The organism is Flavobacterium sp. T50_26 (assembly GCF_057652995.1).
The window spans coordinates 1-53,358 of sequence record NZ_JBYFCC010000023.1 but is presented as its reverse complement, the minus strand read 5'-3'; the positions used below and the strand labels follow the sequence as shown (position 1 = coordinate 53,358).

Sequence of the window (53,358 nt, the reverse complement as noted above, 5' to 3'; positions counted from 1 at the left end):
TTGAAAAAAGGGTTCAACTCTAATTAAAAAGTCAAACCCCTTTATTTTTAAACTTACACACTTTTTAGGATAGTGTCCTATAATTAGAAATTTGACGGTAGGGGACGTCATTTTTGACGTTGGTACACGTCATTTTTGACGTCCGGAACCCCAAATTTGACGTAGGGAGACGTCATTTTTGACGTCCTGAACCCCATTTTTGACGTTCCGAAGTCCATGCATGGGGTTATGAACTCCATTTTTGACGTCCGGAACCCCATTTTTGACGTTGGTGGACGTCATTTTTGACGTTACGAACCCCATTTATGACGTCTCGAACCCCAAATTTGACGTTCGGAACCCCATTTACTACGTTAGACAACCCCAAAAAAGGAGTCTCGAACCCCATGCATGGAGTTCAAGACGTCATGCATGGAGTCTCGAACCCCATTTATTACGTTGCACAACCCCACGGATGGAGTCTTGAACCCCAAAAAAGGAGTAACAAACCCCATACACGGAGTTGAGAACGCCATCGATGGGGTTTTTTGGTGGTTTGGATTGGTTTTGAAGGATTTAATTTGTGGTGAAATGTTAAATTAAGAGATTTTTTCATATTTTAGCAATGGGATATTAAGGAAAATTAAAGAAATTCTTCTTATTAAAATGTTCGAGTAGATTATAATTTAAAGGTAAAAGTGTAAATAATCAAAATTAAATAATATGGGCATTTTTAATGTTTTTGGTAAGAAAGTAAATGTTAATACACTAGCTTTAATTGAAAATGGAGAACGTGAATTTACAGTTGGGAATTATTTAAATGCCCTAAATTCATATGAAAAAGCATTGATAGAAGACAAATCCAATTGGTATATTTATTTTAGAATTGGTAAATGTTATCAATTTTTAAATAATTTTTCAAAATCAATTGATATTTACCAAATAGGAAAAAATTATGATGACAACTTTGATATAAACCGTGGATTAGGAGAATCGTATTTAATGCAATCAGAATTCAATCAGGGAATTCTTTATTTAGAAAAAGCGATGAAACTTTTACATAAATTAGATGAGATTACTAATTCAAATTCAAAACGGGACAAAGCAAATATATTAAACAACCTTTCTATTTGCTATTATAATATTGGTGATGTGGAAAAGGCGAAAGATTGTTGTTTGAATGGAATAAAAACCGATGAAAAATACGCAGGTAATTATGGGATATTAGGTTCGTTATTTCTTGAAGAAAACTTAATAAATGAGGCTATAAATTTTTTTGAAATAGGAGCACGATTAGGTGACCAAAGATCAAAGGAGATTTTAAATAATATATAAATTATGGAATCCAACAAAGCTATAGATGCACTATTGGGAGTAGCAATTGGTGATGCATTAGGAGTTCCTTTTGAATTTAGTCCAAGAGATAAAATGGAATTAAATCCCGCAAAAGAGATGATTGGATATGGAACCTATAATCAACCCAAAGGAACTTGGTCAGATGATAGTTCATTAACATTTTGTCTTGCTGAATCATTAATTAATGGGTATGATTTAAAGGATATTTCTGAAAATTTTATCAAATGGAAAAATGATGCTTATTGGTCAGCCCGAGGAGAAGTATTTGATATTGGAATAACGACTTCAAAAGCTATTTCAGAACTAAAACAAATTATTGAAAAAGATCATTTGGATGAATTGAAGAGATTAAAGTATTATGGTGATGAATTTGATAATGGAAATGGTTCATTAATGAGGATTATCCCTTTATTGTTTTATATCAAAGGAAAACCAATTAATGAGCAATTTGAAATAGTGTGGGAAATATCAGCTTTAACACATAAGCATATTAGAGCAGCTATGAGCTGTATGATATATTTAAAATTAGCGGAAAAATTGCTTGAAGGAAAAATAAAAGAGACTGCATATTTAGAAATGCGAAAAGAAATTCTAAAATTATGGGAGAAGATGGATTTTTCTTTTAATGAAAGAGAGCACTTTAAAAATTTAATCAAGAATGATATTAGAGAGACAAAAATGGAAGATCTAAAATCAGGAGGGTATGTAATTGAAGTGCTTGAATCAAGTATATGGTTTTTTCTTAACAAAAACTCTTATAAGGAGACGATTTTGTCAATAATAAATATTGGTTATGATACTGACACATCGGCTGCTATAGCTGGTGGATTAGCGGGTATATATTATAGCAGAATAGGAATTCCAGAAGATTGGATCACTTCAATTGCTAGAGTAGAAGACGTACTTGAATTAGGAGAAAAATTAAATTTAAAATACAATATTTAGATTAAAATTTTTCCAGCCAGCAAAAAACCGCCCCAAATTTCTTCAAGGCGGTTCAACCACAATCCAACTAAAATTAGTTAACCACTACATAGCCTTTTGCTTTGGCATAACTGTGTATAGACGTTGCCATGGCATTGCCCAAATCGTCTTGTGTTTTGGTGTTTTTTGATTCGTTGTCAATAAAGTCTTGTCGTTTCTTGGCCAACTCCGCCATTTCTTTTTGAATGGTTTCTCGTTCTTTGGTTTTCTGCGTGACAATCGTTTTAATTTCTTCTTTTGATTTGTTTTTTAGTTCCGCCGGAAGTTCTTCTTCTTTCAAATTGTCTAAGGCTTTACTATCTTTTTTGGCTTTATCCACCAAATCCCAACTATCATTTTTATACACTTCTTTTGATTTACTCACCGAACGCTCGGCATAATTGGCTCCAGATATCGATTGAGCATTGGCATCTTGCACTTCTTGGCTTCTTTTTTTCTCGATTCCTTTAGAACCATAACCAATATAAGTAGTATTCAACCGCACATTACATTGCGAAATCTGGTCGTCATATGGCGTCACGATGTAGCGAACTTTGGCGTTGTAATCAATGTTAAAGTATTTTCCTTTGCCCACAATGGCACCGTCTTTCCAAAAGGTCGAAATTCCTTCGGCAGCATCGCCACAGAAAATTGTGTTGATAAAAATGTCTTTCTTTAAGGCGGCAGAAATGGCTTCTTTGTAATGAATTCCGCCTTGATCAAACGGTTCGTTACCGGCAATATACACGAGTTTCATACTTTTTTGATGATCATCCCACGTCAATTTATCAACGGATTCTTTGATTACAGCTCCGCAATATTCATAGCCACCATTGGTTCGCAACGCAAATAATTGTTCCGAAATCAAATCTAAATCAGTCGTTAGCGGAGTGATTTGTCGGATGTAATTCGATTGTTCGCTCAATCCGCTATTGCCATATTCATACAATGAGATTTGAATTTCAGGACTTTTTCCTTCATACTTCAACGTGGTCAACGTGTTCACAATGTTCCAAAGGCGTGACTTGGCTTGTTCAATCAAACCATTCATACTGCTGGACGTGTCTAACAATAAGGCGACTTGAATTTTGGTGTCGGCTGTCGCTACCGCCGTTGTTTCCGGTTGCGAATTGACAGCTAAAGTTTCGTTTTTCTTCTCGCAATTGCTAAAAAGCATGCAGGAAGACAATAAGGCGATGGTTAAAACTAAATTTTTCATAGTGTTGGATTTAAAAGTTGTGATTACAATTATTTTTGAAGGTTTTTGATGTCGTTTTCTATCGAAAGAATCATCAAACAAGTCGCAGTACAAAAGGACGGACTCGTGATGCAGTGATGACCGTTCCAGCTACCGTCGGCATTTTGAATTTGCATCATTCTGCCGCCGATGTTGTCGTACCATTTTTTCCAGTCGTCGTCGTGATTCACCACCATCGACTCGCCTGTTTGAAGGAAGCTTAGGAATTCTTCGCCACCGTTGTTGCCAAAACCGGATAATACATCTTCTTTCATCGCGGTTACTTTGGCAGAATTATAGACTTTATTTGCCACGTCATACGACTTTGCTTTTTCTTTCGAATAGCCTAAACGTTCTAAATTTTGTTCGTTTAAAACAGCATCTCTTTCAATTTTGCCTTCAGCTTTGGCTTTTTTAAACAATTGGTTGACTTCTTTGGCTTCTTCGGCACTATTGCGAACGGAACTGCTCACGGCATACAACATAATTCCGGCTCCGTCTTCGGTTTTAGCCGACTGACTTTCAGGATTGTAATTGCTTTTTTGATATTCTCTGGCTTTTTGGATTTTGTCTTTATCCACTTTGATACCTTCGTTTTTGGCAGCCATTTCTAAACTCGAATTCGCAAAAGAGGATTGTAAAACACCTGCCCAACCGGAGCTTCCGACTTTACCGGAATCACCCATCGATTTTTCGATTTTATCGACACAAACTTGAATGCCGTCTTTTACTCTTGCTTTAATGGATGCATCTTTTAAAGTAGGAAGCAATTGGTTGAAGAATTGCAACGTGAGAATGGCATCAATGTGTTCGCCTAGTTTTCCTTGAATTTGCGTTCCTCGAATTTGTGTGATGTAAGGAGAGTTTTGGTTCTTTTCGATTTCATTTAACAGAAATAAAACTGATTTTTTAAGGGTTTCTTTGTGCTCGCCTTTCTCCATCGAATGACCGCAGCGATACAATGCCATCGCCGACATGGCCGTTGTAGCAGGATCGGAAGAAACTGCGTGCGGATTTCTTTCGGATTGATTGTTGCGAGAACCGGCTCCCCAACCGCCATCGGAGTTTTGGGCTTCGATGAGCCATAATTCGCCTTTGGAAATGGTTTCGATGAATTTGGAGTTTGTTTTTACTGCTGATGAACCTTCAACAGATTGTTCGCCCATTAAGGACATAAATACACAGGGTTTTTCTTCGTCGTCCACGATTTCTCGCTGAGCGATTTCTTTTTTTGGAAGAAGTTCTTTCGTTGGTGCTGAGTCATTTCCCAACAAATAAATAAACGGAACACAGCTTACTAAAGCGGATATTCCAAGGATGATTTTTGATTTCATATGGTATTGATTATTATTTAAAAATTAATTTTTTTGCCACGAATTCACGAATGAATTTTTTACTATTTTATTTTTCATTCCTCAAATGCTGAATGCAAGGCATTCAATGGTGTTTGTGAAATTTGATATTTATCGCATTTTCTTAAAAAATTTGTGCATTCGTGGTTAATAAATGCGTAATCTAATTGAGCTTTTTAGTGCTATATTTTAGTGTTGCATTAAATTATTTGATAAAATTACTTTTCATACTAATTCAACTTTGAGCGACTTGGTGAAACCCATTTTTGACTTGGTGAAATCGTTTTTTAAACCCGATTTTATTTTCGTACTTTACACTATAATATAAATGAGATGTATAATCAACTGAAAATAATACTGTTTGCCTTGTTTTTCCCTTTGGTGATGGTTGCTCAAGACACGACCAAAACCAAATCAGGTAAAACTTCCGTGAGCAAAAAAGCCATTGAACTGAAGGAAACTTTATCTAAAAGTAATCCGGAAGCCACAGCAGATAAATATGTAGAATTGGCGAATGAGTTGGATAAAAAAGGTGATTACGCCAAAGCGGAAGATTACCTTAAAAGAGCTTTACCTATTTATCAAAAGCAAAAAAATAAAGATAAAATAGCGAGTACAACGCGTTCGATTGCTCAAATTCAGGAGAAGCAGAATAAGGTGAAAGAGGCCATCAAAAGCTATCAATCGGCAAGTGAGGAAGCGGTTGATGTGGGCTATTCACGGATGAACTCGAATGATGCGAGCCGATTGCAAAATAAAAGTCCGAAAGCACAAGCCGAATATTTAGATTCGAACATCAAAATTTTAGAGAATGAAGGGAAATTGGATGATGCTGCCGAAGTGTATAAACAAAAAGCGGTAGTTGATTTTAAGTCGGAAAACAAAGGCATGGCGATTGAAAATTATGAAAAAGCCATCGCCGTTTCCAAAGATAAACCGGAAGAAGTGTTGAAATTGAAAAGCGAAATTTCGAAAGTCTATGCTTCGGAAAACAACTTGGATAAGGCGATTGAAATCACGAAAAACACCATTTCGGATGCGGAGAAATTAGGAAGTGTTTCGCAACAAATTGAACAACAGCAAACGCTGGCAGATTTATATTTTAAAAATGAAAACCAAAATGATGCAATTGTTTTGTTGGAAGAAACGTATAATTTGGCATTAAAAAACGGACGCACTTTTGATGCGAAGAAAGCGATGTTGGCTCTTTCGGATTATTACAGAGCACAAGGCAATCAAACGAAAGCGATTGAATTGTATGATCAATTTCTGAATGATTTTGACCGAATGATTCAAGCGGATAGTTCGTTGGTCGATGCGAAGATTTTTCAAGTTACCGAAGAAAAAATCAAGCAATTAGAGAAAGAAAGAGCATTGAAAGATGAGTTGATTACGAAGAAAAATAAATTCAATTATGTATTGATTGGTTCCGTGATTTTGATGTTGATTTTATTGGGATTGATTGCAAAAGCGTTGTTTTCCATCAAAACCAAGAACAAAAAAATTGCATTGCAATCGCTCAGACGAGAAATGAATCCGCATTTTATTTTTAATAGTTTGAATAGTGTGAACCAATTTATTGCCCAAAATAATGAGTTGGAAGCCAATAAATACCTGACTTCGTATTCCAATTTAATGCGAAATATGATGGAAACCTCGAACAAAGATTTTATTTCGCTATCCAATGAATTAGAGCAGATTAAGAAGTATTTGGATTTGGAACATTTGCGATTTCAGGACAAATTTGTTTATGAAATTGTGGTGGATGAAAAGTTGGATTCGGATGCAATTTTAGTTCCGAATATGTTGATTCAGCCACATTTGGAGAACGCGATTTGGCACGGTTTGCGTTATCGAGAAACCATAGGAAAATTGAAAGTGACTTTTGCAGAAGAAAATCAATTGATTAAAGTTTCCATAGAAGATGACGGTATTGGTGTTGAAAAAAGTCGCGAATTGAAAACACAAAATCAAAAAGTGCATGAATCCAGAGGATTAAACAATGTGGAAGAACGGATTAGTTTATTGAACGATTTGTATCATCAACAGATTTCGTATACTATTTCGTCGGGAACATATGGCAACGGAACATTAGTCACACTTTATTTTTCTAAAACCACTAAAGTAGTATGAACGATTTTCAAAAAATAAAAAGTGTCATTGTCGAAGATGAGTCGGCTGCTCGCGAAGCGTTGAAAAATTATTTGGCAAAATATTGTCCGCAAATCGAGATTATTGGCGAAGCACAAAATAGTCGGGAGGCGATTCCGTTGTTGCACGAACTACAACCGCAATTGGTTTTTTTGGATGTAGAAATGCCGTTTGGCAATGCATTTGACGTGTTGGAAGGATGTAAAGATTTGCATTTTGAAACCATTTTTGTCACTGCTTTTTCGGAATATTCGTTGAAAGCGTTGAACCAAAGTGCGGCGTATTATCTGCTGAAACCCATTAGCATTGAAGAATTGATTTTAGCCGTTAACAAAGTGCAACAACAATTGATGAAGCAGGAATTGTTTAACCGAAATCAAATTATCGTTCAAAATTTCCGCGAACCCAAAATAGAGAAACAACAAGTGATTTTACCCACGTTAGAAGGTTTTGAAGTAGTGAAAATGGAAGAAATTGTTCGTTTGCGAGGCAATGGAAACTTTACCGATATTCATTTAGCCGACGGAACTAAAAAGATGGTCTGCCGTTTTTTGAAACATTTTGATGAAATGTTGGATTTTCCGTTTATGCGAGTGCATAAATCGCACATCATTAATTTGAATTTTGTGAAATCGTATCACAAATCTTTGGGTGGTTATGTTACGCTTTTTGATGAAACGGAGATTGAGATTTCTGTGGGTTATAAGGAGGAGTTTTTGAGGAGGTTTAAATAAGACTTTTTAGTAATCGCTCGACTTCTTCCTTTTGCTCAGCATATTTCAATTGTAATTCTGAGCCAATTTCCATTCGGTTATAATAGTCCAATGCTTTTGTGGCACAAGCTTTTTTATGAAAAGCAGAAAGTTCCGGAATTTGAGGAAATTGCTTGTGGAAAATATTTTCGTAATACGCTTGCCATTCGCGTTCGTTTTTGTCCGTAATTACTTTACCTTTTTCTTTTTGTTGCACGTGAATCATTTCGTGAGCCAATAAATTTAGCATCAGATTCAATGGAAATTCAAACGTGTTTTCCGGAATTCGAATGATTTGTGGACCGCCTAAAATTCCTTCGGTGGTCATTAAAATAAAATCGGGCTTGGCTTTTTCACGCAATTCAAATCCTTTGAAATTGGGATGATTTAAGTTGTATTCGTTAATCAAAAATTCGGCAGCTTGAATCGTTTCACCTTGTTCATGAAAACTATTTACCCACTGAATGATTTCTTGATATGCTTTCAAAAGATACTTTTTAGCCAAATAGTTCGCTTACAACATCTTCAATCTTCGCCACCAATTTCACTTGAATCAACGTTTCTTTCAGCGAAATTTTGTTGTATTTCGACACAAAAATCGTCGAAAACCCTAATTTCTCGGCTTCCAAAATCCGTTGTTCTACACGGTTTACCGGACGAATTTCTCCGGCTAAACCGACTTCTCCTGCAAAACAAAAATCTTTTCCGACAGGAATATCTTCGTTGGAGGATAAAATGGCTGCCACCACTGCTAAATCAATCGCCGGGTCATCCACAGAAATTCCGCCTGTCACATTTAAAAAAACGTCTTTTGCTCCCAAACGAAAGCCGGCACGTTTTTCTAAAACTGCCAAAATCATATTCAATCGTTTGGCATTGTAACCGGTCGTACTTCGTTGAGGTGTTCCATAAACGGCGGTGCTGACTAAAGCTTGTATTTCAATCATTAACGGTCGCATTCCTTCTAACGTAGAAGCAATGGCGGTTCCTGAAAGTTCTTCGTCTTTATGCGAAATCAGTATTTCCGATGGATTGGCTACTTCGCGTAAGCCTGAACCTTGCATTTCATAAATTCCAATTTCTGCCGTAGAACCAAAACGGTTTTTGAGCGAACGAAGAATTCGGTACACGTGATTTCGATCACCTTCAAATTGCAGCACGGTATCGACCATGTGTTCCAAAATTTTTGGTCCGGCTATTGTTCCGTCTTTCGTAATGTGACCAATCAAAAGTACAGGAACATTCGTTTCTTTGGCAAATTTGATGAGTTCTGCGGTACATTCTCGAATTTGAGAAATACTTCCTGCAGTCGATTCAATATAATCGGTGTGCAAGGTTTGAATGGAGTCGATAATCACAATCTCCGGTTCAATTTCCTGAATTTGTTTAAAGATGTTTTGCGTTTTGGTTTCGGTTAAAATGAAACAATTATCGCCGTTGGGTGTAATCCGTTCGGCACGCATTTTTATTTGTTTCTGACTTTCTTCGCCTGAAACGTATAAGGTTTTATAAGGTAATTTTAATGAAATCTGCAACAAAAGTGTACTTTTTCCAATTCCTGGTTCGCCGCCCAAAAGCGTTAATGAGCCGGGAACTAATCCGCCACCTAATACTCGGTTTAATTCGCCATCTGTAGTATCCAAACGAATTTCTTGTGTGGAATCAATATCGCTAATGCGAAGTGGTTTTGGAGCTTTTTTTGTTTCGGTGGATGAAGGTTTCCAAGATGATTTTTCTTCCTTTTGAATCACTTCTTCCACAATGGTATTCCATTCGTTGCACGCATGGCATTGTCCTTGCCATTTGGAATATTGCGTTCCACAATTTTGACAAAAAAAGGAGGTTTTTACTTTTGCCATTTAGTTCATTAATTGCTTCATTTCTTCCGATTTGTCATACATCATATCTTTGTCTAAATCGCCAATTGGTTCTTTTTGAAAAGCACTTAAATAAAATTTTTGTGCTCTTTTGTAATCTTCTTTTTTCTCATACATCAAAGCCATGTGATAATCGGGTAGCATTGTTTTTTTATAATATTTATCGGCTAAAATAGAAAGTTCATCAAATTCATTGTATGCTTTGTTCTTTAAAATAGCAGCTTCAATGGCTTTGAAATCATTTAAACGAACTGGCATTTTTATGTTTAATGATTTTTCTAAAACATCATATTTTTGCTTTAAATATTCTACATAACCGGATTCTAATTTCACAATTTTCTCATTAAATTCATGTGTTGTGATGGGTTGATAAACCGCAAAAAACTGATATAAAGCATTTGGAATCGAATGCAAAACCAATGAATAGTGGGAAGCTCCCAAAAATTCATCAAATTTATAATTTAAACTCTCTTTTTGAATTGCTTTGGCTTTTTCGTTTAATTCTTTAATTCGATTTTGCATTTTTTTCACATCGCCATCTGCAGTAGATTGATAGTAATATATTGGTTTTGCAATTGCATTCAATCGTTCCGGAATTCTGTTTTCCATGTCTAAAGCCAAATCCGGGCTCAACGAAATATAAGCATCAAAAATCGGATTGTCTTTGTATAAAAAGAAATTTAAAAAACCGGCAGTAGTATCGTGTCCGGCAATAATTTTGAACGGAGCAATTCGGTAGGTTTTTTCTAAATAAGGCATTAATTCTGTTCCGATGAAATCGAAAAAGTTTGCTCCGGTTTCAATAGGTAAGCCGCTTTCTTCGTCATATTCACTGTCTGCATAGCGTTCTTCTTGTTTGTTTTGAGAAATTCCGACTAAAATTACTTCAGGCAAATCATCCCAATAATTTCCAAATTTTAAAGCACCTTGAAATGGATCAAATAAATATTCTCCATCCAAAACCAACAACAATGGAAATTTTTGATCCTTGTCTTTTTCGTATGATGGAGGGAGTGTTATGTAAATTTCTCTGTCTCCACCCAATTTTTGAGAAGAAAATGTTTCTACGGTTTTTTGAGCATAACTACTCATGAAGAACAATAAAACGGCAAGAATTTGAACTAATTTCATCTGTTTTCAGTTTTGGAAATTAAGTAAAAAACCTAATTTTTTTTCGAAAGCAAGATAGTAAATTATTTGTTTTTGTTTAAAATGGGAAGCAATAAAAATGAAAGTGTTCCTAAAATCACAACCATTAGTGTTTGCGAAGTCCATACCAACCAACCAAAAGCAGTTCCGGCAGTTTCGGGAACATTATACAACAAAAGAATTTCTGCCATCAAAAAAGGATATGCTCCAAAACCAGAGTTGGTTAACGTAATCGCGATTCCGCCAACGATGAAAGAGATAACAACTGTGCTTAAAGTCAAGTCGCTTGTTTCAGGTAAGGCAAAAATTGTTATGTAAAACATAGAAAAGTAGCTCGCCCAAATTAACAAAGAATGAAATAGGAAAGCCCATTTTTTTTCCATTTTCCAGATGCTGAAAACTCCGTCCATCAAACCGGAAATTTTTTGTTTAATAACTACAATTGGCTTTACTCTTGAATAGCGAAACATCAAAATAACTACAATCATCATAAACGTTCCAATTCCTAAAATCAGCATTAATTTTTGAAATGGAATTTTATCCAAAACAAAAGCTTTTAACACATCAAATTCCAGAAAAAAAGCTAATCCGATGAATGATAATAAGAAAAATGTATCTACCACTCTTTCGGCAATTATAGTTCCGAAGGCTTTATCAAACGGAACATCTTCGTATTTTTTGAGAATTAAAGCACGAGAAACTTCGCCAGAACGCGGAATCGACATGTTGATGAAATAGCCAATGCAAACCGCCATTACATTTGTAGAAATTTTTGGTTTATAGCCCAAATGTTCCAAGGTGTATCTCCATCGATAACCTCTTGACCATAATGCTACTGCACTAATTAGCAACGAGATATAAATGTAGAAATAATCTGCATTTTTAAATTGCAGTTTAATTTCTTCTAATTGTTCCGGAGTAAATTTATTGTAAGTGTAAATAACTAATGCTAATCCCAATAAAATTGGAAGAAGAATTGAAAGCCATTTGCCGATTTTCTGTTTCAAGGGAATTTAGGTCAACGAATTGTCGTTTTCATTAGGAAAAACTAAGGAAGGTTTGAAGGTTTTAGCTTCTTCAAAATCTATAATTCCGTAAGCAATTACGATAATAATATCTCCTTTTTGAACTTTTCGTGCAGCCGGGCCGTTCAAAGTAATTTCGCCACTGTTGCGATTTCCTTTGATTACATAAGTTTCTAAACGCTCACCATTGTTGATGTTTACGATAGCAACTTTTTCTCCTTCTACAAGATTAGAAGCCTCCATTAAGGCTTCGTCGATAGTAATACTACCGATGTAATTTAAATCTGCTCCAGTCACCTTTACGCGGTGAATCTTGGATTTAACAACTTGAATTTGCATGGTGCAAAGGTAATTAATTTAATGAAATAGTGTCAATCAATCGAATGTTGTTGATAAAAACAGCGATAAAGGCACGGTATTTTTTGTTTTTCGATTTGCGTAAACAAGGTTTTAATGTGGCTTCATCGGCAATTTGAAAATATTCTAATGAAAATTTAGGATGGTTTTCAAATGTTTTTTTTACAAAATCCGTAACCTCGTTTGCAGATTTCGTGCCAAACATTTTTTTTGCAGTGGTTAACGTTTTGAAAATCAAAGTAGATTCTTCTTTTTCGGCTTCAGAGAGTCGTTCGTTTCGCGAACTCATTGCTAAACCGTTTTTTTCACGATGAATTGGGCAACCGATTACATTTACGGGAATTTTGTGTTTTTGAACCAGTTTTTTAATAATTTGCAATTGTTGAAAATCTTTTTCGCCAAAATAAGAATTTGTTGGTTGAACGATTTCAAATAATCGCTTCACAATTGTTCCTACTCCGTCAAAATGTCCGGGACGGTGTTTTCCTTCCATTTGATGTTCTAAACCATCGTAATTAAATGATTGTGAAATGGTTTTTCCAGGATAAATATCTTCAACAGATGGAGCAAAAACTATTATTTTATCACTTATTGTGGCAATTTTTTCTACATCTCTTTCTAATGTGCGAGGGTATTTTTCTAAATCTTCCTGATTGTTAAATTGCGTTGGATTTACAAAAATACTAATTACAACAAACTCATTTTCTTGTAATGCTTTTCTGAGCAAAGACAGGTGTCCGTCATGCAATGCACCCATAGTTGGCACAAATCCGATGTTTGTTTTAGAGGTCAAAAAGGGCGATAAATGCACTCTGAGTTCGGTTTGTTTATTGAAAATGAGCATATAGTTTTAATTAATTGAGGTGCAAACTTACTATTTTACTTAAATATCTGCATAAATTTTTGTAATTTTGCATGTTTTAAAAACCTAAACGATAAAGTTCAAAACGTATGGAGGATAAGAGGATATTGTATGTATCATCTGAGGTAGTGCCTTATTTAGCAGAAAATGAAGTGTCAATTATGTCTTATGATGTTCCTAAAATGATTAATGATCAAGGAGGGCAGATAAGAATTTTCATGCCTAGGTATGGAAATATTAATGAAAGAAGGCATCAGTTGCATGAAGTAATCAGGTTATCTGGAATGAATTTGGTGGTAAATGATCTAGATATGCCTTTAATTATAAAAGTAGCATCCATTCCAAAAGAAAGAATCCAAGTTTATTTTATTGATAACGACGAGTACTTTAAACGTAAAGCAACTTTTACGGATGAAGATGGAAAAATGTATGCTGACAATGACGAAAGAGCCATCTTTTTTGCAAAAGGAGTTGTTGAAACTGTAAAAAAACTCAATTGGGTTCCGGATATTATTCATGTGCATGGTTGGTTAGCCTCTTTGTTGCCAATTTACATGAAACATTATTATAAAGATGAAGCTTTGTTTTCCGATACAAAAATTGTAACATCAGTTTATGCTCAATCTTTTGATGGTAATTTAGATATGGAACTCATCAATAAAATTAAATTTGACGGTGTTCCTCACGAATCAATTTCAGTTTTAGAGGAGCCAAATTATGAAAATTTAATAAAAGCTGCTGTAGAACATTCTGACGCAGTGATTGTTGCGTCTGACAACGTATCTTCAAGTTTAACAAAATTTATAGAATCATCAGGAAAACCTTTTTTACCTTTCGTCCCAAAAGAGGATTATCCTGAACATTACACAAATTTCTATAAAAACAAGGTTCTTTAAATTTTATTTATTTCTTCAAATGATTTCAAAAAAATTAATTCAATATACATCTGTTGTTGTGCTTGCTTTGTCGCTTTTTTCATGTGATAAAGATTATAATACCATTGGTGGAGACGTGATTGGTGATGACCATTTTCAATTTGGTATTAAAGATTATGAGGCAACTGTTACGGCTTTTAATCAAGATTTAGGAGCGGTTCAGTCTAATAATTTGTCAATAAATCCTTTAGGAATTTACAACAATACGGCATTCGGTAAAAGAACGGCTAACTTTGTTACACAATTATCATTGCCAAGTACGGTTCCAACTTTTTTAAAAATTGACGAAGATCCAGAAATTACCGAAGTTATTCTGTATATTCCTTATTTCAATACAAAAGGTACAACAGATGATGAAGGAGTAACTTCCTATACATTAGATTCTGTTTACGGAACATCAAAATTAAAACTCAGTGTTTTTGAAAACGGTTATTTTTTAAGAGATTTTGACCCAAATAGTCAATTTACTGATTCGCAAAAATATTATTCTGATCAGTTATCAGATTTCGAAAATAACAAGCGTGGAGCAGCTGCAGACGGATCATCTGTTGCACACGGTGAGCGATTGAACAATTCTGCCAATGTGGCCGAAAACGACCAATTCTTTTTTAATCCTGCTGAAATTTCGGTTACAACTGCAGATGATGAAGGAGTTGAAACAACTACAAAATCTGCCCCCGGCATTTATTTAAAATTAAATAAAGATTTTTTTCAAAAGAAAATTATTGACGGATACTATCAAAACAAGTTGGTTAACAATAATGTTTTTAAAGATTATTTTCGTGGACTCTATTTTAAAGTAGAAGCTTCTGATGCAGAACCAAATGGTAGTAGTCTTGCTGTGCTTAATTTTGGTGCAGGAAGAATCACCATTAAATATAAAGAAGATCCACCTGCAACTGCAGAACCTGATGCAGAACGAGTAGATAAATCATTTGATTTAACCCTTACAGGACATACAGTGAGTCTGACCAATCAAGAAAGAACTCCCAACTATGCCAATGCTTTAGCTACAGCAGATGCCGTAAATGGAGACGAACGTTTGTTTATAAATGGCGGAGATGGTTCAATGGCTATTATTGATTTATTTGGGCGTGATGAAAACGGAGATTCTGCAGAGCTAGAACAATACAGAGCAAATGGTTGGTTGATTAACGAAGCCAATTTAACGTTTAGAATAGATCGTGATGCAATGGGTAATAATAATGAACCAGATAGAATATATCTTTTCGATATTGATAATAAAAGACCTTTAGTGGATTATTACAATGATTTTACAACTAATGCGTTAAAACCAAAATATGGTAAAGTTGTTCATGGCGGTATCATTAAACTGGAAGACGAAAAAGGTGTAACCTACAAAATTAGAATTACAAACCACATAGCAAATTTATTAAAAAATGCTGATTCCACTAATGTTAGATTAGGCTTGGTGGTTACAGAATCTATTTCAAATGTAGGAAATTTGAAATTAAAAAATCAGACAACAACAGGCATAAAAGATGTTCCAACTTCCTCTGTAGCAAACCCTTTGGGAACAGTGTTGTACGGAAGCAAATCTTCTGTACCTTTGGAACAAAGATTACGATTAGAAATTTATTATACCAAACCTGAATAAATTATAAACTTATGTGTGGAATTGTTGGATATATTGGAAAAAGAGACGCTTATTCAATTGTAATAAAAGGACTTAAGCGATTAGAATACAGAGGTTATGACAGTGCCGGAATTATGCTTCATGATGGCAAAGACCTTAGAGTTTCTAAAACAAAAGGAAAAGTAACAGACTTAGAAGAAGTTTCTGCTAAAGATAATAATTTCTTCGGGTCAATCGGTATGGGGCACACACGTTGGGCTACTCACGGAGTACCAAATGATGTGAATTCGCACCCACATTTATCAAACTCGGGAAATATTGCAATTATTCACAACGGAATCATTGAAAATTATGAGCCGTTAAAAAAAGAATTAATCAAAAGAGGATTTGTTTTTCATTCTGATACAGATACTGAAGTTTTGGTCAATCTTATTGAAGACGTTCAGAAAAAAGAAAATTTAAAATTAGGAAAAGCAGTTCAGGTAGCTTTAAACCAGGTAGTTGGGGCATATGCAATTGCTGTTTTTGATAAAAATAAGCCAGACGAAATTGTCGTAGCACGTTTAGGAAGTCCGTTAGCAATTGGAATTGGTGATGGTGAATTTTTCGTAGCTTCAGATGCTTCACCATTCATCGAATATACTTCAAATGCTATTTATTTGGAAGATGAAGAAATGGCCATCGTTCGTTTGCATAAACCAATCAAAGTCCGAAAAATTAAAGATGATACCTTAGTTGATCCGTATGTTCAAGAGTTAAAAATGAACTTAGAACAAATTGAAAAAGGTGGCTATGATCATTTTATGTTGAAAGAAATTTATGAGCAACCAAACGTAATTAAAGATACCTACCGAGGAAGATTACTTTCAAACAAAGGAATCATTCAAATGGCCGGAATTGAAGACAATTTAGAAAAATTCCTCAATGCCGAGCGTATTATCATCGTAGCTTGTGGAACTTCATGGCATGCCGGTTTAGTAGCCGAATACATTTTTGAAGAATTTGCAAGAATTCCTGTAGAAGTAGAATATGCTTCGGAATTTAGATATAGAAATCCAATTATCAATAAAAAAGATATCGTTGTTGCAATTTCTCAATCAGGTGAAACAGCTGATACTTTAGCAGCAATTAAAATGGCTAAAGAAAATGGAGCATTTGTTTTTGGTGTTTGTAATGTTGTTGGTTCATCTATTTCAAGAGAAACCGATGCTGGTGCCTACACGCACGCAGGTCCGGAAATAGGAGTAGCCTCAACTAAAGCATTTACAACACAAATTACAGTATTAACACTTATTGCATTACGTTTAGCAAAAGCAAAAGGAACTATGTCAAATTCTGACTATCACCGTTATCTGTTAGAATTGGAAATGATTCCGGAAAAAGTGGCAGAAGCTCTTGAAACAAATGATATAGCCAAAGAAATTGCAGGAATTTATAAAGATTCTCCAAATTGTTTATATTTAGGTAGAGGATATAATTTTCCGGTAGCGTTGGAAGGTGCTTTGAAACTAAAAGAGATATCCTATATTCATGCCGAAGGTTATCCCGCAGCAGAAATGAAACACGGACCAATCGCTTTAATCGATGAGTCGATGCCGGTTGTTGTAATTGCTCCAAAAATGGGTCATTATGATAAAGTAGTGAGCAACATTCAGGAAATTAAGTCCAGAAGCGGAAAAATTATTGCCGTAGTTACAAAAGGAGATACACAAGTGAGAGAATTAGCCGATCACGTGATTGAAATTCCTGAAACATCAGATGCTCTTTCACCATTATTAACTACTATTCCATTGCAGTTACTATCTTATCATATTGCAGTTATGAGAGGTTGTAACGTAGATCAGCCACGAAATTTAGCAAAATCAGTAACAGTAGAATAAATCAATTTTTTACTATTTTATATAAAAGCGGACATTTTTATGTTCGCTTTTTTTATTTTTTACTTTTTCAATAAAGTTGCCAAATTGTTAACTAAAGCATAAAAAATTATATGAACGCATAGTAAATTTTATCGATTTTATTAAATTCTTAAATATTATTCAATAAAAAGCACTGAGAATAATTTAAAAATGAGAATATAAAATTATTAATTACGATAAATTTCTTCCGATTTTTTATTAATATCAAAAATATTTGTACTTTGGTAACGTAAACTAACAAAAACTCTAACTTTATGAAATTGAAATTAATTCTTCTCACATTGTTTTTTTGTAGCATTTCCTTTGCACAAACAACAATAACAGGAAAAGTGGTTGACAATACCAATCAACCAATTCCGGGAGCTAACATTAAAATTGTTGGCGAAGCCATTGGTACAACATCCGACTTTGACGGAAACTTCACCTTAACAACCCAAAAAAAGCCACCTTTTACAATTGAAATTTCTTCAATCGGTTTTTCAACTAAAACAGAAGAAATAAGGTCTAATAACCAAAAAGTAAATGCTGTCTTGGTAGAAGAAGAAACTAAATTAAACGAAATTGTTCTTTCAGCTTCTAGAGCACCTGAGCGAATTTTGGAATCGCCGGTTACTATTGAAAGAATGGGATTGCAGGAAATTAAAAATACAACATCTGCAACCTATTATGATGGTTTGGAAAATCTAAAAGAAGTACATTTTAATACAAGTAGTTTAAACTTTAAATCTATTAACACAAGAGGTTTTGCCACTGTTGCTAACACACGATTTATGCAATTAGTAGATGGGATGGATAACTCATCACCAGCACTAAACTTTGTGTTAGGAAATTTAATTGGGTTGTCTGAATTGGATGTGCATAGTGTTGAATTATTACCAGGTGCATCATCTGCTCTTTATGGTGCAAATGCATTTAATGGTATTTTATTTATGAATAGTAAAAGTCCTTTTACACACCAAGGAATTAGTTTCTATGCAAAATATGGAATGACTTCTCAAAAAGTTGCAGGAGATAATGATTATTGGGATTTTGGAATAAGAGCAGCACATGCGTTTTCAAAACATTTTGCTGCTAAAGCAAATTTTACTTATCTAAGAGCTACCGAATGGATTCCTGCTGATGAAAGAAGTATGTCAGGAGGAACAATAGGACATGCTAACAATCAAAATTATGATGGTTTAAATATTTACGGAGATGAAGTTACCACTTTCTTAAGAAACGTTGGTCAAGTTTCTAGAACAGGATATGCAGAAGAAGATTTGAATGACAACAAATTGGAAAATGTAAAGTTTGATGCTTCCATCCACATTAAACCATGGGACGATGATTTTGAAATTATCGCTACTCACAAAATTGGTTTAGGAAACACTGTTTATCAAGGAGCAAACAGATATCGATTAGAGAACTTTATCATGCAACAAAGTAAATTAGAAATTAAAAATAGAAATTTCTTTGTACGTGGATACATTACAACTGAAAATGCAGGAGATTCTTATGACATGCGATTTGCAGCATGGAATGTTAACAGACAATGGAAGTCTGATACTGGATGGTTTACCGATTATGCAACCGCTTTTTTGCAATCTCAAATTGGTCTAGGGTTTGATGCAGTTCAAGCTTCTCAGTATGCTAGAGGTTTTGCTGACTATAATCAAACGGAAATACCTGGATTAGGAGCAAATCCACTTGGTTTAACGCCAAATGGACAAGCGAGATTTATGCCGGGTACGCCTGAATTCCAAAACGCATTAGCAGCAGTAACTGCTGATCCGGATTTAAGAACAGGAGCAAAATTTAAAGATGAATCTAGAATTTATCATTCAGATGTAAATTATAATTTTAAAGAATTAATCAAGTTTGCCGAAATCCAATTAGGAGGTTCATATAGAATGTATGAATTAAATTCAGATGGAACTATTTTCACTGATTATGATGGGCCAATTAGATACAGAGAATATGGAGCCTACGCTCAAATTCAAAAGAAATTTTTAAAAGATGAACGCTTAAAATTTACAGGGTCTATTCGTTATGATAAATCTGAAAATTTTGACGGACAATATTCTCCGAGAGTATCATTTGTGTATTCAGCTGGAGAACAAAAAAATCATAACTTTAGAGCTTCTTTTCAAACCGGTTTTAGAAATCCAACTACACAAGATCAATACATTGGTTTAGATTTAGGACCGTTTGCTTTAATTGGTTCAACTCCAGACAATCTTTTTCGTTATGTTGAAACTTTAAATGTAAGTCAGCAAGGACAAACATTGCCAGGAGTTTCTCCAACAGTAACATTTACTGGAGCAGATGCTTATAATAACGATTTATATACTGCAACTTCGGCAGCTCTTTTTGGTGTAACTCAAGACCCAGCTGTTTTAGAAGTAGCAAATGTAGCTTTAGTAAAACCAGAGTTTGTAAAAGCATTTGAAGTGGGATATAAGTCTGTTTTAGAAAGTGGTTTGTCTGTAGATGTTAATGCTTATTATAATATTTATGATGATTTCATGAGTACTTCACGTGTAATAAAGCCTTACTACGGAACAGTTGGAACAGATTTAAGTGATCCAAACGTGTTATTGTCTTTACAAGCATTGGCTAATGGTGACCGTAGAGTTTATCAAGTGTACACAAACACAACAGAAACAGTAACTTCTTTAGGTTTTGGTGTTGGTTTGTCTAAAAAAGTTTTTGGTAATTATGAAGTAGGAGTAAACTACAATCATGCTCAATTTGAGTTTGATCAATCAAAAGACCCTTCGTTTATTGCTGGATTTAATACACCAAAACACAGAGTTAAAGCTTCTGTAAGCAACACAAATCTATTTAAAAACTTCGGATTTGGAGTGAATGCAAGATGGAGTGATGAATATTTATGGCAGTCTTCATTCGCAGATGGATTAATTCCTGCAATTACTGTGTTTGATGCACAAATTACTTACAGTGTTCCTTCAATTAAATCAGTATTTAAGTTAAGTGGAGCAAATATTGGAGGAGGCGATTATCTTCAAGTAATTGGTGCAGGAAGAATTGGTCAACAATATTTAATTGGATGGACAATCAATCCATAAGAATTATTTAATTTAAAAAAGTAAGAAATCATGATAAAAAATTTCAAATTGCTACTTCTAGTATCCTTAGGATTTGTAGCTTGTACTCAAGATGAAGAAGATATTTCAGGTATTTTGCCGGAAGAACCGCCTGTAACTGCAGGAAGTGCCGACTTTTCAAAATATGTAGCCTTAGGAAATTCTCTAACAGCCGGATTTAGTGATGGTGCTTTGTTTATTAAAGGACAAGAAAATAGTTATGCAAAATTATTGGCAGATCAGTTTGCTTTAGCTGGTGGAGGAGAGTTCAAAATTCCTTATATGAACGATAATGTTGGAGGTTTGCTTTTTGGAGGAATGCAAAATAGTTCATTTGGTCCAAGATTAATTTTTAATGGCACTGCTCCAGTTCCTTTACCGGGCGGAACACCTACGACAGAAACATTTAATGTAATCCCTGGTCCATTTAATAATCTTGGTGTGCCTGGAGCAAAAAGTTTTCATCTATTAGCTCCTGGTTACGGTAATCCTGCCAACTTACCAGCTGCAGCGAATCCTTATTTTGTTAGAATGGCATCTTCACCAACAACTTCTGTTCTAGCAGATGCAATGGCACAAAATCCAACTTTCTTTTCTTTATGGATTGGAAATAACGACGTATTAGGTTATGCTTTATCTGGTGGTGATGGCACAAATCCAATTACTGATGAAGCAACTTTTACTGTTGCTATCAATACATTAATTACAACATTAACATCTAATGAAGCTAAAGGGGTTGTTGCTAATATTCCAGATGTAAAGACAATTCCACATTTTAAAGTTGTTCCATATAATCCTTTGAGCCCATCAAACCCTTCATTTGGGCCACTAATTCCGACTCTTAATGCAACTTTTGCTCAACTAAATCAAGCTTTTGCATTTTTAGGAGTTCCTGAAAGATCAATTCAATTTAATACAAATTCTAATAGTGCTGTTGTTGTACATGACGAATCGATAGCTAATATATCTACTCAACTTACAGCCGTCCTTCAAGGTGGTGGTTTAGACCCAATGACTGCCGCTTTATTTGGAAGTCAGTTTGGGCAATGCAGACAAGCAACTCCAAATGACTTGTTTGTTCTGCCTGCATCAAGTATAATTGGTCAAGTAAATACAACTCGTTATACTCAATTGGTAGGAATGGGAGTGCCGGCTGAAACAGCAGGTCAGCTTTCAGTTAATGGAGTTACTTTTCCATTAGAAGACAAATGGGTTTTATTGCCAAGTGAACAAGCTGAATTAGCAGCTGCAACAAGTACTTTCAATACGATTATTAAAAATACAACCGAAGATAAAGGTTTAGCATTTGTTGATGCTTTTGCCTTATTAACTCAACTATCAACAACTGGAATACGTTTTGATAATTTCCACATGACCAATTCATTTGTAACAGGTGGAGCATTTTCGTTAGACGGAATTCATATTACTGCGAGAGGAAATGCTTATATCGCCAATAAATTTGCTGAAGCAATCAACGCAAAATATGGTTCAACTCTTCGAATGAACAAAATGCAAGATTTTCAAATTCATTATCCACCAATTTTAAATTAATAAATTCATTTATTTATTATAGATTCCAAAACCACCTCTAACCCAGGTGGTTTTTTTATTTTCCTACACTATTTTTAGGTCTAGAGAGGCATTACTTCGAATACTTCAAAAAAACCTAAAAAAAACATTCGTTTACTATTGATTTTATATTTTTAAAAATTATCTTTGCACTCTGAAAAAAGACGTGTTTTAAATAAACATAAATAGCTATTAAATAAATACATACGCAATGTCAAAAGTAATAGGAAAAGTTGCCCAAATCATCGGACCGGTTGTAGACGTAGTGTTCGATTCTAAAGTTGCCGATTTACCAAAAATTTATGATTCATTAGAAATCATAAAAAAAGATGGTTCAAAATTAGTATTAGAAGTTCAGTCACACATTGGCGAAGACACCGTGAGAACAATCTCTATGGACTCTACCGACGGATTAAGCCGTGGTACAGAAGTAGAAGGAACCGGTGCTCCAATTCAAATGCCAATCGGTGCAGATATCTACGGAAGACTTTTCAACGTAATTGGTGATGCAATCGACGGATTAGGCGATTTACCAAAAGCAGGTGCAGACGGAATTTCAATCCACAGACCAGCTCCAAAATTTGACCAATTATCAACTTCTACTGAAGTTTTATTCACAGGTATCAAAGTAATCGACCTTATCGAACCTTACGCAAAAGGAGGAAAAATCGGTTTGTTCGGTGGTGCCGGTGTAGGTAAAACTGTATTGATTCAGGAGTTAATCAACAATATCGCAAAAGGTCACGGTGGTCTTTCTGTATTCGCAGGAGTAGGAGAAAGAACACGTGAAGGAAATGACTTACTTCGTGAGATGTTAGAGTCAGGAATTATAAAATACGGAGAAGAATTCATGCACTCTATGGAAAATGGAGGATGGGATTTATCCAAAGTTGACAAATTAGGTATGAGAGAGTCTAAAGCTACTTTCGTATTCGGACAAATGAACGAACCACCGGGAGCTCGTGCTCGTGTGGCGTTATCCGGACTTTCTATCGCAGAATATTTCCGTGATGGTGCAGGTTCAGATCAAGGAAAAGACGTGCTTTTCTTCGTAGACAACATTTTCCGTTTCACCCAAGCAGGTTCTGAGGTTTCGGCTCTTTTAGGTCGTATGCCATCTGCGGTAGGTTACCAACCAACATTAGCAACAGAAATGGGTGCAATGCAAGAGCGAATTACATCAACAAATAAAGGTTCTATTACATCTGTACAAGCGGTTTATGTTCCTGCGGATGACTTAACTGACCCAGCTCCGGCAACAACCTTTGCTCACTTAGATGCAACAACCGTATTGTCGCGTAAAATTGCCGAGTTAGGTATTTATCCAGCGGTAGATCCATTGGATTCTACTTCAAGAATTTTAACTGCTCAAATCTTAGGTGATGAGCATTATGATTGTGCACAAAGAGTAAAAGAAATTCTTCAAAAATACAAACAATTACAAGATATCATCGCGATTCTTGGTATGGAAGAATTATCAGAAGAAGATAAATTATCCGTATCACGTGCTCGTCGTGTGCAACGTTTCTTGTCTCAACCATTCCACGTGGCAGAGCAATTTACAGGTATCCCAGGCGTTTTAGTAGATATCAAAGACACCATCAAAGGATTCAACATGATTATGGACGGAGAATTAGATCATCTTCCTGAGGCTGCTTTCAACTTGAAAGGAACCATCGAAGATGCCATCGAAGCCGGACAAAAAATGTTAGCAGAAGCATAAATAGTAGGCAGTAATTAGTAAGCAGTATACAGACTGACCACTAAAAACTGACCACTGAACACTTAATAAATATGATTTTAGAAATAGTATCCCCGGAAGCCACTTTATTTCAAGGCGAAATCACTTCAATCACCCTACCAGGCGTTGACGGTTCGTTTCAAATTCTAAATAATCACGCACCCATCGTTTCTATTTTAAACCAAGGAACTATCAAAATTGTAGCTCCAAGTTTCAAAATTAGCAAAGACGTAGCCGGAAAGTTTACCAAACTAAACGAACAAACCTACACGTTGGAAATCAATTCGGGAACAATCGAAATGAAAGACAACAAAGTAATCGTGTTAGCCGACTAAACGTTTTCAAAACAATAAATACAAAAGTCATACAGCAATGTGTGACTTTTTTTTATGAGCTATTTCCCGCTATCCGTTACAAGCTTTTTTGTCTTGTTGCTTTTTTCTAAGGCAAAAAAGTAGCTCCCAAGGTCGCTCTTTTTTGCCAATAAAAAATGCAACAATCCTGCAAAAGGCTTTTCACTTCTATCGGGGCTACAACCGCCTTCGAAACCAATTCCATTCAATTTCTTCCAAATTCAACTTTCAATTCGTACATTTGAAAATCAATTCAATAATCATGTCAAAAGATAAAAAAGGAGTTTACACCGGCATCATCGAAAAAGATGAAAAAGGAAATTATTTCTGTGGAGAATATTTGTTAGACTACAAATACACCGTAGCTAATTTCAAACTTGGCGATGAAATTAACATCAAATCGGTAATCGAAAACCCGAGCGATATCAGTTATAATCAATACCCAAAAAAATCTAAGAATTTCTTTTTAGCAAACGATAAAAAGTAAGTCCAGTGATAGCATTACTTCGAACAACATCCGATCATGCAGATTTTCAAAAATTGGTTGTTCAATTCGATGCTTATTTGCAGGTTATTGATGGAGAGGATCATGCGTTTTATTCCCAATTTAATAAATCAAATTTGTTGAAAAATGCTTTAGTAGCCTATGAGAATAATGTTACTGTTGGTATTGGAGCTTACAAAGAATACGATGCTGAAACAATAGAAATAAAAAGAATGTTTACCTTTCCCGAACAAAGAGGAAAAGGAATAGCAAAAACTATTTTAACCGAATTGGAAAATTGGGCAAGAGAAGAAAACTATTCAAAAGCTATTCTTGAAACTGGTATCGAGCTAAAAGATGCCATTTCTTTATATCAAAAAATGGGCTATCAGGTTATTGAAAATTACGGTCAATACATCGGCGTTGAAAATAGTATTTGCATGAAAAAGCAACTTTAGAATAAGAAGTTATTATAAAATTTAAATTATGAAGTGGGAACAACTTTTATCCTTAAAACGTCAAGGCGATAAAGGAAAACGACTAAGAATAGAACAAGACGACACCCGTTTAGGCTTTGAAGTCGATTATGACAGGATTATTTTCTCTGCTGCTTTTCGTAGTCTACAAGACAAAACACAAGTTATCCCGCTTTCAAAAACCGATTTTGTTCACACACGTTTGACACATAGTTTGGAAGTTTCCGTTGTTGGTCGCTCCATCGGGCGATTGGTGGGGAAAAAAATCATCGAAAAATATCCTTATCTCAAAGAAGCTCACGGTTTTCACATGAACGACTTTGGAGCCATTGTAGCCGCCGCTTGTTTGGCTCACGACATCGGAAATCCTCCTTTCGGACATTCAGGTGAAAAAGCCATTGGCGAATATTTTAAAACCGGAAACGGGCAACAATACAAAGAGCAACTCACCGCCAAAGAATGGCAAGATTTAATCGATTTTGAAGGAAATGCAAATGGTTTTTCTGTGCTCACCGGAAACCGTGCCGGTATCGAAGGCGGATTGCGAATTTCGTATGCTACTTTGGGAGCATTTATGAAATATCCTAAAGAAAGTTTACCCAAAAAACCAACAAATGCCATTGCCGACAAAAAATACGGATTCTTTCAACAAGACAAAGCATTTTTTAAAGAAGTAGCTGAAGAATTAGGCTTGATTCCAAATAAATCCGGAGACGATTTGGGCTATGAACGTCATCCGTTAGCCTATTTAGTAGAAGCGGCAGATGATATTTGTTATACCATAATCGACTTTGAAGACGGAATCAATTTAGGCCTGGTAGAAGAAGATTTCGCCTTAGAATATTTAATTAAATTAGTAAAAGAAAGTATTGATGCATCCAAATACAACTCTTTAACTACCAAAGAAGACCGTATCAGCTATTTGCGAGCTTTGGCAATTGGAAGCTTAATCAATGATGCCGTTCGTGTTTTTATAGAAAATGAAGAGGCTATTTTGCAAGGAAAGTTCCCGTATGCGTTAACAGATAAAAGCAAGTACAAAGCTCAAATGGATGATATCATCAAATTGAGTGTAAAAAAGATTTACCAAAGTCAGGAAGTTATCCAAAAGGAAATTACGGGCTATCATATCATCAATAATTTATTAGACAAATTCATAACCGCTTTTAACAACAAGCACGAGGGGAAAATGTCTAATTATGATCAATTGTTGTTGAAACTTTTACCGGAAAAATACCAAGTGGAGAAAGCAAATTTATACGAAAGACTACTACATATTTCGCATTATATTTCATTACTAACTGATGGAAATGCTCTTTTGTTGAATAAAATTATTTCCTCCAATAATGCTTAAAAAGCATACGTAACGCCAATTCCTAATGCTTGTTTGAGTTGTAATTTCGGACCAACAGTAACTTGTTCGCCTGCAATTTCTTCTTTGGCTTTAATATCATCATCATAAATCATGTGGATACCAACATTTGCTTTAACATATTGATTAACAACCAAATCAACGCCTAATTGCCAGTCGACATCTACATTTCCAAAGTTGTTTATGTAATCGGAATATAATGATAGACGGTGTTCAAAAAACATATTTTTATAAAACTCTTTCTTCCAATAACTATTAAAAAGCATACCAAATTCTGTTCTGGATTTGCGACCTCTTCTCAATAAATTTCCCTCTTCATCATAAATTGCTTTGGTTACACCAAACGAACCCATATCGGCTAAACGTTCGTCTAAAACAAGCGTTGTTTTTACAGTTAAAGGGGAAAAATAAAAATTCATATTCAAATCTTTCCTATTGTATTCAGAACCTGCACCCAGAAAAATATATGCAGGAGCAAATAATCTAGAAACCGGATCGTCTGTGTTTGGATAGGCATAACCATCCGTAAATTGCGTGTTAAAATTAAATCGGGCAGAATAATACCAATTAGAATTTGGTTCTTTTTTATAACCGTAATTAGAAAGCACTGAAAAAGCATCATCTGTTTTCCTTAATTCTCGACCTTCTTGCTTGTTAATACCATATCGTAGCGACATTTCATTATTCCAAATCACGTTTCCTCGAACATATTTTCTGGAAAAATCTCCTTTCACTAAGCCTGATACAGAGCTGTTTCCTCCGGCATTCCAATTCATAAAGGCAATCTGACTAAAGTCTAAACCGGCAATATTTTTCTTGGTCCAATACGTTGTATCTCGCGGAATTGTATCGCTTTCTGTTACAAGAGTTTGAGAAAAAAACAATTGCGAAACAAAAAGCATCAGAAATAGCAGAAAAAACCTCATTATTCTAAACAGTTGATTAGGAATGGCAAAAATGACCATTTTCAATAAGATGACAAAATGGAAGCTAAACTTTTCACATTAATTTCACTATATCGTTGTAGCTCTTCAACGGTTCCTTGTTCAATAAATTCGTCAGGAATTCCTAGTATCTGAACGTTATTTTTGTAATTATATTTTGATTTGAATTCAGCAATCGCAGAACCAAATCCGCCAATAATTGTTCCGTCTTCAATTGTAATGATACTTTCATATTCTTTAAAAATGGTATTTAAAAGCATTTCATCCAACGGTTTTACAAACGAAAAATCATACTGTGAAAATAATTCTGAATTTGAAATTTCATCGAATGCTAACGTTACATTTCTTCCAATAAAACCATTGGATAAAATCGCCACTTTTAATCCTTTTTTTAATAAAGTTGCTTTGCCAATTTCAATTCTTTGAAACGGTTGTTGCCAATCCACAATTTCTCCTCTTCCACGTGGATAACGAATCGCAATTGGATGATTTAAACCTAATTGAGCAGTGAAAAGTATATTTCGTAACTCAATTTCATTCCTTGGTGAAAAAATTATCATATTCGGGATGCATCGCAAATAAGCCAAATCATAAACACCGTGATGCGTGGCTCCGTCTTCGCCAACTAAACCGGCTCTGTCTAAACAAAAAATCACAGGAAGATTTTGCAATGCCACATCGTGAATTACTTGGTCGTACGCTCGTTGTAAAAACGTAGAGTAGATGTTGCAAAAAACAATCATTCCTTGTGTTGCCATTCCGGCTGATAAAGTCACAGCGTGTTGTTCTGCAATTCCAACATCAAAGGCTCTTTCAGGAAATGCATCCATCATAAATTTGAGCGAACTTCCCGTCGGCATTGCAGGAGTTATGCCAATAATTTTTTCGTTTTGTTGAGCCAATTCAACTAAAGTCAACCCAAAAACATCTTGAAATTTTGGAGGCAAATGGCTTTCTTCTTTTAAATGAATTTCGCCTGTAATTTTATCAAATTTCCCCGGAGCATGGTATTTCACTTGATCTTCTTCTGCTTTTTGAAGTCCTTTTCCTTTGGTGGTAATGACGTGTAAAAACTTTGGACCTTTCACTTTTTTCAACCGCTCCAATTCCGAAATAACCGCAAAAAGATCATGACCATCAATCGGTCCTGAATAATCAAAATTCAATGACTTAATCATATTATTTACTTTCGGATTTTTGCCTTCTTTTACTGCAGTCAAATAGTTTTTTAATGCTCCAACACTTGGGTCAATTCCAATTGCATTATCATTTAAAATCACTAATAAATTAGCATCGGTCACACCGGCATGATTCAAACCTTCAAACGCCATTCCGCTTGCAATCGACGCATCGCCAATCACGGCAATATGATGTTTGGTTTCGCCTTTCAATTGTGACGCAATCGCCATTCCCAAAGCTGCCGAAATAGACGTAGAAGAATGTCCAACACCAAACGTATCAAATTCACTTTCGCTTCGTTTCGGAAAACCGGAAATGCCATTTAATTGCCGATTAGTATGAAAAATAGATTTCCGTCCGGTTAAAATTTTGTGACCATATGCCTGATGACCCACATCCCAAACCAACAAATCTTGTGGTGTGTTGAACACATAATGCAAGGCAATTGTCAATTCTACCACACCCAAACTCGCACCCAAATGACCTTCTTTTACTGAAACAATATCAATGATAAAGTCACGCAGTTCTTGAGCCAATTGCGGAAGTTGATTTACGTTAAGTTTGCGTAAATCATCAGGTAAATTGATATGTGAAAGTAAATTTTCAACCATAAGGCAAATGTACGAATTGAAATTGTATTTTTGTTTCTATGGAAAACCCTTTCACCGACGAGTATTTTATGAAAAAAGCCCTGCAAGAAGCCGAAGTCGCTTTTGAACAAGGCGAAATTCCCGTAGGAGCCATCATTGTGGTAGAGAATAAAGTCATTGCCAGAACGCATAATTTAACTGAATTGCTCAATGATGTCACTGCTCACGCCGAAATGCAAGCCATCACTTCTGCGGCTAATTTCATTGGTGGGAAATATTTAAAAGGATGCACTTTGTATGTCACTTTAGAACCGTGTCAAATGTGTGCCGGAGCTTTGTATTGGAGTCAGATTTCCAAAATTGTGTTTGGAGCTCGTGATGAGCAACGTGGTTTTATGACTATGGGGACAAAATTACATCCCAAAACAGAAGTGGTTTCAGGGGTTTTAGCTCAAGAATCAGCCGATTTAATGCTACGTTTTTTTGCATCCAAACGGAAATAATTTTCTTTTTTTACCACGAATTCACTAATAAAATCTTCATTCGTTCATCTTTGATGAAATTCGAATAATCATAAATTTTAAGCAACAATAAAATTTGTGAATTCGTGGTAAAACTTCAAAATATATTTCTCGAAATCAAGTTAATTTATTCCAAAAATTCTTCTAAAAATAATTATCTTTAACACAATATTTGGAATACTTTTTGTGTTATTGCAGATAAGTACCCACTCTTTTTTTCGTTCCATTTTTAATCTTTTTGAACAATGTCAATCAAACGTTTGATGCAACTCCTTGTTGCGGTTGTAGTGCTACACTCTTGTGGCAAAAAAGAATCTACAGAAGATTTTAATTCTGATTTTTCATTGTTTCACGAATACATTCTGAATTTCAGTTCCGGTTTGGTTTCGGCCAATTCTGATATTCGTGTAACATTGGCTTTCGACAAACAGGAATGGCAGCCGAATCAGGAAATCGACAAAAGTTTGTTTGATATTTCGCCAAGCGTAAAAGGAAAAATGGTCGCCTTAGCCTCCAACACCATTGCCTTTGTGCCCGAAAAACCATTGGAACAAGATACTGAATACCGCATTGTTTTCAAATTATCCAAACTCATCAAAACTGAAAAAGGATTAGAAGAATTCAAATTTTCTATCAAAACTTTAAAACAAGATTTTATAGTAAATGTGATGGATTTGCAATCCTACAGCAGAGAATTGAATTACTTGAACGGAACAATTCAAACCAGCGATTTGATGGATTTTGCAACTGCTTCAAAACTCGTTGAAGCCACTCAAGATGGAAAAAAATTAAAAATTAAATTTGATAAATCACTCAGCACCAAAACGGAATTCAAATTTATTATCGATAGTATTCAGCGAAAAGTAGAAGATGATAAAATCGAAATTTCTTGGAACGGAAAACCATATAACATCGACCAAAAAGGAAGCGTAGAATATGAAATTCCCGGAAAAAATAACTTCAAAATTGTTGGAATGGAAGTGGGCGATGAAGACAACCAATCCCTATTCATCAATTTTACTGATCCCATCAAAAAAGGACAAGATTTACAAGGATTAGTTTCCGTTGAAACTGCTCAAACCACCAAATTTTTAATCGAAGGAAATCTATTAAAAGTCTTTTTCAGCGAACCACTGAAAGGCGATTTATTAGTAGAAGTTTTCCAAGGAATTACAAGCGACGAAGGTTATAAAATGAAAGAAACTTATTCGCAACGAGTAGCTTTCAACGAAATGAAACCAAATGTGCGATTTTCTAAAAACGGAACCATTTTACCAAGTTCAAACAACTTAAAAATTAATTTTGAATCGGCAAATCTTAAAGCGGTTGACGTAAAAGTGTATAAAATTTACCAAAACAATGTTCTCCAATTTTTACAAGATAATAATTTAAACGGAAACCGAAATTTGCGAAAAGTGGCTTCACCAATTGCCAAGCAAACCATCAATTTATTAAATAAAAAACTTCCGAATTACAGCAAATGGAATACGTTTGCTCTTGATTTATCTAAAATAATCACACCGGAACCGGGAGCGATTTATCGGGTTGAAATGTCATTCAAAAAAAGTTATTCATTGTTCAAATGTTCCGAAACAACAACTGATTCGGAAGAAGATCAAGAGGATGATAATGAAGAAGTACGTTCTAACGACGATGATTATTATGATTATTATTGGTATGATGATTACGATTGGTACGACAGCCAAGATGCCTGCCAAAACGATTATTTCCGTCGCAGACCAATCGGAATGAATGTGTTAGCTTCTGATTTAGGCGTAATTGCCAAACGTGGCGAAAATGGTTCTTATACCATTGCCGTAACCAACATTGTCAATACGCAACCCATTTCGGGAGCAACGGTTGAATTGTATGATTTTCAACAACAAAAAATTGCTTCAGGAACTTCTGATGCAGAAGGAATGGCTTCGTTTAAAGTTGACAAATATGCCTATTTTGCCCTCGTTTCAAAAGATAAACAAACCACTTACGTGAAATTAGACGAAGGTTATTCTCAATCGGTAAGTAATTTTGATGTGTCCGGAGAAAAATTACAAAAAGGACTCAAAGGGTATATCTATGGCGAAAGAGGGGTTTGGCGACCTGGCGATACATTGTTTTTGAGTTTTATGTTAAATGATGCCGCCAGCAAATTAGACAAATCACATCCCATCAAATTCAAATTAAATGATCCAACCGGAAAATTGACGTTTCAATCAGTTCAAAAATACAACGAACTGAATCATTACAAATTCATCATTCCAACTCGTGATTCTCATCCTACGGGAAGTTGGGAAGCAGTAATTAGCGTTGGTGGTGCTCGATTTTATAAAAACATCAAAATTGAAACCATCAAACCCAATCGATTAAAAATTAAAAATAAATTCGATTCCGAAATTTTATCCACATCCAAAACAAATGTCAGCGAAGTAGAAGTGGCTTGGTTGCACGGTGCCGTTGCCAAAGATTTAAAAATGGAAATGCAAGCCAAAATTATGCAACAAAAAACCGCTTTTAAAGGTTTCGCCAATTATAATTTCGACGATCCAATTCGTCAATTTGAAACAGAAGAAACGACAATTTATAACGGAAAAGTAAATTCGGAAGGAAAAGCAACCGTGAGTTTTCAACCGAAAGTAAGCAGTCAATCACCCGGAATGTTGAAAGCCAGTTTGATGACCAAAGTCTATGAAAACGGCGGCGATTTCAGTACCGATGTGATGGCAACAACACTTTCGCCTTATCAAACGTATGTCGGATTAAAAACTCCTGAAACCAACAAATACGGCTTACTAGAAACCGGAAAAATGAACCGTTACGACATTGTAACTGTCGATGAAAAAGGAAACCCAAAATCTGTGCAAAACCTGAAAGTGCAAGTTTATAAAGTAGAATGGCGTTGGTGGTGGGATGCGAGTTATGACAACCTTTCCAGTTATGTTTCATCCAATTCAACAACAGCATTTAAGAATTTTAATGTAAGCACCAATTCCACCGGAAAAGCTAGCGTTCAATTTAAAAATGATGAAAACGAATGGGGTCGTTATCTAATCAGAGTCACTGATGAACAAGGCGGTCACGCCACCGGTTCAACCGTGATGATTGATTGGCCATATTGGTCAGGAAAAACCAGAAATACCGACGCTTCCAATGCATCGATGTTGATGTTTTCAACCGATAAAAAAAAATACGCTGTGGGCGAAAAAGCCAAAATTTCCTTTCCATCCAGTGCAGGAGGAAGAGCTTTAATTTCGTTAGAAAATGGTTCTCGAGTAGTCAAAACCTTCTGGGCAACCACGCAAAAAGGCGAAACCAAAGTAGAAATTCCAATTACAGGTGAAATGGCTCCGAATGTGTTCGTTCACATTACCTTATTGCAACCGCACGCTTCTACGTTAAACGATTCACCGATTCGTTTATATGGAATTGTGCCAATTGAAGTCATCGATAAAAACACCATTCTCGAACCCCAAATTACTATGCCGGAAGTTTTACAACCGGAAGGAAAAACGAGCATCCGCGTAAGCGAAAAATCAGGAAAAGCAATGACATACACGTTGGCAATTGTGGATGATGGTTTACTCGATTTAACCCGTTTCAAAACCCCAAATGCTTGGAATAGTTTCTACACTCGTGAAGCGTTAGGCGTAAAAACCTGGGATATTTTTGATGAAGTAATTGGAGCCTACGGCGGGAGAATCAACCAAGTATTCAGCATAGGTGGTGACGAAGATTTGGGTGGAAGCAAAGCCAAAAAAGCCAATCGTTTTAAACCGGTTGTGATGTATTTTGGTCCATACAAATTAGAAAAGGGAAAATCCCAAACGCATAAAATCACGATGCCAAACTACGTCGGTTCGGTTCGAACAATGGTCGTAGCGGGAGATGTAAATTCAAGTGCGTACGGTGCAGCTGAAAAAACAACGCCGGTTAGAAAGCCGTTGATGGTCTTAGCTTCATTACCACGAAAAATTTCCCCAACCGAAAAAGTAACGTTACCCGTAACGATTTTTACGATGGAACCACAAGTGAAAAATGTTTCTTTACAAATCAAAACCAATAACGGAATTCGAGTAATTGGAAAAACTTCTCAAAGTTTATCCTTCGCTCAACCGGATGAAAAAATGGCGTATTTTGAGTTGGAAGTAGGCGAATTAACCGGATTGGCAAAAGTGCAAGTCATCGCCACTTCCGGAAACGAAAAAGCAACGTACGAAGTCGAACTTGATATCACGAATCCAAACCCGATTACGAATGAATTTACCGATATTGTTTTAGAACCAAACAGTTCAAAAACCATTTCCGTTTCCACCTTCGGTGTCGCCGGAAGCAACAAAGCTCAATTGGAAGTTTCGTCTTTCCCAACCATCGATTTCAGTAGAAGATTACAGTATTTAATCCAATATCCGCACGGTTGTTTGGAGCAAACCACGTCGAGTGTTTTCCCGCAATTGTATTTGGCTGATATTTTCGATTTAGATCAAAACCGTAAAAACGAAATCCAGAAAAACATCAAAATCGGAATCCAAAAATTAGGCGGTTTCCAAATTGCCAATGGCGGATTCTCGTATTGGAGCGGACAAAATTATGCCGATGATTGGAGTTCGTCCTACGTAGGTCATTTCTTAATTGAAGCCGAGAAAAAAGGCTACGTTTTGCCTATCAATTTCAAATCAAAATGGATTGCTTATCAGCAAAAAGCGTCCAAAGAATGGCGATTGAACAAAGGCTATCACAACGATTTTGCTCAAGCCTATCGTTTGTACACCTTGGCTTTGGCGGGTTCGCCCGATATGGCTTCGATGAACCGTTTGCGTGAAACCACCGGAATTTCCAACGAAAGTAAATTGCGTTTAGCTGCTGCTTATGCGTTGGCGGGACAAAAACAAGCCGCTCAAACGCTATTCAATCAGAGCAAAATTGATGAAACAAACCAAAATCATTACTATTATTACGGTTCACCCGAACGAAATAAAGCAATGGCTTTGGAAACTTTATTGCTAACCGGAAACAAACAAAGAGCCTTCAAAATGGCGACCGATTTAGCCAAAAATATGGCTTCTGATCAATGGATGAGCACCCAAACAACGGCCTATTGCTTGTATGCGATGTCAAAATTTGCTCAACAAAACGGCGGAAAAGGTGTGGAAGTAACGTATTCATTAAATGGAAAATCGCAAACCATTACGACCGCAAAATCATTGGCAAACCGAAATTTAGAAATCAAAAACGGAAGCAATTCCATCACCATCAAAAACACCAAATCCAATACGTTGTATGTGCGAGTGCTCACGAGCGGAATTTTGCCAATTGGTCAAGAAAAAGCGATGCAAAGTAAATTATACACCAATCTCGTCTTCAAAAACCGAAGCGGAGCACAAGTCAACGTATCAAAAATCGCTCAAGGAACCGAGTTTATTGCCGAAATAACCATCCGAAACCAAACCAACGAACGCGTTGAAAATCTGGCATTAACCCAAATTATCCCATCAGGATTTGAAATTGTAAATACCCGTTTCACTGATTTTGGCAGTTTTGGCAACAACGTAGCCGACCACATCGACATTCGCGACGACCGCACCAATTTCTATTTTGGCCTCAAAGCCAACGAGTCCAGAACGTTCCGAGTGCTGTTAAACGCGTCCTATTTGGGCAACTACTATCTGCCCGGTATGCAAGCCGAAGCGATGTACGACAACACGTATGCGGCACGAACATTGGGTCAATGGGTGGAAGTGGTGAAGGAGTAGTTTCATTTGAAGCCAATCCCGCTTTCCATTCCAAGCTTGTTTGCCAAAGCTGTTTTTTCTAAGCCGCCCCAAGAGCTTCCTCTGGTCGCTTTGGGTCAGCAAGAAAAAAGCAGCTTTGGCGGCTCAAGGCTTTCCATTACAATCGGGGCTAGGAGATTGGAGTAAAAATATGATTCATACATTCAGGACTTTAATTACATTATACAAAATAGTTGTAATTCTAAATTTAGAAATTAAAATGAAAAGAATAATTTCAATATTTATTTTATGTTCGATTATTTATTCATGTGTTAGTAAACAAGATGAACAAGGCTACTGGACAATACATTTTGATGAAGTAAAAGACAGCTCGATTAATCCTGATGAATTATATTTTAAAAAAGATACATTAATAATTCAAAGTAGTCATTACTTTAAGCAGGTTGCTATCTACAAGAAAAAAAATGATACGATCTATTTAACTTTTAAAAATGGAATTGAAAAGAAGTATCCCTTTTCAATCATATCAGACAGTACTATAGCGTTTGCCAAAATGAAATTTATTAGAACCAATGAAGATAATCTTTCAAAAGCCGAGCCATATGAATTAATTGGATATCAATCAAAAAGCAGATTTACACCTCAATCTAATTCTACGATTATTCACTTAATTAAGTATAACTCTGAAGCTAAAGTGATATTGAATGACAAGATATCTGATTTAAGTTCAATTCCAGAATTTCTTAATTACGGACAAAATGATAAACCAAAATTATATCTGTATTTAGGAAAAGGGATTGAAATTAACGATTTAATTAAAACTTATTGTTGGATTTTGGTATGTGAAATTTATAAAGTAGAATTAATTACACATAGTGAATCATTTGAAGAGTTTCATACTGTAAACGATTACTTGTATGTTGAGGATAGTTTATTTATGAACTTTATTAAAGAAAATAAGATTCCACATTCAGAACTTTTACATAGTTTTAATATAGAAAGTGAATATATTAGTGAAAAGAAAGAATATTTTAAGAATGAATCAAATCAATCATCGATGATAGAATATTTAAAATTTATGGAAGAATTAAACCTTAGAGAAGAATAAGTTTCTATTTTCCTGCTTTGCTCTTGAAGTCTCTGACTTTGGAGCTTATAGTTTTGACAAATATGAACAACAAAAATTAGTTTTATCCCCGTGCTCAAAACCCTCCTCCATAAAACAAAAACCAAAATCCTCCAACACAAAATCAAATCTATTTTGATTTTGCTATTGTTAGTTGGTTATTATTTTTGTTTGCCACGAACACTTTTTAACGAACCGTATTCCACCGTTATCGAAAGTAAAGAAGGCAATCTATTAGGAGCAAAAATCGCTCGTGATGGGCAATGGCGGTTTCCGGCTTCGGATAGTGTGCCGGAGAAATTTCAACAATGCATTATCGCTTTTGAAGATCAGCATTTTAAGTATCATCCCGGTTTTAACCCGATTTCGATGTGGAATGCTTTTCGGCAAAACCGCAAAGCCAATCGCGTGGTTCGTGGCGGAAGTACATTAACTCAACAAGTCATTCGCCTTTCCCGAAAAGGAAAAAACAGAACTTATTTTGAAAAAGTCATCGAAGTGGTTTTGGCAACCCGCCTGGAACTTCGTCATTCAAAAAATAACATCCTAAAATTATATGCCGCTCACGCTCCGTTTGGTAGCAACGTGGTAGGATTAGAAATGGCTTCGTGGCGGTATTTTGGAGTGCAATCGCATCAATTATCGTGGGCAGAAACGGCTACGTTAGCAGTTTTGCCGAATGCTCCAAGTCTAATTTATCCCGGAAAAAACCAACAACGTTTACTCGAAAAACGCAATCGTTTATTGGCAAAATTATACGAAAATGAAGTGTTAGATCAACTTTCATACGAAATGGCTTTGCAAGAACCATTACCTCAAAAACCGTTTGACTTACCGCAAATGGCTCCGCATTTATTACAAAAAACAGCCAAAAAACAAGAAGGCCAAAAAGTAAAAACCACTATCGATTTTGCGTTGCAAGAACGATTGAATCAAATTGCTAAAAATTATTATTACCAATACAAACAAAATGAAGTGTACAATTTAGCCATTTTGGTTGTGGAAGTTGAAACCCGAAATATTGTAGGTTATGTTGGAAATGCTCCTACCGATAACAACCACCAAAAAGATGTCGATATTATTTCGGCACCACGAAGTTCAGGAAGTATTTTAAAACCGTTGCTTTTTGCCGGAATGTTAGACGAAGGCGAATTGTTACCCAACACATTAGTTCCCGATATTCCGACACAAATTTCAGGCTACAGTCCGCAAAACTTTAATCTAACCTATGATGGAGCGGTTCCGGCAAGAAGGGCTTTGTCACGATCATTAAATATTCCTTCCGTGTTGATGTTGCAGGATTTTGGCGTTTATCGGTTTTACGAACAATTGCAGCAATATGGTTTTACCACGATGAAAAAACATCCAAATCACTACGGATTATCACTCATTTTGGGTGGAGCAGAAACCAATTTATGGGATTTGTGTAAAACCTATTCCGGTCTGACAGGAACTTTAAATCAATACCAAAAAAACAAATTTCAATACCAAAAAAACGAATTTTCAGAGTTGAATTACGTCGCTGAAAACAAAATTGACTTCGGAAAATTATCTTATCAAAAAAATATTGTAGGAGCAGGGTCAATTTATTTAACCTACGAAGCAATGAAGGAAGTGAACCGTCCTGAAGGCGATGAAGCTTGGCGTTTTTATGACTCGTCGTTGCCTATTGCATGGAAAACCGGGACGAGTTTTGGTAATCGGGACGCTTGGGCTGTCGGAACAAGTTCCAAATATGTAGTCGGAATTTGGGTCGGAAATGCTACAGGAGAAGGTCGACCATCATTAACCGGTGTTAGTCACGCAGCTCCGATTTTGTTTGATGTCTTTAACTTATTGCCACGAAGTAATTGGTTTGAAAAGCCGTTGAACAATATGGAAGAAGCCGAAGTTTGTGCCAAAAGTGGTTTTTTAGCCTCAGAAAATTGTCCGAAAAACAAACAATGGATTCCGGTTTCGGCCAAACAAACAGAGCAATGCAACTATCATAAATTAGTTCATTTGGATAAACCCGAGCAATTTCGAGTAAACAGCAATTGTGAAAATGTGGATGAAATGGTCACTAAATCGTGGTTTGTTTTGCCTCCTGTGATGGAATGGTATTACAAAAGCAAAAATATGGATTATTGGGTGTTGCCGCCTTTTCGTAAAGATTGTGAGGACAATCAAACGCCGTTTATGGACTTTATTTATCCGAAAACAAATAGCAAAATCTATCTTACCAAAAACTTTGACAGCGAAGTGCAACCGGTCATCTTAAAAGTGGCTCATTCGCAACCCAACATCAAATTGTATTGGTATGTGAACAACACGTATTTGGGAATTACACAAAACTTTCACGAAATGCCGTTAAAAGCTACTTCCGGAATTCATTTTATTACTGTTGTGGATGAAAATGGGGGGGAGATTAAACGGAAAGTGGAAGTAGAGCGGGAAGATTAACACTTAATTTTTTTAGAATAAAAGTCAACTAATAATTTTTCAAAATAACTGCTATCCTCCATGTTTTCTAGAAATATTAATTTTGATATTAATTCAGAAGTTGAGCTAAATGAAATATTTTCATAATTTGAAACCTTATCTATACTATAATTTGATAGATGGACTAAAAGTTTTTGAGTTTCAGAAGTGTTGATTATAATATTTTTATGAATATATTTCTTTTCATTAGTATTCAAATAATTTACAAAATTAAAAATTGAAAATTCATTTTTTTGATAGCAATTTACATTGAGACTTAATTTTTTAAAATCTTTATCAAAGACAGTGCTTTTAGAGAAATGCAATGCATTATAAATTTCATCACTTAAATCTAATCTATTTAATGTAAATTGATTTTCATAGTTTATTAATCGTCCTGTGTTCAGAAGTTCGATTTCAACTATTTCATTTTTTTCATTAGACTTAGTTACTTTAGAAGGAATATTATTAATTAAAAAATACTCATTTACTTTTTTTGTGTTACACATATTTTTGTTTTTAAGGCACAAATTTATAACTGTTTTTTCGTAATTCAAAAAGACTTAGTAAACAGCTTTTTTAACTTAGTTAATTAGTAATTAGCTAATTAATAACGAAAGAGAATAGTGATTAAATGTAGTAAAGTAATCGTTGTTATAAGTATAGAATTATGTATTCATTACATCTTTATAGTGGATGAAAATGGGGAGAGATTAAACGGAAAGTGGAAGTGGTGAGAGAGTGAAAAAAAACCGCCTCAAATGGTGAGACGGTTTCTTAATATTTAGTTTTCTGCCACTTTTTCTTTATCAGTTACTTGTGGTGCATTTTTTTCTGATCGAGCACTTTTTTCTTTAGTATTTTCTGAAGTAGAAATTTCCGTATTTTCTTTTAATAGTGATTTATTTTCGACAGCTTCAACCTTTTTATTTTTGTTATAAATTCCTTTCCCATTAGATTGATTAAATAATTCAGGCATTAAATAATTTCCTTTATCATTTGAATCTTTATTGATTTCAACTTCTCTTTTTTCCGGAAATTGTTGAAGATATAAGTCATTTCGTTCAGCATAAACTTGCCATGATATTTTTTGATTAGGAAGTCCTCCTGCAATTTTAAATTGATTGTTATTTATTTCATCTTTAATATATACATCTGATTTTGAACCAATTGATGTTAAATTATAAGAAAAATTAGTGTTGATATCTTCAAAATAGTTAGGAAGTGTCACGATGGCTTCTCCATTAGCATCTAAAACAACATTTCCACGATAAACGTTAAGCACTTCATTTGATTCCAATGCAAAGTGACGCAAATATTTGTTTGCAGGATCAGTAGGATGGTCGATATAAAAAGGTTTTATTCCTGATGCTCCCATATCACCATTAGCAAAAACAGCAAATCCGGCAGAACCTGCAGGTGTTTGACCAACAATTCCATCACCTGTTAAACCAGTATTTATACCAACAATTGCTTCACCAGTGGATGAGTTTTGACCTTGAACACCAACGCCAGCACCTGTATTAAAGCCTATAACGCCAGAACCCGTTGTTACACTTTGTCCTTGAACGCCTACTCCGGTTCCTGTATTAAACCCTATTACACCAATTCCGGTTGTGGCACTTTGTCCTTCAATACCACGACCTGTTCCGGTATTATTACCTAAAACTGCATTTCCTGCTCCATTGTTAAATCCAAAAACGCCAATTCCGGTTGATACACTTTGGCCTCTAACTCCTACGCCAGTGCCTGAGTTTTCACCCCAAACACCATTTCCGGTTCCAGTATTTGTTCCTAATACACCTGTTGCGGTAGTGGCACTTTGACCTCTAACACCAAATGCATTTGCTCCTGTAGTACTACCAAAAACACCTATTCCGGATGCATTATCATTAATTCCCCAAACTCCGTAACGATTTGCCGCTGTTGATTCACCTATAACACCATCTCCACCAGTATTGTTTGCAAAGCCATAAACTCCCGTTCCATTTGTACCAGTAGCTTGACCGTAAACACCATTACCAAGATTTCCAGTTGTATTTCCCCAAACACCAGTTCCACCTGCACCATTACTTGTTCCATAGGAACCTGCACCATTTGCTACATTGGCCACTCCAAAAACACCAGCACCAATTGCACCTGCTGTTTGACCATATACACCTGTGCCAGTACTTGTATTATTACCGACTACACCAATACCATTTGCATTGCTAGTTAGACCATATACACCTTCTCCTGCACCACTATTTTGACCATAAACTGCACTACCTGTTCCAGTAGCATTTCCTGCAATGCCATCATTGTTTCCTGTAGCTAAAGTATAAAAAGTAGAAGTTGCAAAAGCAGTCGCAGAATTCACTATCACTTGTCCAGTTGCATTAATTCTTAATCTTTCAGTTGAGGCAGTTGAAAACCCTAAAATATTTGCTCCAATTCTATACATTCCCATGGTTGAGCCTGCGGCTGGAGTCCATGAATAGGTGGGTTGAGCGGCATCTCCGTCATTGTAACTTCTTAATCTACCATTGCTTGTAAAGTTAAATCGTTCATTGTTGCCTGTTCGCACTCTAAAATCTATAGCGTCAGTTGTACCAATAAAATTTGTTGCAGCTACAGTTCCGCTATTACCGGTTGTGAGCCAAGCAAAGCCATTTAATGCTGCAGATGGAGATTGAAAACTTAGAGCACCAACGGCATTGTATTGCAGAATTTGATTACCAACTGTGGCAGGTCTAGTTGTTGGAAAAGAGTAGCCATTCGTTGCGACACTGGGATTTCCAATTTGAAATTGGCTGTTTGTTCGTAATATTTTTGCTCCAGTTGTAAATTCTCCATAAATTAGAGCATTGTCAGCATTTGCATTTGAATTTTCAATGTAGAGTTTGTTGCTTCCTGTTTCAGAATAGCCAGCTTGATTTCCAATTGCAACATTATTGTTTCCTGTTGAATTGCTAAAAAGAGATTGATAACCAATAGCAGTATTGTTTGACCCGGTTGTATTATTTCTAATTGATTGTACTCCAAAACCACTATTATAATTACCGGTTGTGTTTGCAAACAAACTATTTACTCCAACAGAAACATTTTCAACACCAATAGTGTTACTTATTAATGATGCTCTACCAACCGCTGTATTAAAATCGCCGGTAGTATTATCTCGTAAAGCTATATAACCTAATCCTGTATTTGAACTGCCTGTAGTATTGGTTGTTAAAGAGTTTCGTCCAATAGAGGTGTTTTGATTTCCAGTTGTATTACTATACAAAGAACCGGCACCCATTGCTACATTTTCTCCGCCGGTAGTATTTAAAAACATAGTGTTTTCGCCAATCGCAGTATTTCTTGTGCCTGTTGTGTTGACATTTAAAACATTGGCTCCAATTGCTGTATTTCTAGTTCCAGTTGTTGTGGGATTTAATGAGTTTAAGCCAAAAGAGGTGTTGTCTAAGCCTAATCTTCCGGCTCTTAAATTATTTCTTCTGAAGATTAAATCAGTATCGTCGGTTGTGCCCAAGAAATTGGTTGACGAGGAAGTTCCGCTATTGCCAATTAAGGACCAATCGTTACTAATTCCTGCTGCAATTTTTTCCCAAATTGTTCCGTTAAAAAAATAAAAGCCAACTGAAGTAACATTTACAGTTGTGCCACCAGCTGTACCCGAAGCAACATCATTAATGTAAACCAATGTTGAAGTTGGAGTTGCTGCCATTAGCTGAGCTCTTTCTCTTGATACTCTTGGTATTAAAATGCCATCAACGTTTGTGGCTGTTCCGGTTGGATTAGTTGCTGTTACATCTAATGTTGCAGCGGGAGAAGTTGTTCCAACGCCTACTTGTGCGTTTACAAATAAACTGCTAATTACTAGAAATAAAGGTGCTATTTTCTTCATCATCAAAATATAATTTAATGGCGTTATTAATTATTTATTAGCTTGTAGGTTATTTTGATTTGTATAACAAAGTTAGTGCTATTTGTGATATAAAAACATATCTTATAAAAATTATTAATATATCATATAAAATCTTAAAAAAATTCTAATTTTTAGAGATATTACTGTTTTATTAACTTTTTAGTTTGATTTTGAAGCAAAATATAGTTGTTGATTTTGAAGATTGAAGCAAAAAGCACAAATAAAAATGATGAAATAATTAATTTTCTTTTAAAAAAAAGCTAATGAATTGTTGCTCAACCGTTCCGATAATTTTTCTAGAAAATCGTTCATTCGTAATATAAAAATCAATACCATTCGTTGAGCTGATGGCTTCAATTTGATGAAAAGGTAATTTGAGTTTTATTTTTCGTTGATTAGCTTTTTCAAAATTTAAATCCTTTAAGTCAGCAATTAAATACATAAAAGGGTTTAGTTTTTTGTTATGTCCGCAAAGAGCGATGAGGTTTTTTTCTTCCACAAAAGTGGCTCCGGTGATTAAACCTTTTACTTTTAGGGTTGTAATGTGTTCAGCTGAATAATTTCCGGGATTTTTAGGCAAACGATAAACAGCACTTTGGTTATTTTTCCATTGTTTGGTAAACAAAACCAATTCATTTTCGGTGGCGACAAAAGCTTCACAATCAAAGTCGGTTGAGTTGCTTTTTTGTTTTGAAAAATCAGTTTGTTCAGGATAAGAAAAAGTAATTATTTCTATTTTAGGATTGTCAAAAAGTGAATCTTTTGCGATTTTATAAATGGTTAAATCGGTTCGATTTCCACTCGCATTATTACCAAAATCGCCTAAATAAAAGTGGGTTTTGTCTTGTGTGAGTTCTTCCCAATCTTTGTTTTTTATACCATTTAATTTTATCTTTTTTGTAATTAGACCCTTTTTATCCAATTGATAAAGATGTAAATCCGTATCATCATTATGTGTATAAAAATGATTTTCCCATTCCACTAAACCCGAAGTTTCGTTCAATGTGTCACTAAAAATAGCAGAAGTAAATTCTTTTATTTTTAATCGTTTATAACAACAACTACCATCATTTTCAATAGCATTTGCATCGTAATTTCTAGCCAAAAAATCGGTACAGCCTGATTGAGCTGAGGTTGTGGTTTGGAAGATTATCCAAGAAGTAAGGAGTAGTAAGAATTTTATTTTCATAGGATAAATGTTAGTAAACCTCCCCCCGACCCCTCCAAAGGAGGGGGAGACGAGACGTTGAAAATCTTTATCAATTATCAGTTTTTATGAAATCAACAAACAATTATTTCTTGATACAAAATTTAAAATTAGTGCAAATTCGTGAAATCTGTGTCAAAAGAAGATTTCTCTGTGAAATTTATAACAAGAAATTCATTGGTGTAAATTAGTGAAATCCGTGTCAAAAAATTAAAATCTGTGAAATTTATCCAAAAAAAAAACGCCCACCAAAAGGCAGACGTTCATTTTTATTCTTTTATTACATTACCTTCTTTATCATAAAATTGGTATTGTAAAAACGTGTAAGCATCACGAGGTATAATTTTCACCCATTTTTTATGTTCAAAAAACCATTTTGAACGTAATGATGGAAAACCTTTGGTTAGGTATGCGGCCACAAAAGGATGGGCATTAAGCACCAACTTTTTGTGATTTTTTAGTCGTTCAACATCAAGATTAATTTTATCAATCACTTGAATTGGAGCATCTATTTCTCCGCTTCCGTTGTTTGGATCTTCTTCTCTTGTTTTAATGTTAACTTCCGGTCTTACGCGTTGACGTGTGATTTGGATTAATCCAAACTTACTTGGCGGTAAGATTTTGTGTTTTGCTTTGTCATCGCTCATTTCTTCTCGTAAGAAATCAAAAAGCACTTTTCGGTTTTCGGGATTTTGCATATCGATAAAATCGACAACAATAATTCCGCCCATATCTCGCAAACGCAATTGTCTGGCAACTTCTGCTGCAGCAATCATATTTACTTCTAAGGCTGTGTCTTCCTGATTTTGAGCTTTGTTAGAACGATTTCCACTATTCACATCTATAACGTGAAGAGCTTCAGTATGTTCAATAATCAAATAAGCTCCTTTGCTCATCGATACCGTTCTACCAAAAGACGTTTTTATTTGTCTTTCAATATGGTATTTTTCAAAGATGGGTAACTCTTTTGATTGATACAACTTGACAATAGATACTTTTGTTGGATCAATTTCTTCAATTGATTCTTTTGTTTGCTCAAACAACTCTTCATCGTCTATATAAATTCCGGTAAAAGAATCATTAAACACGTCGCGTAAAATGGATGAAGCTCTGTTCATTTCACTTAATACTTTTGACGGATGATGAGCCGTTGGTAATTTTTTACACATGGCAGTCCATTTACTGAGTAAATTCTGCATGTCTTGGTCTAGTTCGGCTATTTTTTTGCCTTCTGCTACTGTGCGAACAATAACACCAAATCCTTTAGGCTTGATAGATTGTACAAGTTTCTTTAAACGGTCTTTTTCTTCTTTTGAATCTATTTTTTGAGAAACAGAAACGCGATCAGAAAAAGGAACCAGAACGATATATCTTCCCGCCAAGGAAAGCTCGGAGCTAATTCTTGGACCTTTGGTTGAGATAGGTTCTTTAACGATTTGTACTAAAACCGACTGGTTGGCACTCAACACATCTGTGATGATACCATCTTTGTCGATTTCTTTTTCAAACTGAAAGTTTTTAAGGGAGAAATCTTTTTGTTTACCTGTGCTTACAAGTTTTGTGAATTTCAACATCGAAGCTAAGTTAGGACCTAAATCGTGGTAATGTAAAAAGGCATCTTTTTCAAAGCCTAAATTTACAAAAGCCGCATTAAGCCCCGGAACCGGTTTTCTGATTTTGGCAATAAAAATATCACCCACCTGAAAGCCGCTCTTTTGCTCTTCTTCTTTGTGTAATTCTACTAGTTTTCCATCTTTTAATAAGGCAAAATCTACAGCTTCAGAACCTGACCTGATGATCAATTCTTTATTCACGTTGTAAATTTTTATCCAAACATAATAGTTATCGGTTTTTAGTTGTAAGTGACGAATTAACCCGCAACTTGCAACTCGCAACCAATCAACCTAAAGTTAGGATGGATTAAACAATATTTTAAACAGGTAGTTTGTACCCGGTGAAACAGTTATTGTTTTTTACTGTTTCATTTCAAAGAACTTTTTGTAAAAGAAAAAAGTAGTTTACACTACTTTTTCTTTTTGTGACGGTTAGCTCTCGCTCTTTTCTTGCGTTTGTGCGTTGCTACCTTATGTCTTTTTCTCTTTTTTCCACTTGGCATAGTGTGATCTTTTTGGTATTAATAAATGAGTTATACTGCTACTTCAGTGTTGGTTTTCACACCTTCTACAAATACTTTTGCAGGTTTGAATGCCGGAATGTTGTGAGCAGGAATTTTGATTGTTGTGTTTTTTGAAATGTTTCTTCCTGTTTTTTCAGCTCTTGTTTTGATGATAAAACTTCCAAAACCTCTTAAGTAAACATTGTCTCCAGTTTCTAATGAGTTTTTAACTTCTTCCATAAAAGACTCTACTGTTGCTTGAACATCTCCTTTTTCAAGTCCTAATTTTTCTGAAATCTTCGCTACGATATCTGCTTTCGTCATTTTCTTGCGTGTTAAATTTTATGTGTAAATTTTTGAGAGTGCAAATATACAAATTAAAAAAACAAATATTCAAGCATAATTGATTAAAATTTAATTACATAAACTTATACTTTTGTTAACCAATTCAATTTTATGACTTTTTCTAATCGGCTTATTCAATGGTATTTAGAAAACAAACGCAATTTACCATGGCGAAATACCACGAATCCTTACAAAATCTGGCTCTCAGAAATCATTTTGCAACAAACGCGAGTGGCTCAAGGTTTACCCTATTATGAACGATTTGTAGAAACTTTTCCAACCGTTTTTGATTTAGCAAATGCTTCTGAAGAACAAGTTTTAAAACTTTGGCAGGGATTAGGCTATTATTCAAGAGGAAGAAATTTACACAAAACAGCACAAATTATCGCTTTTGATCTTAACGGAACGTTTCCAAAAACCTACACCGAATTATTAAAATTAAAAGGAATTGGAACTTACACCGCCGCTGCTATTGCTTCTTTTAGTCAAAAAGAAGTGGTTCCAGTTGTGGATGGAAATGTTTTTCGCGTATTAGCCCGTTATTTTGATGTGGAAACCGATATTTCATCGGCTACAGCCAAAAAAGAATTTATCGCATTAGCCAATGAAATCATCGATAAAAAACGGCCGGATTTGTTTAATCAAGCGTTGATGGAATTTGGAGCATTGCAATGTGTTCCCAAAAATCCAAATTGTTTACAATGTATTTTTAACGAAAGTTGTGGTGCATTACAAAAGAAAAAAGTAGATTTGCTTCCAATAAAATTAAAAAAAACAAAAGTTACCGAACGGTTTTTAAATTATTTGGTTTTGGAAGATGAAAGTGGTAATTCACTCATTCAACAACGATCATCAAATGGTATTTGGCAGAATTTATATGAATTCCCGTTAATTGAATCTGAAAAAGAATTGAGTGAAAAAGAGATAATTGAAAAAATTTCTGCAACCTCTTTTCTTACAAATAAATTGATTTCGATAAAACCGTTTGATGAAAAAAGTGTTTTACACCTATTATCACATCAACGGTTGAAAATCAGGTTTTGGGAAATAAAACTGGATGGCAGTATTGAAAATGGCATGTCTAAAGAAGCATTAAAAAAATTTCCATTTCCAATTGTAATTTTTAATTTTATTGAAAAGAATTTCTAAACTGTTATTAAATTTGTAACTTTGATATAATCCAAAAAATCAACTTAAATATATTATGAATGGAACTTTAAACAAAGTGATGCTAATAGGTCACTTAGGAGACGACGTAAAAATGCACTATTTCGATGGTGGCAATTGTATTGGAAGATTTCCGTTGGCAACAAATGAAGTCTATATTAACAAAACAACCAACGAAAAATTAACTTCAACAGAATGGCATAATTTGGTGGTGCGAAACAAAGCCGCCGAAATTTGCGAAAAATACCTTTCTAAAGGAGATAAAATTTATGTAGAGGGAAGAATTAAGTCAAGACAATGGCAGGCTGAAGACGGTCAAACCAAATATACAACTGAAATTCAAGTGACTGAGTTTACTTTTTTAACAACAAAAAAAGAAACAGAGCTTCATAAACAAAATCAGGATTCAAATAAAAGCACTAATTTTGACCACCAAGGCGGAAGAAATTCTGATAATGACGACCAGCCTTTTTAATGTATAACCAATTTTTAAAAATTTGGACGCAGACCCCGCGAGTTTTCTGGAATTAGTTAACACAAGTTTACTCTTCGGAGTGCTTGGCATTATTGTCTTGTTGTTTTTTTCTGCAATGGCTTCCGGTGCCGAAGTGGCTCTCTTCTCGCTTTCTCAAAAAAATATTGAGGATGCTATTGAGCAGAATGAAACCAAAGGAAACTTAATTTCCAACTTATTAAAACGACCTAAAAAATTGTTGGCTACTCTATTGATAGCCAACAATTTTATTAATATCGGAATCGTAATTATTTTCTCGTTTATCAAAAATGATTTGTTAGGAAATATTTACCCTGATTGGTTGCAGTTTACCATTGAAGTAGGTGTGGTAACCTTTTTAATCCTGCTCTTTGGTGAAATTTTACCCAAAGTATATGCCAACCGAAACAATATCAAATTTGCAAAAATGATTGCACGACCGATTCATATTCTAAATGTGATTTTATCACCCATCAACATGCCGATGCGAGCCGTGACCATTTATTTTGAAAATAAATTTGGTAAACAAAAATCAAATATTTCCGTAAATCAATTGTCGCAGGCATTGGAATTAACTTCCTCGGATGATACCACAGACGAAGAACAAAAAATTCTGGAAGGCATTGTTTCATTTGGAAACACAGATACGAGTCAGGTCATGAGTCCTCGAATTGATGTGTTTGCTCTCGAAATTGATGAATCATTTAAAGAAATTTTACCTAAAATTTTAGACAAAGGTTATTCCAGAATTCCGGTGTACCGAGACAATATAGATCAGGTAGAAGGCGTTTTGTATGTAAAAGATTTGTTGCCACACATTGATAAAGCCGATTTTAATTGGATAACCTTGCTTAGAGAACCATTTTTTGTTCCCGAAAACAAAAAGTTAGACAATTTATTGAAAGATTTTCAAGGAATGAAAAACCACTTGGCTATTGTGGTCGATGAATATGGAGGAACCTCTGGAGTGATAACCTTGGAAGATATTATCGAAGAAATTGTGGGCGACATTAGTGATGAATTTGATGACGAAAACATCAACTATTCGCAAATTGACGACAAGAATTTTCTTTTTGAAGGAAAAATAAACCTGAAAGATTTTTATAGAATTGTGGATGTTGACGAGGATTTGTTTGAAGATAAAAAAGGAGAAGCCGAAACCTTAGCCGGATTTATTTTAGAAATCATCGGAACATTTCCTAAAAAAGGACAAAAAATCAGTTTTGATAAATGTTTGTTTACCATTGAATCGGTTGACAAAAAACGAGTAAAACAAATTAAAGTTACCTTAGATGCATAAATCGGTTGTATATTTCGGATTTCTATTTGTCTTTTATTTTTTGATAGGATGCAAAGAAGACGTTTTGCCTAAACCTTCTGCTCAATTGCGATTGGATTATGAAATGGCGAATTACATGCAATTTGATAGTCCGTGCGACTTTAATTTTGATCATAACACAGACACTAAAGTAAATGTGAAAGACAATTGCGATGTCACAATTCAGTACCCAAAAATGAAAGCTACTGTATATTTGACGTATCGAAAAGTAGAGAATAACATTGATGCTTTATTGAAAGACGCTCAAAAACTTACCTACGAACACGTGATCAAAGCCGATGATATAGTAGAAACGCCTTTTATCAACACGAAAGATAAAGTCTACGGTATGTTTTATCAAGTGGGCGGAAATGCCGCTACGAACACCCAATTTTATTTAACCGACAGTATTCAACACTTTGTAACCGGCTCGGTTTACTTCTATGCAAAGCCTAATTTCGATTCGATTATGCCAGCGGCGAGTTATATTAAGGATGATATGCAAACGTTGATGGAGACGATGCGGTGGAAGAAGTGATGCGGTAATTGGTCAAATAATCAATGCGTCAATTTGCCATTCTCCTTGAAGTTCAAACAAAACCACCATTCAAATAATCTTACTATATTTGTTCAAATGCAGTTCTACTTGTATTTTTACAATACTACTTTCTCAATTTAAATAAGATCATCCGTTTATGACAACCGCCCTTGTATTTTTACTTTTAATAGGTTTTGCTATTTATGCGATTAACACAAATCAAAAAAAGAAAGTAGAAAAATTTCCGTCCAAGTGGCATAATTTACTTTTGAAGCATGTGGCATTCTACGACGACTTGTCGCCAGAGGAAAAGCAGCGTTTTCAAAACCGAATGATGACATTTTTAAGCGAAGTACACTTGGAAAGCGTTGGTTTTGAGTTGAACGATTTAGACAAAGTGTACATTGCTTCCAGTGCCGTGATTCCGGTTTTTAATTTCCCCGAATGGCATTACCGAAATTTAAGCACGGTATTGGTCTATCCCGATCATTTTAATGAAGATTTGGGCTTTGCTCAAAACGATAAAGACCGTAAAATTGGCGGTTTGATTGGCACCGGGCGTTTTGAAAACCAAATGATTCTCTCCCGAAAAGCCTTGCACGAAGGATTTTCGCCGCATTCGCCAAAACTCAACACCGGTATTCATGAATTTGTGCATTTAATTGATAAACTCGATGGCAGTACAGACGGTGTTCCCGAAGTGCTGCTGCAAAAACCCTACGTAATTCCGTGGCTTAAAATTATTCATGAAAAAATGGAGGAAATCAACAACAATGAATCCGACATCAGACATTATGGTGGCACCAACCAAGCCGAATTTCTAGCCGTAGCTGCCGAATATTTTTTTGAAAAACCCGAACTAATGAAAAAGAAACATCCCGATTTGTATCAGATGTTGGAGGTTTGTTTTCAGGGGAAATAAAAACTTCAAATCAGTATTAACTTATCGACAAACAAACACCTGCTTTTCAGAATCATCGGTAAATGCACCTTCTTCAAAGTCGCCAAATTTATGAATAATAGAAAAACCACTTCGTTCCAGATAGGCATCTAATTCTTGTGGGAAATACAATCTAAAATCCAAATTTTGAACAGAGTCAAATGTACCATTGATATAATAATGCCATTCGATGCGGTTAATCTGCGTTTTGCTTTCATACCGCATGGTTTGCTTTATCTCTACTTCTCTACCATCTTTAGTGGTATATTCAGCAATTTGTTGTTGTTCTTTTTCGGCTTCAACGATGTAGCGAATATTGGGGTTAAAGCAATCCAAAAGTAACAATCCATCTTCTTTCAGATGATTTTTAACGCATTGCAACGCCTGAAACAAATCGTCGTTTTGATATAAATGATGAATGGAATTAAACGGAATAAAAATCAAATCGAATTTCTCCTGCAAATCCAGCGTTCGAATATCCGCTTCGATGAACGGAATCGTCAACCCGGCTTCCAACGCTTTTGTTTTGGCTTGTGCCAGCATGGAAGGTGTAAAATCTACCCCGGTAATAGCATAACCTTCTTTGGCAATGGGAATCGTAAGCCTGCCTGTACCACAACACAACTCCAAATTTTAGCTTCTTTGTGCTTTGGTAACCACTTTGTATAAAAAGGCAAATCAGCGAGGTTACTGTTCATTCCGTCATAAATATATGCGTCATATATTAAATTGCCTACGGTGTAGTGGGTGGTCATTTTTGTAAGTTGTATTGGTAATGGGTTTTTACTATTCTTTATTTGCTACTAGGTCTTTATACTATCGAAGAGCAGCGTGGCGATAAGGAGACTTTGGACAGCTTATGTGCTTATTCTTGGCTTTTCATTCAAATTCTCTTGTTTTCTGAAATTCTATTAATTTATCTATAAAGTAAGTCATTTCTTTTTTTTCTTTTAGTTTAAAGTTAGCAAACAGTAGTAATCCACAAGCAACAAAAATAAGAGGGAGAATCCAATTTCCTATAGAAAGAAAAATTATAGAACCCAAAATCCCGAATGCAAATAAAAACTTCATGCCAATGCTAATTGCCACGGTATAATCAAATGTTAAATCATATTTTCCATCACTATTTAAAGTTCCAATTAATCGATGATTGTTTGGCCAACGGTTGGGAAGTAGCTCAAATTTTTCTGCATCAACATAGCCATTATAATATCCGTTCGCTAGTAATGTAGTGAGAGTCTTTATGTTTTTATCGTTTTTTGTTAGTGTTTGTTTCATTTCTACAATTGCACACACAAGATGTGTTTGGTTGATGCAAAATAGGGAATTTATAGATTCATAGGAAATATTTTTTGCTACGAGGTAGGAGACCATCGTAGAGCATCATGGCAATAAGGAGACTTCGGTGAGCCTTTAGATTTGTTCTTTGAAAAATTCGTAAATTTAAATTAACAACCAAACTGACAAAGTGAACCAGTTCGCGGGCAAGAATTTAAGGTCTATCCCCAGATTAGGACTTTGTCAGTTTATATTGAATAAGCATCAAATAGTTATTCAGGCATTAAGGCCTATTATTAAGGTTGTGATTGTATTCAATGATTGGTTGCTAACCTTTTATAACTTTTCTTATGAACAAATTTAAACATTTTTTAGGTATTGATGTATCAAAAGAATATTTTGATGCTGTTGTGATTTTGAATGGTAATAATAAGAAAACTTTTCACAATCAATTCACTAATGATTTCAAAGGTATTAGGTCACTTGCAAGTGGCTTAAAGATCAAGACGCAACGTATGACAATACGCTTGTATGTTTAGAGCATACAGGGATGTATAGTAAGTTACTTATTAAGTATCTGATGGCTTATAACTTCTCACTTTGGGTTGAAATGTCTCTTAAAATTATATGAAGTATAGGAGTTCAACGTGGAAAAAATGATAAAGTTGATGCTGAAAGAATTGCCTATTATGCTATGAAAAATGCTGACGAAGCAACTATTTATAAAGCACCTAGTAAGTCTGTAGAGAAGATTAGAAAACTACTTTCTCTGCGAGATAAATTAACTACAACAAAAGCTTGTTTGATTCGTAATGCTAAAGAACTTAAAACTTGTCTTGTCCTAAAATAGCTATACACAAAAAAATGTATATGGAAAACCCAGAACAAGAAATTTATGCTTCACGGGA

40 protein-coding genes are annotated in these 53,358 nt (G+C 35.2%); 23 read left to right on the top strand and 17 right to left on the bottom strand.

Annotated elements, in window-relative coordinates; translation table 11 throughout:
* Positions 1-702: 702 nt before the first annotated feature.
* Together AC23MC_RS13445 and AC23MC_RS13440 are read left to right on the top strand one after the other, a co-directional pair.
* Positions 703-1,314: a tetratricopeptide repeat protein gene (locus AC23MC_RS13445; protein ID WP_487568865.1), complete on the top strand. Its 612-nt coding sequence runs from the start codon at positions 703-705 to the stop codon at positions 1,312-1,314.
* A gap of 3 nt (positions 1,315-1,317) precedes the next feature.
* Positions 1,318-2,280, top strand: coding sequence for an ADP-ribosylglycohydrolase family protein (locus tag AC23MC_RS13440; protein WP_487568864.1), 963 nt, complete (start codon positions 1,318-1,320; stop codon positions 2,278-2,280).
* A 73-nt stretch (positions 2,281-2,353) separates the two neighbouring features.
* On the opposite strand, the gene AC23MC_RS13435 is transcribed toward AC23MC_RS13440, so the two are convergent.
* Positions 2,354-3,517, bottom strand: a complete 1,164-nt coding sequence (locus AC23MC_RS13435; RefSeq protein ID WP_487568863.1) for a vWA domain-containing protein — start codon at positions 3,515-3,517, stop codon at positions 2,354-2,356.
* Positions 3,518-3,546: 29 nt separating this feature from the next.
* Positions 3,547-4,869, bottom strand: a complete 1,323-nt coding sequence (locus tag AC23MC_RS13430) for a hypothetical protein (RefSeq protein WP_487568862.1) — start codon at positions 4,867-4,869, stop codon at positions 3,547-3,549.
* A 351-nt stretch (positions 4,870-5,220) separates the two neighbouring features.
* On the opposite strand from AC23MC_RS13430, the gene AC23MC_RS13425 reads away from it, so the two are divergent.
* Positions 5,221-7,020 carry a tetratricopeptide repeat-containing sensor histidine kinase gene (locus AC23MC_RS13425; protein WP_487568861.1) on the top strand — a complete coding sequence of 600 codons (1,800 nt, stop codon included), beginning with the start codon at positions 5,221-5,223 and terminating at the stop codon, positions 7,018-7,020.
* A complete protein-coding gene (locus AC23MC_RS13420) occupies positions 7,017-7,772 on the top strand; it encodes a LytR/AlgR family response regulator transcription factor (protein WP_487568860.1) in 756 nt (251 codons plus the stop codon). Before AC23MC_RS13425 ends, AC23MC_RS13420 begins: the two co-directional genes overlap by 4 nt.
* On the opposite strand, the gene AC23MC_RS13415 is transcribed toward AC23MC_RS13420, so the two are convergent.
* The 6 genes from AC23MC_RS13415 to panC form a co-directional block, all read right to left on the bottom strand.
* Positions 7,765-8,277, bottom strand: coding sequence for a hypothetical protein (locus AC23MC_RS13415; protein ID WP_487568859.1), 513 nt, complete (start codon positions 8,275-8,277; stop codon positions 7,765-7,767). The two genes, AC23MC_RS13420 and AC23MC_RS13415, sit on opposite strands and share 8 nt — an antisense overlap.
* A gap of 10 nt (positions 8,278-8,287) precedes the next feature.
* Complete coding sequence (gene radA / locus AC23MC_RS13410; RefSeq protein ID WP_487568858.1) at positions 8,288-9,649, bottom strand: DNA repair protein RadA; 1,362 nt, start codon at positions 9,647-9,649, stop codon at positions 8,288-8,290.
* Positions 9,650-10,798: an alpha/beta hydrolase gene (locus tag AC23MC_RS13405; protein ID WP_487568857.1), complete on the bottom strand. Its 1,149-nt coding sequence runs from the start codon at positions 10,796-10,798 to the stop codon at positions 9,650-9,652.
* Between the two features lie 62 nt (positions 10,799-10,860).
* Positions 10,861-11,823, bottom strand: a complete 963-nt coding sequence (locus AC23MC_RS13400; RefSeq protein WP_487568856.1) for a lysylphosphatidylglycerol synthase transmembrane domain-containing protein — start codon at positions 11,821-11,823, stop codon at positions 10,861-10,863.
* A gap of 6 nt (positions 11,824-11,829) precedes the next feature.
* A complete protein-coding gene (gene panD / locus AC23MC_RS13395; protein WP_487568855.1) occupies positions 11,830-12,180 on the bottom strand; it encodes an aspartate 1-decarboxylase in 351 nt (116 codons plus the stop codon).
* Positions 12,181-12,193: 13 nt separating this feature from the next.
* Positions 12,194-13,042 carry a pantoate--beta-alanine ligase gene (gene panC / locus AC23MC_RS13390; RefSeq protein WP_487568854.1) on the bottom strand — a complete coding sequence of 283 codons (849 nt, stop codon included), beginning with the start codon at positions 13,040-13,042 and terminating at the stop codon, positions 12,194-12,196.
* 107 nt (positions 13,043-13,149) lie between these two features.
* On the opposite strand from panC, the gene AC23MC_RS13385 reads away from it, so the two are divergent.
* The 10 genes from AC23MC_RS13385 (at position 13,150) to AC23MC_RS13340 (ending at position 26,574) form a co-directional block, all read left to right on the top strand.
* Positions 13,150-13,956 (top strand): glycogen/starch synthase, encoded by an 807-nt coding sequence (locus AC23MC_RS13385; RefSeq protein WP_487568853.1) that lies wholly within the window; start codon positions 13,150-13,152, stop codon positions 13,954-13,956.
* A 19-nt stretch (positions 13,957-13,975) separates the two neighbouring features.
* On the top strand, positions 13,976-15,613 hold the full coding sequence (gene bamH / locus AC23MC_RS13380) for a BamH family beta-barrel-assembly machinery protein (protein WP_487568852.1): 1,638 nt from the start codon (positions 13,976-13,978) through the stop codon (positions 15,611-15,613).
* An 11-nt stretch (positions 15,614-15,624) separates the two neighbouring features.
* Positions 15,625-17,472 carry a glutamine--fructose-6-phosphate transaminase (isomerizing) gene (gene glmS / locus AC23MC_RS13375; RefSeq protein WP_487568851.1) on the top strand — a complete coding sequence of 616 codons (1,848 nt, stop codon included), beginning with the start codon at positions 15,625-15,627 and terminating at the stop codon, positions 17,470-17,472.
* Between the two features lie 293 nt (positions 17,473-17,765).
* Complete coding sequence (locus AC23MC_RS13370; RefSeq protein WP_487568850.1) at positions 17,766-20,579, top strand: carboxypeptidase-like regulatory domain-containing protein; 2,814 nt, start codon at positions 17,766-17,768, stop codon at positions 20,577-20,579.
* 30 nt (positions 20,580-20,609) lie between these two features.
* Positions 20,610-22,148, top strand: a complete 1,539-nt coding sequence (locus AC23MC_RS13365; protein WP_487568849.1) for a G-D-S-L family lipolytic protein — start codon at positions 20,610-20,612, stop codon at positions 22,146-22,148.
* A 229-nt stretch (positions 22,149-22,377) separates the two neighbouring features.
* A complete protein-coding gene (gene atpD / locus AC23MC_RS13360; protein WP_248435992.1) occupies positions 22,378-23,889 on the top strand; it encodes a F0F1 ATP synthase subunit beta in 1,512 nt (503 codons plus the stop codon).
* Between the two features lie 71 nt (positions 23,890-23,960).
* Positions 23,961-24,242, top strand: coding sequence for a F0F1 ATP synthase subunit delta/epsilon (locus tag AC23MC_RS13355; protein ID WP_248435990.1), 282 nt, complete (start codon positions 23,961-23,963; stop codon positions 24,240-24,242).
* 280 nt (positions 24,243-24,522) lie between these two features.
* Positions 24,523-24,747, top strand: a complete 225-nt coding sequence (locus tag AC23MC_RS13350; protein WP_487568848.1) for a hypothetical protein — start codon at positions 24,523-24,525, stop codon at positions 24,745-24,747.
* 5 nt (positions 24,748-24,752) lie between these two features.
* Entirely contained in the window at positions 24,753-25,202 is a 450-nt protein-coding gene (locus tag AC23MC_RS13345) for a GNAT family N-acetyltransferase (protein WP_487568847.1), read from the top strand.
* A gap of 28 nt (positions 25,203-25,230) precedes the next feature.
* Positions 25,231-26,574, top strand: a complete 1,344-nt coding sequence (locus tag AC23MC_RS13340) for a deoxyguanosinetriphosphate triphosphohydrolase (RefSeq protein ID WP_487568846.1) — start codon at positions 25,231-25,233, stop codon at positions 26,572-26,574.
* Here AC23MC_RS13340 and AC23MC_RS13335 read toward each other — a convergent pair.
* Together AC23MC_RS13335 and AC23MC_RS13330 are read right to left on the bottom strand one after the other, a co-directional pair.
* A complete protein-coding gene (locus AC23MC_RS13335; RefSeq protein WP_487568845.1) occupies positions 26,571-27,518 on the bottom strand; it encodes a DUF3078 domain-containing protein in 948 nt (315 codons plus the stop codon). The two genes, AC23MC_RS13340 and AC23MC_RS13335, sit on opposite strands and share 4 nt — an antisense overlap.
* Before the next feature lie 41 nt (positions 27,519-27,559).
* Positions 27,560-29,326: a 1-deoxy-D-xylulose-5-phosphate synthase gene (locus AC23MC_RS13330; RefSeq protein WP_487568844.1), complete on the bottom strand. Its 1,767-nt coding sequence runs from the start codon at positions 29,324-29,326 to the stop codon at positions 27,560-27,562.
* Positions 29,327-29,364: 38 nt separating this feature from the next.
* Between AC23MC_RS13330 and AC23MC_RS13325 the strand changes: the two genes are divergently transcribed.
* The 4 genes from AC23MC_RS13325 to pbpC all read left to right on the top strand — a co-directional run bounded on the left by AC23MC_RS13325 (position 29,365) and on the right by pbpC (position 39,120).
* Positions 29,365-29,808: a nucleoside deaminase gene (locus AC23MC_RS13325; RefSeq protein ID WP_487568843.1), complete on the top strand. Its 444-nt coding sequence runs from the start codon at positions 29,365-29,367 to the stop codon at positions 29,806-29,808.
* Between the two features lie 263 nt (positions 29,809-30,071).
* Positions 30,072-35,573, top strand: coding sequence for an alpha-2-macroglobulin family protein (locus AC23MC_RS13320; protein ID WP_487568842.1), 5,502 nt, complete (start codon positions 30,072-30,074; stop codon positions 35,571-35,573).
* Positions 35,574-35,811: 238 nt separating this feature from the next.
* Positions 35,812-36,660, top strand: a complete 849-nt coding sequence (locus AC23MC_RS13315; RefSeq protein WP_487568841.1) for a hypothetical protein — start codon at positions 35,812-35,814, stop codon at positions 36,658-36,660.
* A 153-nt stretch (positions 36,661-36,813) separates the two neighbouring features.
* Complete coding sequence (gene pbpC, locus AC23MC_RS13310; protein WP_487568840.1) at positions 36,814-39,120, top strand: penicillin-binding protein 1C; 2,307 nt, start codon at positions 36,814-36,816, stop codon at positions 39,118-39,120.
* Here pbpC and AC23MC_RS13305 read toward each other — a convergent pair.
* From AC23MC_RS13305 to AC23MC_RS13285, 5 genes are all read right to left on the bottom strand, one after another.
* Entirely contained in the window at positions 39,117-39,647 is a 531-nt protein-coding gene (locus tag AC23MC_RS13305) for a hypothetical protein (protein ID WP_487568839.1), read from the bottom strand. The two genes, pbpC and AC23MC_RS13305, sit on opposite strands and share 4 nt — an antisense overlap.
* Before the next feature lie 275 nt (positions 39,648-39,922).
* Complete coding sequence (locus AC23MC_RS13300; RefSeq protein WP_487568838.1) at positions 39,923-43,030, bottom strand: beta strand repeat-containing protein; 3,108 nt, start codon at positions 43,028-43,030, stop codon at positions 39,923-39,925.
* Between the two features lie 256 nt (positions 43,031-43,286).
* Complete coding sequence (locus AC23MC_RS13295; RefSeq protein WP_487568837.1) at positions 43,287-44,237, bottom strand: T9SS C-terminal target domain-containing protein; 951 nt, start codon at positions 44,235-44,237, stop codon at positions 43,287-43,289.
* 287 nt (positions 44,238-44,524) lie between these two features.
* A complete protein-coding gene (locus tag AC23MC_RS13290) occupies positions 44,525-46,069 on the bottom strand; it encodes an Rne/Rng family ribonuclease (protein ID WP_487568836.1) in 1,545 nt (514 codons plus the stop codon).
* Positions 46,070-46,401: 332 nt separating this feature from the next.
* Positions 46,402-46,695, bottom strand: a complete 294-nt coding sequence (locus tag AC23MC_RS13285) for an HU family DNA-binding protein (RefSeq protein WP_112085891.1) — start codon at positions 46,693-46,695, stop codon at positions 46,402-46,404.
* A gap of 132 nt (positions 46,696-46,827) precedes the next feature.
* Here AC23MC_RS13285 and mutY point away from each other — a divergent pair, with 132 nt between their 5' ends.
* From mutY to AC23MC_RS13260, 5 genes are all read left to right on the top strand, one after another.
* The gene (gene mutY, locus AC23MC_RS13280) at positions 46,828-47,865 is read left to right on the top strand and encodes an A/G-specific adenine glycosylase (RefSeq protein WP_487568835.1); all 1,038 of its coding nucleotides are present in this window, start codon (positions 46,828-46,830) and stop codon (positions 47,863-47,865) included.
* Positions 47,866-47,920: 55 nt separating this feature from the next.
* Positions 47,921-48,358, top strand: a complete 438-nt coding sequence (locus tag AC23MC_RS13275) for a single-stranded DNA-binding protein (RefSeq protein ID WP_487568834.1) — start codon at positions 47,921-47,923, stop codon at positions 48,356-48,358.
* A 22-nt stretch (positions 48,359-48,380) separates the two neighbouring features.
* Complete coding sequence (locus tag AC23MC_RS13270; protein ID WP_487568833.1) at positions 48,381-49,676, top strand: gliding motility-associated protein GldE; 1,296 nt, start codon at positions 48,381-48,383, stop codon at positions 49,674-49,676.
* Positions 49,669-50,232 (top strand): gliding motility lipoprotein GldD, encoded by a 564-nt coding sequence (gene gldD, locus AC23MC_RS13265; RefSeq protein ID WP_487568832.1) that lies wholly within the window; start codon positions 49,669-49,671, stop codon positions 50,230-50,232. The genes AC23MC_RS13270 and gldD overlap by 8 nt, the downstream gene beginning before the upstream one ends.
* A gap of 157 nt (positions 50,233-50,389) precedes the next feature.
* Positions 50,390-51,154, top strand: a complete 765-nt coding sequence (locus tag AC23MC_RS13260; protein WP_487568831.1) for a M90 family metallopeptidase — start codon at positions 50,390-50,392, stop codon at positions 51,152-51,154.
* Between the two features lie 21 nt (positions 51,155-51,175).
* Here the strand turns inward: AC23MC_RS13260 and AC23MC_RS13255 are convergent, their stop codons facing one another.
* Together AC23MC_RS13255 and AC23MC_RS13250 are read right to left on the bottom strand one after the other, a co-directional pair.
* Positions 51,176-51,802 (bottom strand): class I SAM-dependent methyltransferase, encoded by a 627-nt coding sequence (locus AC23MC_RS13255; RefSeq protein ID WP_487568830.1) that lies wholly within the window; start codon positions 51,800-51,802, stop codon positions 51,176-51,178.
* A 249-nt stretch (positions 51,803-52,051) separates the two neighbouring features.
* Entirely contained in the window at positions 52,052-52,450 is a 399-nt protein-coding gene (locus AC23MC_RS13250; protein ID WP_487568829.1) for a hypothetical protein, read from the bottom strand.
* Positions 52,451-53,358 lie beyond the last annotated feature (908 nt).

What these genes read in the sequence shown, in the direction of transcription:
- AC23MC_RS13420 (WP_487568860.1), top strand. Translation starts at nt 7,017, where the DNA reads ATGAACGATTTTCAAAAAATAAAAAGTGTCATTGTCGAAGATGAGTCG.
- AC23MC_RS13445 (WP_487568865.1), top strand. Translation starts at nt 703, where the DNA reads ATGGGCATTTTTAATGTTTTTGGTAAGAAAGTAAATGTTAATACACTA.
- mutY (WP_487568835.1), top strand. Translation starts at nt 46,828, where the DNA reads ATGACTTTTTCTAATCGGCTTATTCAATGGTATTTAGAAAACAAACGC.
- AC23MC_RS13340 (WP_487568846.1), top strand. Translation starts at nt 25,231, where the DNA reads ATGAAGTGGGAACAACTTTTATCCTTAAAACGTCAAGGCGATAAAGGA.
- AC23MC_RS13320 (WP_487568842.1), top strand. Translation starts at nt 30,072, where the DNA reads ATGTCAATCAAACGTTTGATGCAACTCCTTGTTGCGGTTGTAGTGCTA.
- AC23MC_RS13295 (WP_487568837.1), bottom strand. Translation starts at nt 44,237, where the DNA reads ATGAAAATAAAATTCTTACTACTCCTTACTTCTTGGATAATCTTCCAA.
- AC23MC_RS13430 (WP_487568862.1), bottom strand. Translation starts at nt 4,869, where the DNA reads ATGAAATCAAAAATCATCCTTGGAATATCCGCTTTAGTAAGCTGTGTT.
- AC23MC_RS13330 (WP_487568844.1), bottom strand. Translation starts at nt 29,326, where the DNA reads ATGGTTGAAAATTTACTTTCACATATCAATTTACCTGATGATTTACGC.
- panC (WP_487568854.1), bottom strand. Translation starts at nt 13,042, where the DNA reads ATGCTCATTTTCAATAAACAAACCGAACTCAGAGTGCATTTATCGCCC.
- AC23MC_RS13425 (WP_487568861.1), top strand. Translation starts at nt 5,221, where the DNA reads ATGTATAATCAACTGAAAATAATACTGTTTGCCTTGTTTTTCCCTTTG.
- AC23MC_RS13305 (WP_487568839.1), bottom strand. Translation starts at nt 39,647, where the DNA reads ATGTGTAACACAAAAAAAGTAAATGAGTATTTTTTAATTAATAATATT.
- AC23MC_RS13365 (WP_487568849.1), top strand. Translation starts at nt 20,610, where the DNA reads ATGATAAAAAATTTCAAATTGCTACTTCTAGTATCCTTAGGATTTGTA.
- AC23MC_RS13440 (WP_487568864.1), top strand. Translation starts at nt 1,318, where the DNA reads ATGGAATCCAACAAAGCTATAGATGCACTATTGGGAGTAGCAATTGGT.
- gldD (WP_487568832.1), top strand. Translation starts at nt 49,669, where the DNA reads ATGCATAAATCGGTTGTATATTTCGGATTTCTATTTGTCTTTTATTTT.
- atpD (WP_248435992.1), top strand. Translation starts at nt 22,378, where the DNA reads ATGTCAAAAGTAATAGGAAAAGTTGCCCAAATCATCGGACCGGTTGTA.
- AC23MC_RS13285 (WP_112085891.1), bottom strand. Translation starts at nt 46,695, where the DNA reads ATGACGAAAGCAGATATCGTAGCGAAGATTTCAGAAAAATTAGGACTT.
- AC23MC_RS13370 (WP_487568850.1), top strand. Translation starts at nt 17,766, where the DNA reads ATGAAATTGAAATTAATTCTTCTCACATTGTTTTTTTGTAGCATTTCC.
- AC23MC_RS13250 (WP_487568829.1), bottom strand. Translation starts at nt 52,450, where the DNA reads ATGAAACAAACACTAACAAAAAACGATAAAAACATAAAGACTCTCACT.
- AC23MC_RS13325 (WP_487568843.1), top strand. Translation starts at nt 29,365, where the DNA reads ATGGAAAACCCTTTCACCGACGAGTATTTTATGAAAAAAGCCCTGCAA.
- glmS (WP_487568851.1), top strand. Translation starts at nt 15,625, where the DNA reads ATGTGTGGAATTGTTGGATATATTGGAAAAAGAGACGCTTATTCAATT.
- panD (WP_487568855.1), bottom strand. Translation starts at nt 12,180, where the DNA reads ATGCAAATTCAAGTTGTTAAATCCAAGATTCACCGCGTAAAGGTGACT.
- AC23MC_RS13315 (WP_487568841.1), top strand. Translation starts at nt 35,812, where the DNA reads ATGAAAAGAATAATTTCAATATTTATTTTATGTTCGATTATTTATTCA.
- AC23MC_RS13335 (WP_487568845.1), bottom strand. Translation starts at nt 27,518, where the DNA reads ATGAGGTTTTTTCTGCTATTTCTGATGCTTTTTGTTTCGCAATTGTTT.
- AC23MC_RS13435 (WP_487568863.1), bottom strand. Translation starts at nt 3,517, where the DNA reads ATGAAAAATTTAGTTTTAACCATCGCCTTATTGTCTTCCTGCATGCTT.
- AC23MC_RS13275 (WP_487568834.1), top strand. Translation starts at nt 47,921, where the DNA reads ATGAATGGAACTTTAAACAAAGTGATGCTAATAGGTCACTTAGGAGAC.
- AC23MC_RS13300 (WP_487568838.1), bottom strand. Translation starts at nt 43,030, where the DNA reads ATGATGAAGAAAATAGCACCTTTATTTCTAGTAATTAGCAGTTTATTT.
- bamH (WP_487568852.1), top strand. Translation starts at nt 13,976, where the DNA reads ATGATTTCAAAAAAATTAATTCAATATACATCTGTTGTTGTGCTTGCT.
- AC23MC_RS13405 (WP_487568857.1), bottom strand. Translation starts at nt 10,798, where the DNA reads ATGAAATTAGTTCAAATTCTTGCCGTTTTATTGTTCTTCATGAGTAGT.
- AC23MC_RS13350 (WP_487568848.1), top strand. Translation starts at nt 24,523, where the DNA reads ATGTCAAAAGATAAAAAAGGAGTTTACACCGGCATCATCGAAAAAGAT.
- radA (WP_487568858.1), bottom strand. Translation starts at nt 9,649, where the DNA reads ATGGCAAAAGTAAAAACCTCCTTTTTTTGTCAAAATTGTGGAACGCAA.
- AC23MC_RS13385 (WP_487568853.1), top strand. Translation starts at nt 13,150, where the DNA reads ATGGAGGATAAGAGGATATTGTATGTATCATCTGAGGTAGTGCCTTAT.
- AC23MC_RS13260 (WP_487568831.1), top strand. Translation starts at nt 50,390, where the DNA reads ATGACAACCGCCCTTGTATTTTTACTTTTAATAGGTTTTGCTATTTAT.
- AC23MC_RS13355 (WP_248435990.1), top strand. Translation starts at nt 23,961, where the DNA reads ATGATTTTAGAAATAGTATCCCCGGAAGCCACTTTATTTCAAGGCGAA.